This is a genomic window from Blastococcus sp. SYSU DS1024, from assembly GCF_054050795.1.
On sequence record NZ_JBJHAA010000002.1, the window covers coordinates 115,344 to 173,014 of the forward strand.

Genomic DNA, 57,671 nt, shown 5'->3' on the forward strand with positions numbered 1-57,671 from the left:
GGCGTATTGGTCCGGGCCGAGAGTGCCGCCGCACCACGGGCACTTGAGCAGCTGGATCGGGTTGCCTTCTTCGACGTCGTGCCCCTTGCCGAGCTTGTTGAGGGCCTTCCGCGCGTCGTCCAAGGTGTTGGGAGTTGCGGCCCCGCCGACCCACAGGCCGATCGAGAAGCGGTCGGTCCCGAGTTCCGGTCGCTCACGGCGCAGGCACTCGAGTGCGCAGATGAGCGCGGTGGCACGCTCGAACTGCTGGATGGTCAGTAGTCGGAGCGTGTATCGCATGATCACCGCCACGCCGGTGGCCGACGAGTCGCGGAGCCGTCGTCGCGCGATGGTGAAGGCGATCAGGCCGAGGTATGCCTCGGTCTTTCCACCACCTGTGGGGAACCACAGCAGGTCCAGGGTGTCCCGATCCGGGTGCTCAGGATCGTTGAGGCCGGCGAGGTTGAGCAGGATGAACGCGAGCTGGAACGGGTACCACCGCTGCTCGTCACCGTCGTCCACGGTGCCCTCGGCACCGTTGCGGATCCAGTCCTGCCGGGCCCGCTGGAGCTGCATCGCCTCGTTCATGATCCGGAAGGCCCGCATCGCGTCCGGATCCGTCGTCAGGACATCGATCCCTGCCTCGATGCGGGCGGCGGCTTCCTCGGCCTGCTGCATGTGCCGCCGTGCGACCGGTCGAAGTGCGTCCTCGACGCAGTCGTCCCGCTCGGCACGCGACTTCTCCTCACCGATCCAACGCCGGTACGCGTGCACGACCTCAATGAGGTTCGACAGCACCGCCTCGTCCTCGGCCCGGGCCAGGAAGGACATGCGAAGGTCGGCTCCCGGCACAGGACTGGGCTTCGCCCGTTGCAGCGAGTGCTGAGGGATGAACGTCGTGCGGACCGAGGCAACGCGCGAAGCGCCCGTCCGGTCCCATGTGGCGGCGCAACCGTGACCGGACGCGAACGTGTGCGCGTTCCTGTACAGCAGGGCTCCGGTGTCGAGGTCGTCGTCCTTGCCGATGGTCGGCGACGTGGCGCGGTCGACGATCGCGGGCTCGGCCGTGGTCGCTTCGATCTCGACCTGGAACCAGCTCTTCTCGTCCCGGTGACCTGCGGTCGACGGCTGCTTGTTGATCAGGGCGGCAGTCACCGTCACCAGCCCGTCGGAGGGCTTGCGGACGAGGGCGTACAGGTCGAGTCCAGGCACGATCTCCTGGCGACGACTCGTCGAACCGTCGAGCCGGATCGGGACAGGCGCGAGGTGGACAGGCGAACGCTTCCAGGTGACCCGGTGCTGATCACGCGCACGCGACCGCTGGTCCGCTTCGGATTGCACCTCGTCCCCAGGGAGGTACCGGGCTGCCGAGACCCGGATGGAGACCTCATCGACGACGTTCGCGTCGACCGTGAAGGTGATGCCCGCGGACGAGGGGTAGCGCATGCGCGACTGCGAGACGGGGAGGTCGGTCGGGCCCGTCTCTTCACCGGCTCCGTCGACCGGCTCCTCCGCCACCGCGTCCTGGGTGCCGCTGTCGGCCGGCCACAGCACCCCGGCGATGTAGCGGTCGAGAGGGGACTCGTCGATCGTCTCGTGCTCGTCGCCCCCACGCGGGCCGATGAGGTCGTCGTGCAGCCGCCGGACCATCTCGGTGCGGAAGGCGTACTTCTCGGTCAGACCCATGCGTTCAGCTCTCCCACTCGCTCTTCCAGTCGGGCCAGGCCAGTCCCGTCAGACGGGGCACCAGCCAGAGGCCGCTGCCGGCGAGGCCGGCACGTCGTGTGTATTCCGGGTCGCCGGCGACCGTCTCGACGGATGCGACCGCCAGGCCGTTGATCCGCCGAGGCCAAGACTGGCCGGGGCGTCGGCGGCCGAAGGTGGATACGAGGGCCCTGCCGAAGTGCTCGGATGTGCGACCGATAAGTGCGTCGCCGTCGGTGAGCCGCAATGCGTACCGCGGGGCTTCGACCGGCGTGTCGTCCTCGCGGACGGCGGTGACGGCTGCACCCACGAGCTCCGCCCCGAGCAGGCACTTCTGCACCGCCTGACCATTGCCGCCGTCCTCGGTGACCGGCTGCAACACGTCGACGTCGGCCGACGTGGCCTCCATGCCGCACGGATAGCGCTTCTGGCCACGGAAGACATGTACCGCCCACCGGCCCGACCGCAGCTCCGACGTTCGGACCGCCTCCCTGGGTGGCCCGCACACGTAGAGCTCGTCGCGTGCGCGGGAGAGAGCCACGTACGTGACCCTCATCTCGGCCTCGGGATCGTCAGCGGGAAGACGTCTTGTGTCCGCGGGCATGTACAGCACCCGGTCGAACTCCAGGCCCTTGGCGCGATGGATCGTCGACACGACGACGGTCGCGTCATCGGAGGCCGCAAGCCCCAGGGGGACGGAGCGGCTGCGGAGCGCCGTGCGCAGCGTCCCGAGGTCCAGGAGATCCCGCTCGTGGGTACGCCCCTCAGTTTCCTTGAGGGAGACCCACGCCTCCTCCGGATCCACTCCGGGAGCTGCTGCAGCGATCAGATCGATTACCTCGTGGCGGTCGACCGCCGGCGTGTCCATAGATCCGAGCGCGGAGGCCACCCACGGTGCGACGCCCACGTCCCGGAGGGGACGGCGGAGGACGTGGCGGACGCCTGCCTCACGAAGCAGCTTCGAGGCCGTGAGGGCTTGGCCGTTCGTCCGACACAGCACGGCGGTCGTCGCCGGAGAACGGTCCACGAGGTTGGTGGCGTCGGCCAAGGGCCCCAGATCCAGGAGGATGTCGACGAAGTCGGAGACGGCGGCCACGGCCGCCGCGGGTTCGTCCGAGGAGCGGATGGATTCGCCCAGCTCGACGACCCAGCGAGGTTCCTTGCCGCGGGCGCGGTAGTCCACCTCCAAGGCCGTGCGACGCGCGCCGAGGTCGTCGACGAGGCGGCTCATGAACTGCTGCGACGTGGTCCTGCTCTGGGCATCCTCGAGCTGCCAGTCGTAGATCGCCTGGAGGGGGTCGCCGAGGGCGGTGAAGCCGCAGTCCGCGTCGACCTGCTCGAGCAGCGCCAGGGCGAGCTCCGCCCGATCTCCGACGAGGTCTTGGACCTCGTCCAGAAGGACGTGTCGAAGGAGACCTACGCGCGTCAGGTCCTCGCGGCGTAGGACATCGGTCGCGGCCCTGATCCGCCTGTCGAATCCGCCGATCGAGGACGGATCCTCCCCGGCCTCCAGCAGGAGCTGGCTCGCGAACGAGTCGAAGGTACTGATGCCGACCGCGCCGGTACCGCGCTGCTCCAGCCGGCGACGGGCCGCGGCGACGGCGGCGCGCGAGAAAGTCAGGACGAGGAGCTCCTCGGCCGGGTTGAACCCGTGGTACTGGACCAGCTCGTCGACCCGGCCGGCGATGACCTCCGTCTTACCACGGCCCGCTCCGGCGATCACCAACAGGCGCTCGGTGGCGTCGGCCTCGACGACGGCGCGCTGACTGTTGTCGAGCTCGACACTCATGCGCGCTCCCGCCACAGAGCGTCGAAGTGGTGGAAGGCGAGCCGCTCGCCGAAGGCGTCGATGTTGTCCTTGACGTTGACGATGAGGACCTCCTCGGAGCCACCGTTCAGCGGACCCCGGAGACCCCGACCGATCATCTGCTGGTAGCGGTTGAGGCTGAAGGTGGGCCGGACGACGTAGACGGCACCGACCTTCGGCGCGTCGAAGCCTTGGGAGAGAACGTTGTAGTTCGTCAGCACCCTGATGTCACCCGACTGGAACTGGCGAACCCGTTCCCGGCGCTCGGCCGGGGTGGTGTAGCTGGAGATGGACGCTGCAGGCAGACCTTCGGCATCCAGAACAGAGGCCAGGATCTCCGCATGCTGGACCGATGCGGCGAAGACGAGCGCCGTCGAATCCTGCCCGACCTTGAGGAGCGAGTCGATGATGCGGTGGTTCCTGTCCTCGTCCCGGGCCACCTGCGCCAGGTCGATGCGGTTCTCGAGCAGATGGGAGCCGTCGCCGTCGTCCGTACTGCTCGAGAAGCGCAACGGCGTCAGGCGCATGCCCTCGAGCTCCTCGTGCCGGACGCGGGCGAGGATGCCAAGCCCTTGGAGGTACAGGTGCGGGTCTTCCTCATCGAAGAGCCCGTCGGTCAGGAGGTTCCCGTCGTAGCGATTGACGAGCTGCTTCGTCTGGTCCTCGTTCGTGCCTCGGTAAGGGGTGGCCGAAAGACCGAGCAACGGGCGTTCGCGCTGACGAGTGCCGCGCTCAAGCCAGTTGAACAGCGCCGTGTACGTCTTCGACACGGAGGTGTGGGCCTCGTCGACGACGACGATCGACGCCTGCTTCAGCCAGTCGTACCGGTCCTGGATGGAGACGGAGCTCAACTTGTCGTCGGTCGCCACGACGACCTGCGCCCCGCTCTTGACCCGCGCGGCGTCGTTGGAGGCCCAGAGGCGATTGACGGTGAGACTCGTCCGGTGCGCCCCGACGGCTCGCCACACGTACGACCACGTCTCGACGGCCTGCTCGCAGAGCTCGTCGCTCTGGGCGATCCAGACGACGAGGGCCTCGGGGTCCTCCTCGCGGATGTGGTCGATGACCGCCTCGACCGCGACGCGTGTCTTGCCTGATCCGGTCGGCAGCGCGACAAGCCCTCGGCTCAGCCCCTCCGCCCGGAGCACCTTCCGGACTCGCTCGACGGTCTCGGCCTGGTAGTCGTGGAGCCGGGGCAGCCGAACCGGGCCGTCCACGAGTTGTACGGCCGCTCGCTGTGGCGTACGTGAGCCCGCGTACTCGTCGGGCAGCCCGAGCTTCTCGGTGAAGGCAGCAGCTGTGCTGCCCCCGTTGAGCACGGTGGGCACCGTGATGCCCCTAGCTTCGATGGCCGGGGTGAGTTTCCGGATGATCTGGGTCCCGGCTGCGGTTCTGGCCATCCGCGCGATCTCGACCGGTTCGAGCTTGCGCCGCTGGCGTGCTTGCGCGACCTCGATCGCCTCCGCCGGCACGAGCTTGCGAAGCTCTTCCTCGCCGGCCAGTGCAAGGAGCTTGTCGTCGACCGACGAGGCGGCCCGGACCTTCTTGGCGACGTCGCTCTGCTCCCGGCGAAGACCGATCTCGATCGTCTGCTGCAGCTGTCGCTGATCGAGCCCCAGACGAAATCCGCCGTTCACCGCTTCGAGGAGCTCGGTCGGTGACATGTCGTCCCGGAAGTAGAGGACGTCGCCTTCCGTGACGGATCGACGGTCGGCCACCGATTGCGTCGATCCCTCTTCTGCGACGACCTCGATGGCCAGCTCGGTGCACGGCACCAACGTGTAGGACGGTGACACGGTCGGTGCGGTGACCCGGAGACCGGGGAACCGGTCGATGACAGGAATCGGCTCGCCCGACGGCGCGGACAGCACTGTGCGCCGGAGCATCGACCGCGCGTCACCGAGTTTCCACAGGTTTCGGAGAGTTTCGGCGTCGCGGTCGGAGTCGACCAGGACGACGTCGGCCGAGTCCTTGAGGAGCGAGAACGCGACCGGGTCGTCGGTGACGACGACCTCTGCGGACGGTGCGTCGCCGATGCCACCCGCGTGCTCGATGCGCAAAGTCGGTGGCCGAGTTGCGCCGGCCCGTGCGGCGGCCGGGTACAGACGGTGAACCTTCGTGATGTCGAAGGTCTCCTGGGCAAGGACGAGAAAACGCGACCACCAATCGGCGTCCACCGTGGTGCGGATCCCGAGGGCGGTGATTGCCTTGTCGTCCAGGCCGACCGGCACCGGAAGCAGGTCCGCGGCGACGCCCTCCACCGGACCGACGGCGCTCGCTACCGGGCACGGGCCCAGCGGGGTGTCCACCAGGCCGTGCTTGCGGATCCACCAGACACCCGGGTTGGTGAACAGGACCGGCTCGATCGAACCACGGGTCTCCGAGTACACCGCCCAGCTCTGCGTCGCGAGGGCCAGTGCCTCGCGCGTCATGGCTACACGCGCCAGAGTGGACAGCTTCGGCAGCAGCGTCAGATGGGCAGCGGTCGGTCCCGGCCGCACAACGATGGACGTCGGGGACACGCGAGTGCCCCAGGAGCCGGCCGCCTTCACGAATGTCGATCGAGCCTCGTCCAGCCACGTCTCGTACCAGCTCTCGTCAGGCGGCCGAGTCGTCAGGCGGGGGCCCGGAACCGCACCGAGCCGAGCGAGCAACTGGTGATCAGAGGCGTGGAACCGCATGTCCACCGCGAATTCGGCGTCACGCGATCCGTCGGACGGAACGATGGTGCCGGGAAGCAAGCACGCGTCGATCGGTGCAGGTTTCGCTGCGAGGCTGCGAACCGGCGTCCGACCCCGTCCGAAGCCGGATTCCATCGCCTGCGCGGCTTCCTCGGCCCCGACCTGCCGCGCCAGTTCCCACAGGCGAGCCACGTCCGGACCTTTGGTCTCCCCTGTTGCCATCCTGGCGACGTGGGCCGAGAGACGACCCACGGCGTCCAGCGGGCGAATGCCCAGTCGACCGAGCGCAGCAGCGGTCTCCGGATCCCGGGCGAGTTCGGGATGGACGAACCCTTGGCCGGCGGGCTCGGACGGATCAGGAAGGAAAATTCTCCCGGGCAACGGCGGGGACAGGCGTCCGTCCGCGCACATGACGGTGGTTGCGCGGCGAACAGCCTGAAGCTGTGCTGCGTCGCCCATGTTGATCAGATCCGCCAATTGGACGGCCACCATGGAGCCGCGAACACTGCTGGCTGCGAGCGCCTGCAGCCACTCCTCGGTGGTCGACTCGGCGACGCGCGCGATCTCGTAGAGCCGCGTCGCCTTGGCTCGTCGTTCCGTCCGGTCGTCGACCGATGGATGGATCCAGTCCGTGGGACCTTCGGAAACCCCTGCCCACATCGAGGCCCAGCGACTGTGGTCCGTGAGGAAGCGCGGGCTCAGTTTCACTTCCGGGATACGGCGAGGTGTTCCGGTCATGTCCGGAATGCACGGCGCCTTCGCCACCTCGCGCATGACCGGCACGTTCAGTGAGTCGTCCGCCCAGGATCTGATCTCTCGACCGCGGGCGGGAAGGATTTCGATGATGCTCGAGGGATCGTCGGGCTCGACGAGCTCGTGGAGGTGCTCCGCCACCATGCCGGGAAGCACCTGTTCGAGGATCTCCCGGTTGTAGGGGCCGTCAAGGATGTCGTGGCGGTCCTCGGTCGTCTTGAACGGTGCATTGATGATGCCGCTCAGCGTCGTGCGCGAGTTTGTGGGGAAGAAGGCCCAGAACTGACCGGCTGCCGCGCGGCCGCGGTCCGGTACCGCCCACACCACGTCGATGCGGTCACGCCCGGCGATCTCACCCGCGTCGGCCCGAGCGGCGGGGGAGGGGCGGTGATCCGCTCGGAAGACGTGCCACGAGGTGGAACCGCCCGGGCCCACCAGCTCGACGCGAGAGCCCTCGCGCTGCGCCGTCCAACTGCGTCGCCTATTCGTGCTCCGATCGTCGAGGTCGAGCCGGCGCACGTGGGGGCTGAAGAGCATGAACTCCGCAGGGAAGCGCTGGAGCTCGTCCGACAACCAGTCCACATCGGGCCGAAGTGGAAGACGGACGACCGTTGTGGACCACTGCATGAGTTCAGCGAGCACGGGGTCGTCGGCTGCAGCCTGCCCGGCGTCGACCGGCTCGGCCAGCCGAAGGACCGGAGTGCGCTTCGCCGTCGGAACGACCTCGAGGATGCGGCGCCGCGACTGAACCCTGTCCCAGCGGAGTGAGCCCGAGGTGCTGATGATCTCCGGGGTGTCGCTGAGTCCCAGCACCGACTTGAATCCCAGGCCGAAGCGACCGATCTGATCGCTGCGCTTGGTCGACAGGTGAGACGCCATGAGAGCTGCGACGCCCGAAGGTCGGAGCGGTTGCCCTTCGTTCGCGCAGTAGAGCGCGTCTCCGGTCAGCACGATCGCGACCCGGCCCGGGCTCGAGATCATCGCGTCGGCGCTGTTCTGGAGGAGCTCATGGAGCTGCTTGCGGCCGTACCCGCCCTCGACGTTCGAGATCTCGATGCCGGCGTCTTGTTCGACGAGGTTGGGCTTGGCGCGGTAGGCGTCCAGGCACTGGCGCGCTTCCGTGATGACTGCCTGACCGACGTCGCCGTCAGACCCCGCCCATCGCCTGCTGTTCACGCTCGCTTCACCCGTCCCCGTTGATTACGCCGGCGGACGGTAGGGGGAGTCCGACAACTTCCGAAGACTCGGCCACCCACCGTTTGCGGCTCGACCCGGACCGTAAGCCGATGTCCCTCCAGACTCCAGCCTTTCCAGACCTGAGTTCTCCGTTGTGGGGACGGTGCGCCAGGTGGTGCACCTGCGAGTCTCAGGCATCACTGAAGAAGGCCGCCCGCGGCGTGTAAGTGGTCACCCGAAGCAGCTCCACCGCATTCGGAAGGGGGCGCCGAACAAGATCGGTCGCATGAGGTCGTCGCACGCGCTGGACGGACGCTTCTGGCGGACCCAGTAGAGCTCCTCGGCCCGGGGAAGGCGCACGAGGTGGTGTCGTTCAACGTCAGGAGGGACTGCCCCGGGTTCGGTTGACTCCTTGCCTGTGAGGCTTCGGCCTCGCTGGAGGGATCAGCACCGTGCCCAAGCCGTTCCCGCCGGAGTTCCGGCGTGACGTGATCGCCGTGGCCCGCAAGGGCGAGGCGTCGATCTCCCAAGTCGCGCGAGACTTCGGGATTTCAGAGTCCTGTCTGCAGCGCTGGCTGAAAATTGCCGACCGGGAGGACGGCCTCGCGCCACCGGCCAGCGGTGACCGAGGCGGTGGTGGCCAGGACGAGTCTGCCGAGCTGCGGGAGCTGCGCCGGCGGAACAAGCTGCTGGAGCAGGAGAACGAGATTCTGCGCCGAGCGACGGCCTACTTCGCCCGCGACGTCCTCCCAGAATGACCTACCCGCTGGTCCGTGGACTCGCCGCCGAGCACATCCCCTTGGCGGTGACCTGCGGGGTGCTGGGCTTCTCCAAGCAGGCCTACTACGCCTGGCGCAAGAACCCGGTGAGCCAGCGCGACTGGGACGACGCGCAGCTGATCAACGCCGCCTACGACATCCACCGCGACGACCCCGCCGGCGGCTACCGATTCATCGCCGACGATCTCAGCGAGCAAGGCATCGCCGCAGGTGAGAACCGCGTCGCCCGGTTGTGCTCGCAGCAGCGAATCTGGTCGATTTTCGCGAAGAAGCGGGGGTTGAACCGGAAGGCCGGCCCGCCGGTGCACGACGACCTGGTCGACCGCGTCTTCATCGCCACCGCGCCCAACAAGCTGTGGCTGACCGACATCCCGAACACACCGCCGAGGGCAAGCTCTACCTCTGCGCAATCAAGGACGTCTACTCAGGCCTGATCGTCGGCTACTCCATCGACTCGCGGATGAGGGCCTCCCTGGGCGGTGGCGGCGCTGCGCAACACCATCGTCCGCCGCAGCCCGGTAGGCACGACGGTGCACTCCGACCGCGGCAGCCAGTTCCGGTCGAATGCCTTCGTTCGCACGATCAAGAACAACGGCCTGGTCGGCTCGATGGGCCGGGTCGGTGCCTGCGGTGACAACGCGGCGATGGAGTCGTTCTTCGCACTGCTGCAGAAGAACCTGCTCGACCGGCAGCGGTGGGCGACTCGAGAAGAACTACGGCTGGCGATCATCACCTGGATCGAGCGGACCTACCACCGCCGGCGCCGGCAACGCCGTCTCGGACGACTCACCCCAGTCGAGTACGAGACACTCAGCCTCGCCGCTACCGCGGCCTGATCACCACACCCGACGAGTCTGCTGAACTCGAGACAGTCCCGTCGCCGTGGACGTCGAGCTGTGCTGCTACCACGACCACGAGGCCGAACATCTTGTGTGCGTGGTCGCGGCCGTCGGCGCCGAGGCCCTGCTCAACAAGTCGTACCATGCGCTCTTCATGTGCCCCTGGGCGGACGGGAGTGGCCGGTGTTGGCGCTCCAGCGCGCTGGCGAGCCGGCGCTGGCATGCAGATCCGCATGTCGGGGGACAGACACCTGGCGATCGCGGGCTGTCCACAGCGCGGGTCGGTCGGCACGGCTTGCTGCGGTCTCCGCCAGGACGATGCGTAGATCAGCTACCGACTCCGCCGAGCCGAGGCTCGCCAGCAGCCACCGCCCCCGAGCCGACCCACTGCGCAGGCCCTTCCACCAAGATGAGCGTTGACGGGAAACCGCTCGCCCGACGGTCTACCCCAACGTGGGCGATGGCGAGCGCCGGTGGCAGAAGCGCTTCCTCAGCGGTCGGATAAGTTGTTCTGAGGAGGGTGACGTGACGAACCCGGGCACGTGGCACGATTCCGCCCCGACCAGGAAGGTCGACTGGCCGGTCGCAGTGGCCGCCTGGACACAGGCCACCGAGGTCATCCTCGAGCACGTCGCGGCCGAATACGGCGCGACGATCACCTACGAGCAGCTCCGCGAACGGGTCTTCGACGCCACCGGGTACCGCACCAGGATGCTGCCGCACCAGTGGGCGAGGCAGGTGCTGGGACCGCTGCAGGCCGCCACGCTCACCGGCGGCAAGCCCCCTCTGTCCGCCCTGGTGGTACGGGTGGGGGCGAAGGGCGTCGGCGACGGCTACGTCAATCACGAGCACCCTGCGGGTTTCGACTCCTCCGTCGAACGGCAGCGTGCCGCGGCCGCTGACCGCCTGACGTGCTACCGGGCGTACTGCGATGACGTCCCCGACGACGCGGCGACGCAGATGACAGAGCTCTACACGACGAAGGAGGCCGGCCGGCCGCAGCTGGAGCCGCGGGCTCGCCGTCCTGCCGCCCCCACCCCGCCGTCCCCTCCGCGGACCTGCACCACGTGTTGGACGGCGCTCCCGGCTTCGGGACGCTGCGACTTCTGCGACTGACACCTCCGGCCGCCGCGCCTCACGAATCCGCAGCGGCCGACAGCCCCGCCCCCCGGCGATTCGGGTCCTCAGGCCTCGAGCGCGCGAGCCGCCCCGCCCACGAGGGCGGTCAGACTTTCCACGAAATCATCTCCGCGGTGGGTCAGCGACGAGTCGCGCAGCGCGAATGTGCGGACATCCGGCTTCTCGGCTGCCCCGTGCTCGATCCGGAGGTCGAACCCGTCGTCCCGATCGCTGTCGGGAACCTTGGCGATGCTCCGCACCGAGGTCCACGGGACGTCCTGGTCGACGTCCCCGTCACTGAGGAAGTTGCCCTGGCGGACGATGAGGATGCGGCTGCTCGTGAACACGAGGTAGCGCTCCAGCTCCAGCCAACCGCCGGACTTCGTCACCGCGACCAACGCCTCGCTCTCCCGGAGGATCCAGCGGAGCCGCGAGGTGATCGCTTTCAACGGGGTGTGAGGCAGGAGGGCGAAATCGACCGGGGCCGGTGGCGGATCGGCCTCATAGGCGCCGTGATGGCTGGCAAGTGCGCCGAGCTGAGTTGCGACGCGGCCGGCCGCATCGCGTACTGCTTCTCGGTCCCGCGCGCCCGGGAATAGCTTCTTCCAGGCGGACCCCGTGCCTTCGTCCAGCATGCGCAGCAGCCGGTAGACGTCCTCGAGAAGAGGGAAGGCCACCGCGCGCACCTCTGCATCCCTCCGCTGGGCCCCCGCGAGAACCCGTTCGAGGAGAGCGGCATCCTGGGGATCGTCCGCGGCGGTGCGGTAGAGGTACCCCGCGCGCAGCGCTTGGTAGCGGAGCCACGCGCTGTGCGCCATCAGCAGCGTCTGCGCCTCCTGAGTGACGTTCCGGGCGTTCGTGTCCAGCCAGGCACGGCGGGCTGTCGAGTTCTCCAGTGCAGTGAGCTCCTCGTGGTGCCGCCGCGCGGCCCGCAGTGACAGCTCCAGCAGCTCGCGCAGCTTGGTTTCGCTCGCCTGGGCCTGCGTTTGTGCCCAGATGCTGGGTGTCACTTCCCCCAGCGCGTTCGCATGGCCGAACTCCTCGGCGATCGCGTCGAAGTGCGACTTGGCGGTCGCCCACCGCTCGTCCTCGACCGCCTGAAGCAGCGACCGGGTGAGAGCGATGTTCTCCTCCACCAGTTCGGAGATCTCGGCGAGCTGCGCCTGGATGGCCATGATCGCCGCCGCAGGGCCGGCGGATGCGGCGACCGAGGCGGCACCCTGGGCGCCAGCCGGAGCCCAGCGCACCGAGTGCGCGAACTGGTTGCCGTTCTTCAGCGTTCCGAGGTTCCAGCCATCCTTGGTGAGCGGCGTCGCCCCTGCCTTCATGGCAGCGATGGTGTCCGGGGAGAGGCGAACCAGGCCCCGTGCCGAGTTGATGCCGTGGGCCACCTGAGCGGCCAGGTTCGCGCCGCCCACCGTTTTAGCCGCCACGTTGGTCGCCTTCGACCTTGCCGCTCCGGCGTCGAACGTCAGCGGCACGACGTGGGTGCCGAGAACGGACAGGTCCCCACTGGCCAGGTATAGGCCGGGCACCGACGTCTCGACGAGTGCGACGGCGGCTTGGTCCTCGGCCCGGTGGACAGCGTCCGTGCCCGGCTTTTCGTCCCACATGTCGACGTGTGCGTCCATGCTTCCCCCGTTATCGTTCCGGCCTTCAGCAGGACTGTATGCATGGGTCCTCGCCGGAACGTGACGCCCGCGCCCACGGCGACGGTTGAGACTCCTGCGTTCGTTATTTCGGCTTGGTCCCCTGTTCCGTCACGTCTCGAGACGGTGCAGCGCTGCGGCAAAACTGTCGTTCCACAGGCCTAGGTGGGGCCAGCGCTCGGCGACGTGCGCCGTCGCCTCCTCGACCGACATGCCCTGCTCGCGCACCAGCCAGCCGCGCAGCACCAGCCCGGTGCGGGAGGCGCCGCCGTGGCAGTGCACCAGCAGCCGGTGCCCCTCCTCCTGCAGCGCCGCCATGTCGTCCAGGACGTCGGCGAGCATGACGTCGAGGTCGGCGTTGTGGTCGTTGTCGGCGATGTAGGCCATCCGGTGCACCGGGTGCGGGAACGGCTCGCCCAGCCGGCACAGCGAGATGACGGCGAAGTCCTTGTCGCTGAACCGGGCGCCGTCGAGGTTCCCGGCCCAGATGCCGGGCAGGACCTCGGTCGGGCCGATCCGTGGGATCACGCCCGGGTCGTAGTTCTGCTGCACACCGCCGTCCAGCGTGGCGGCGAGCTGCTGCAGGTCGGCCAGCCGCCAGACCTTGTTGCCATGGCCGGGCACCTTGCCGTGCACCGCCGACGCCCATCGGCTCGGGATGCCGCCCATGCCGAACACCGCACCGGCCAGCCCGCCGGCGACGCAGGCCACAGTGTCGGTGTCACCGCCTAGATCGATCACCAGCCGTAGCACCTCGGCGAAGTCCCGGCCGTGCCGCAGCGCCCACACCGCCTGGCCGAGCGTCGGCCACACCGCGCCGTTCGGCTCCGTCGCGTCCGCCGGATTCCACGACGGCGCCAGTACCGCCGCCCACCGCTCACGGTGCTCGGGCAGCATCGCCTCCAGCGCCGTCGTGATCGCCGCCAGCGGGTCGCCCCCGTCCAGGGCCACCCGCATCAGCTCGTGGAAGATCGCGCAGCCCTCGCCCGCCGACGGGTCGCCGTGGGTCAGCGCCGAGATGCGCCGGGCGGCGTCCATCGTCGCCTCGCGGCCCTCACGGGAGAACCGGATGGCGGCCGGCGTCGTCCGCATCAGCGAGCCGTTGCCGGCCGCGTGCCCGGACCGGGTGAAGTGCTCGGCCGCGGCGACGTCCCACGGCCGGCCGGAGCCGAGGACGGTGCGGGTCTGGTTGCCGATGTCCGGCGGCCCGGCCTCCGCCCACGCGCGGAACCGGTGGAAGACATCGGCCTCGTCGAGCCCGCGCCGCTCCACCAGCGACGTCGCCACGAGCAGCGCCATTTGTGTGTCGTCGGTGAACTCACCCGGCTCCCAGCCCAGCGACCCACCGCCGCACATCTCCGTCTTCGAGCCGCGCGCGGGGGAGGGAAAGCGGGTGGAGAACTGCCCCGGCGGGCCGAATTCGAACGGTGCACCGAGCGCGTCACCGACGGCCGAGCCGACGAGGGCGCCCGCCACGCGGTGGGAGCGGTGCATGCGCTGGGTCACTCAAGCCTCCTGGGCGACGGCGGAGAGGTGGACGGGTGCGGTCGTGCCGGCGGACCCGTGCCGCATGGCCAGGTGAAGAGATGGTGCCTTGTCAGCGGGCCTGGACGAGCAGCGGCTGGGCGACCTCGCCGATCGAACCGCGCTCGTCCGACAGCTCGCCGTGGCACAGCCCGATGCCGTCGGCGGCGATCTGCGTGCGGCAGGCGAGGTGCACCCACTCGCCGTCCGGCTCGCGGGTCAGGTGGGTGGTCATGCCCGGCGGGATGGACCACCAGCTGTCGATGGGCAGCTCCACGGAGATGCCGTTGGCGGCGTCGGCGGCGATGAGCGCGCGGTCGAGACCGGTGAGGGGCAGCCCTGCAACCAGGGGGACGCACACCCGGGTCCAGACGTCCGCGGGCCCGGGTTCCTGCGGTGACCCGGCGGTGTAGCGCCACTCCAGGGCCTGTCCGAAGCCCCAGTCGGGCAGGCCGAACAGCACCTCCGGCGAGGTATCGGGGACAGCCGGTGGCGGGTTGAGCTCGGTGACCACCGGCGGTGTGGGTCCGACGGCGAGCGACCACACGCGGGCGACGGCGACGGTGCGGCCGTCCACGGTCATCACCGCCTCGGTCAGGTCGATCCGCCGTCCCGGGCGGACGGGGGACACCTCGACGGCCAGCTCGCGGCGGGGGATGGCGCCGAAGAAGTCGACGCTGATCCGCGCCGGGCGGGAGCCTCCCCCCGTAGCGCGGGCGGCGGCGGCGGCGAGGTGGGCGAGCAGCGCGGACGGCGGTCCGCCGTGCTGGGCGCTGTGGTCCCACGGGCTCTCGGTGGCCCGGGTGGGCGCGAACCGGTTGTCGCCCAGCGGCAGGTAGAAGGCCTCGAACTCCATGCGTTGCAGTCTGGCCGAGGCGGTCACCCGGTAGTCGGGCGGACGTGCCGTCGCCCGATCGGGTGGCGCTGCGGCGGTCGGCTCTGCGGACGGCCGGTTGCTGTCGGTGGTGCCTGTCATGGTCCGCCCTGCCGCCACGGGGACGGCGCGGACCAGGGGGTGGCATGGGCGGATCGGTCGGTGTGCAGGCGGGGCGGGTGTGCCCCGGATGCGGGCGGGAGGACTCCATCCCGGTCGTCTACGGATTGCCGGGCGGCGACCTCTTCGAGCAGGCGGAACACGGGCGGGTCGCACTCGGCGGCTGCCTGGTGATGGACGAGCAGCCGGCCTTCGTCTGCCGGAGCTGCGACCTGGAGTGGGGGAGCGAGTCCGACCCCACCGCCGACGAGGCCGAGCTGGCCGGGCTGCTCGACGTCGGGCACGCCGACCTCGTCCGGGCACTGGGTACCGGGTGGCGGCGCGAGAGCGCGGCCGACGGCCAGGACGGCGTGCGGTGGTTCGTCGGCGGGGAGCCGGCGCAGCTCGCGCTGGGCGTGCAGGGCCCGTGGTTCGTCCTGGCCCGGCCACTGACATCCTGGGGACAGCGCCGTCCCGGCCCGCTGATGGGTGACGAGCCGCGGCTGACCCGGGACGACGTCCTGCACCAGCCGGACCTCGTGGCCGAGATGGCGGAGGCCATCGCGTCGCACCGGCGCCGGTCCTTCCGCTGGTGCCGCACCTGCCGCCGGTCCACCGCGCCCGAAGCGTTCGTCGCCGCAGAGGGGGCCTGCGCGACCTGCGTCGAGCACTTCATCGATCCCTGATCCCCGCCCGTCGCCAAGGCCTCGCCCGTCGGGAGTAGGCAGCCCGCCGTCGGCCTCCTCCGGGCCGGCGGAGGTTCCGATGGGAGGACGTCAGGCCAGCGGCGAGTGCGGGGGATCGACAGTGCGGAATGGTGCAGGACCGGGCCGGGTGCCTTCCGGCCTCCGGACGTCGCGCACCGGCCGGGTGCCGCAGTGGGTGCTCGACGAGGCGAGCGGTCGGGCGCCCACCCCGGAGCCCTGGCGCACCTGGTCACCCCGTCCGTCGTTCATGCGCCCGGCCCGGCCCGGCGCCGCGGCCGTCGTCTGGCATACCTGGTCGCCGTCCTGGCGGGCGTGGGTCTCCTCTGCGCCGTGGTGCTCGACCCCCGAGGTGTCGGAGGGGTGATCGGCGACGCCAGACCGGCGAACTGGCCGACGCCCGGCTTCGACGCCGCTGATGCCCCGCTCGGCACCCCCCGTGCCGGCACCGAGTCCCGGTGGCACCCACCTCTTCATCGAAGTGCAGGACGACGGCGAGCGACCCGTGGCCTACGACCCCTGCCGACCGATCCACTACGTCATCCGTCCCGACCATGCGCCGCCCGGGGGAGACGCGCTGGTCCACGAAGCCTTCGCCAGGGTTACCGACGTCACCGGCCTGCGATTCGTCTTCGACGGCGCCACCGACGAGTCAGCGTGGGAGGAGCGCTCGAGCTTCCAGCCGGACCGCTACGGGGACCGTTGGGCGCCCGTGCTCGTGTCATGGCAGACGGAGGCCGAGAATCCGGAGCTGGCCGGCTATGTCGCCGGGCTCGCCGGCAGCGCCATCGTGGAACCGCCCGGCGGCCCGCGGGTATTCGTCACCGGCGTCGTAGGACTGGACGCGGACGCTTTCCAGGACATGCTCGCCCATCCGGCTGGGGTCGCGGGTGCGCGCGCCGTCGTCCTCCACGAGCTCGCCCACTTGGTCGGACTCGCACACGTCGCGGACCCCGGTCAGCTGATGCACCCGATGACGGACACCGTGCTGGACTTCGCCACTGGTGACCTGACCGGTCTGTCCCAGCTCGGGGGAGGGGAGTGCGTCCCGACCGTGTGAGCGGACTGCCGGGGAACGTCGGGCGGAGGCAGATGTGCCCTGCGTGGAGAACTCGGCTCCCGGTTCGGCGGAGATGTCGGTGTGGCATGTCACGCTGCCGGGACGATCCATCCGAGCCGGCCACGGGGGCAGAGGCATGACCACGTCCGCGGTGCGCGCATGACGGCGCGCGTCTTCCCGAGCAGTCCCGTCTTCGAGTCGCACGCCGAGCGGCTCTTCGCCGAGGCGCTGCGCGACCAGCTTCCCGACGACGCGGTCATGGTCTGCGGCCAGCGGTTCAGCGACCGCCGGGAGGACCGCGAGGCCGACGTCATCGTCGCCTGGCCGGGTTTCGGGATCGCCGTCATCGAGGTCAAGGGCGGCAGCGTCCACCTCCGCGGCGGGGAGTGGCGGCAGGTCGGCGGCGGGATCGACAAGCAGATCCGGCCGGTCGAGCAGGCGCTGCGCTGCAAGTACCTGCTGCGCGACTACCTGCGCCGGGACCGTCGCTGGACGGCCGGCGACCCGCGCATGGTCCACCTGGTCGCCCTGCCGGCGACGACGCTGCCGGACGACTTCGCCGCCCCCGACGCGCCCCGCTGGATGGTCCTGGACAAGGCGGACCTGTCGCAGGCAGCGGCCCGGGTGGCGAGCGCGCTGCGGCAGTGGGAGAGCGACGTCGAGCCGCCGACGGCCGAGGACGTCGAGGCGTTCGTCGACTGCCTCGCCGGGGTCGGCATCCCGCAGCAGGACCTGCTCGCGACGCTGCACGAGCGCGAGGCCGAGTGCGACCTGCTCACCCGCGACCAGGCGCGCGTCCTCGACTGGCTGCGCTCCAACCGGCGGGTCGAGGTGCGCGGCGGGGCCGGCTCGGGGAAGACCTGGCTCGCGCTGGAGAAGGCCCGCCGGCTGACGCTCGAGGGGGAGCGGGTCGCGGTGATGTGCTACTCCCGCGGCCTGGCCGAGTACCTCCGCCGCCGGGTCGAGACGTGGAAGCCGAAGGAGCGCCCGGCCTACGTCGGAACGTTCCACGGGCTGGGCATCGACTGGGGCGTCACCCCGGGATCGGACGACGACAGCGGCTACTGGGAGGAGTACCTTCCCGAGCGCATGGTGGAGCTCGCCGGCGCGCTGCCCGTGGCCGACCGCTTCGACGCGATCGTCATCGACGAGGCGCAGGACTTCGCCGAGAGCTGGTGGCCGGCCGTCCTGGCCGCGCTGCGCTCACCGGACGAAGGCTGCCTCTACGTGTTCGCCGACGAGGGGCAGCGGGTCTTCGCGCGCCAGGGCCGCCCACCGGTCGCGCTGACGCCCTTCGACCTCGACGAGAACCTGCGCAACACCAAGCAGATCGCGGGCACGTTCGGCAGCCTGACCACCAGCCAGATGCGCTACCGCGGTGGCGACGGCGTCCCGGTGCGCTTCGTCCAGTGCGACACCGACGACGCCATCGGCGCGGCGGACGACGAGGCGGCCGCGCTCCTGGACGCCGGATGGCCGGCCGAGTCGGTGGCGCTGCTGACCACCTATCGGCGGCACCCCGTCCAGGCGGAGCGCCAGACCGCCGGCCAGGACGCCTACTGGGACTCCTTCTGGGGCGACGACGACCTGTTCTACGGGCACGTGCTCGGCTTCAAGGGCCTGGAGCGGCCGGCGGTCGTCCTCGCGGTCAACGGCTTCCGGGACGAGGAGCGCGCCCGCGAGATGCTGTACGTCGGGCTGTCCCGCGCCCGCGACCTGCTCGTGGTCTGCGGCGACCTGGAGCTGATCCGGCGGGTGGGCGGCCCGGCCGTGGCTCAACGGCTCGCGCAGTCCGCCGACTCGACGCCCACCGGCTGAGGGAGAGCCGTGGGGTTCGTGCTCGAGGGTGTCCCGTACTCACTGGACGCAGAGGCCGTCCGAGCGGCGCTGCGCGACGCCGCTCCCGACGAACTCCGCACGCACTGGGTCGACGTCGACGGAACGCGCTGGCCGCCGAAGCAGGTCCTCGCTCTGGCAACCGGGTCGGAACGGTCGGCGTTCACGTCCCACCGGGCGCTGGACGTCCTCGGCCGGCTCGGCTTCCCGACCAGTTCGTGGAAGGGCGGCTCGTCGCCTTCCGAGGCGGATCCGACGACGCCGACACCGGCCCCGCCGCTCGCGCAGCCGGGACAGCGCACCGGGGGCTCCGCGACCGCCGATCCTGTTGCCGAGGTCGTCCTCGTCGGCTGCTCCGGCTCCAAGGCGACCGGCTCGGCGCCCGCGGCAGAGCTCTTCACAGGGGCCGCCTTCCGGAAAGCACGGGATCTCGCCGTCCGGTGCGGCCGACCCTGGTACGTCCTCAGCGCCAAGTTCGGCCTCCTCCACCCCGAGGAGGTCGTCGCGCCCTACGACGTCTACCTGCCGAAGCAGTCCGCCCGGTACCGCAGCGCCTGGGCGGAGTGGGTGGTGGCACAGCTCGGTGAACGGCACGACCTCCGCGGCCTGACCGTGGAGGCGCACGCGGGCAGCGCCTACTGCGAGCCGCTCGTCGGTCCGCTCGCCCGGGCGGGTGCAACGCTGGTCCAGCCGCTCGCCGGGCTGCGGCAGGGCGAGCGACTGGCCTGGTACGGCGGCCCGGCACAGCACCTCGACGAACCCTTGCCTGCGGCTCCCGGCATCCCGGACGTGGCCTGGCTGTTGGACGAGGGCAACGCCGTGCCCCCGGGCGAGTTCCTCGCCGCCGGCCGGGCGGCGTCCGACCAGCCGGGGCTCTACAGCTGGTGGGCCGACGCGCAGGGCGCCGAGGAGATCTCCGCCGGACTCGGGCACCACGTCTCACCCGGGCTGATCTACGCCGGCCGGGCGGGCGGCATCCGCCCGAACGGCGTCAGCTCGACCAACACGCTCTGGGGCCGGGTGGCCACCATGCATCTGGGCGGCAACCGCAACTTCTCGACGTTCCGCCTGACGTTGGCCGCCTGCCTGTCCCGGCCCGGTGATCAGCCGTTCCCCGAGGACGACCTCACGGCCTGGATGCACGCACATCTTCGGGTGGCGACGCTGCCGCTGCCCGCGGACCAGGTGACGGCGGGCGAGGCGCGCCTCCTGGAGCTCACCGACGCCCCGCTCAACCTGCGTGACGTCCCACGGACGCCGTTGCGGAAGGCGTTGAGCGCCCTTCGCTCGGCGATCAGGGAGCGTTAGGCACGAGCCCCGGGCAACGCGCGGTCACGGCTGTGCGCACTGCGCCGCCCCGCTCCGGATGTACGCCGGGCACGGCCAGTGCAACACTCAGGCCGCGCTGCCGTCCTGCCACCGGGCCCACTCGGCAGTGTCCTTGCCGGCGGTGACGGCGTGCCCCCACTTCCTGCTCGCCTGGAGCCACAGCAGGATGTCGTGCAGTCGCAGCCGGGTCAGGGCGACGTCCTCCGCGCCGTCCACCAGCCGGGCGAAAGCTCTCTCGAGGGCGTCGAACTGCTCCCTGTTCGCAGTGAGCTCCCGGTGTACGACGCCCCACAGGCTGACGTCGTCGTCGGTGTGCTTCCGCAGGCGCGGGGCGGTCACGTTGTCGATGAGCGGGAACAGCTCCGGCCGCTTGTGGTGCAGCAACTTGTGCGTGAGAGCGGTCTTGATCCCCGTGGTCGCCGCGCACTCGCGCCAGGCGTCGGCCAGCGCCGCTCCCGTGGTCCCCGGCGGGGGAGTGCGCCCGGCCTCGACCTCGTCGAGGTCACAGAGCGACCGGCCTTCCGCACGTTTGATCGCCGTCCGGACGTGCGGCCATGCCCGGTCGGCCGCGTGCTTCAACGCCGTGATCGCGTTCTGGTCCATCTTCCCGTTGATGCCGTCCACCACGAGGACGTCCAGCCACGCGAGCTCGTCGTCGTCCGTCGGCGGCACGCAGTCGTAGACCCGGTAGGCGTAGGCCCGCACGCTGACGGTGATCCCCTCCGGTGGCTGGGCGTCCAGGCGATCTGCAGGTTGCGCTGCGCTCGCGCGTACCCCAGGACGGCGGCGGCCAGCGCCTCGGGCCACTCGATCGGCTCGGCGGCCACGCTCGGCAGCCGGAACGACGTCTCCATGTGCCTTCCCCCCGTTCGCGGGTCGTCTGCGACGCCCCACGGGGCACGGTAGCGGCGAGCAGCGACATCACCGCGAGCCGCGCGCTGGCCAGTTCACCAGCGAACGCCATGCGGACGATCACCGTCCAGCCAGCCGGAGGTCGCTGTCGTGACCACCGAGCCGACCACCCGAACTGTGCGATGACGCGGGGAGCGGAGGCGACCGTGACCGGACGCCGGGCGACTCGCTCTTGTGTGCACGTGGTTGTCGCGGTTGATCGATGGGTCCGTGCGTTGATCGAGGAACGGCCGTGCGTCAGGCCCAGGGTTCGGTGCCTGCGGCCAGCCTCTCGGCGATCGGCTGCGTCTCGTCGAGCTCCCCGCAGACACCGCGATCACCGGGTCGTAGGCATCGTCGTTCGACGAGATCCCGCATCGCGGACCTGGACCTCGCCGAGCGTCCGCGCAACCACGTGCGGCAGGTCGTCGAGATCGAGATGGATCACTGGCCGAGGCGGTCGAGGGCTTCGGCGTAGCGGGGCAGCTCGTCATCGAGCACCCGGTCCAGCGAGTCTCGCTTGCTGGTGCGCTCGATGTAGTCACGCACCGCCTGGCGCGCGACCTCCTGCACCGAACGCCCCTCCAACTCTGCCCGCCGGCGAAGGGCGTCGGCCTCCTGGTCGTCGAGGCGGAGAGTCATGGCCACGCGGCGGAAGATACCGCCGGGCGATACCAGCGTGTCGATCTGAGCGGCGTCGGGCTGACGAGCGCTGGCGAGCGGCTACGCCCCTGGCGGCTGCGCGGTCGAGCCGGCCATCCCCGACCAGCCGGTTCGGTTCGGGCCGGGGAGCGGCTCGGTCGTGGGTCCGGCCGACCGTGCCGATAGACATGAGGCAGGACGTCCCCGAGTCAGGAAGCCCCCGTGCCAAGGACCACCGCGCCACGGCCCCGCACCCGGTCGACGACCGGCCGCGGGTCGGCGACCCGCTCCCGGCCCACGAAGGGCACCGGTAAGCGACCGGGGCCGGCCAAGCGGAAGGCGGTGAAGAAGCGTCCGCGCGCCGGCCGGCTGGTCCTGCTCGCGGTGCTGGTGGTCGCCGGCGTCGTCGTGTGGCCGGCCCTCAGGCCGCACGTGGCGGCCCTGCCGTTCCTCGACTCGGTGCTCGCCGGCACGTCGCCGTCCGGGCCCACCTGGCCCCTGACCGGGGTGCCGGCCGACGCGGTCCCCGACCGCCCGGCGCTCGCCGTGAAGATGGAGAACTCCGCCGCCGCCCGCCCGCAGACCGGGCTGAACGCCGCCGACATGGTGTGGGAGCAGGTCGTCGAGGGCGGCATCACCCGGTTCGTCGCCGTCTACCACTCCACCCTTCCGCCCGAGATCGGCCCCGTTCGGTCGATCCGGCCGATGGACGCCGCGATCGCCGCCCCGCTCGGCGGCCTGCTCGCGTTCTCCGGCGGCGTGCCGCCCTACATCACCGCCGCCGAGGACGCCGGGCTGCAGGTGCTCCGGCAGGACTCCGGCGCCGACGGCTTCTTCCGGACGACGGCCCGCTCGGCCCCGCACAACGTCGACGCGGTGCCGCAGACCCTCCTCGACCAGGCCGACGCCGACCACCGCACCTCGCCCGGAGCACAGTTCGAGCACGCGGAAACGGGGGAGCAGTCCACCGCCGTCGCCGCGGGGCAGTCGACGACCACGGTGGACCTCACGCTGTCGGGGGTCAGCAACCCACGCTGGACCTGGAGCGCCGCGGACGGCCGCTGGCTCCGGGCTGAGGGGAGCACCCCGGCGGTCGAGGCGGGCGGCGCGCGGATCGGTGCCGTCAACGTCGTCGTCCTGCGCGTCGACGTCGTCCAAACCGAAGCCCGCGATCCCGCCGGCAACCCCGTGCCGGAGACGATCCTGACCGGCAGCGGGCAGGCCCTCGTTGCCTCGGGCGGGCACACGGTCGTAGCGACCTGGTCCAAGCCGGCAGTCGGTGACCGGATGGAGCTGGCCGACGCGGACGGCGACCCCGTGACCCTGGCGCCCGGGACCACCTGGGTCGAGCTGGTACCCAACTCCGGAGCGGTTGCCACGGGCTGAGCGGGCAGCCGGCGATCCGGGGGAGGAGAGCGGTTACTTCCCGGGGAGGACGACGGCGCGGTCGCGGTGTGACTTCTCGTGCAGCCTCCGGTAGGCCTCCGGCGCCACGGAGACCCTCCAGGTCCCCGCGCGGACGACTCCGTAGGCGCCCGTCGGCCGCCGCGATGTAGTAGACCGACCCCGTGCCTCCCACAGCTGCCGACGACGTGACCGACGCACTCGACGCGGAGGTCCCCACGGGCACCCGCCGGGTCCAGCCCTTCCGCGGCGGCCGGTGATGGGGCACGTCTATCTCAGCCGCCGCTTGACGCCTGCCGCCATGGTCGCGGCCGGCGATCTCGGTGTGCCGCTGGTGGTGCACGACGATCCCGACCGGCCTCCCTCGCGCGAGCAGTTGCTGTCCGCGGTGCGGGGCGCCTCCGCGCTCATCACCCTGCTCACCGACCGGGTGGACGGCGAGGTCCTCGACGCCGCGGGACCCGGCCTGCGGATCGTCGCGAACGTCGCGGTCGGCTATGACAACGTCGAGGTCGCCGCGGCCCACGCCCGCGGCGTGGTGGTCACCAACACCCCGGGGGTCCTCGACGAGGCGAGCGCGGACTGCGCGTTCGCGCTCCTCCTCGCCACGTCGCGGCGGATCGTCGAGGCCGACCGGTTCATGCGCACGGGCGCCGACTGGATCTGGGGTCCGCAGTCCTTCGTCGGGCTCGATGTCAGTGGTGGAGCCACCCTGGGCATCGTCGGCCTCGGCCGGATCGGCATGGCCGTGGCCCGACGCGCCGCGGCCTTCGGCATGCGGATCCTGGCAACGGGCAGCCGCGCGTCGAGCGATGAGGCGGCGGCGTACGGCGTCGAGCCCGCCGACCTGCGGCGCGTGCTCTCCGAGAGCGACGTCGTGTCGCTGCACTGCCCGCTCACGTCGGCCACCCGCCGCCTCATCGATGCGGAGAAGCTGGCGATCATGAAGCCGACCGCCATCCTCGTCAACACCGCCCGCGGGCCCGTCGTGGACGAGACTGCACTCGTCCACGCACTGAAGAACGGCGTCATCGCCGCGGCCGGTCTCGACGTCTACGAGAACGAGCCGCAGGTGCACCCGGAGCTGCGCTCGCTGGACAACGTGGTGCTCCTGCCGCACATCGCCAGCGCCGGGCTGGCGACCCGCGACGCCATGGGCAGGCTCGCCGTCGACAACGTCCGCGCTGTGCTGGCCGGGGAGGAGCCGCGCACGCCCGTCGCCGGGGCGGTAGGTGAAGTGCGGCCCGGGACGACGTCGCCGTAGGGGCCGGCCGGCGGCGGGCATGGACGTTCCTGTGCTCGTGCGAGAGCGCCCCCGGGGCGCAGGCGGCCGCAGTGGGCGTCGTCGCCCTCGGCCGGCGGTCAGTCCCCGGGGACGACGACGGCGCGGCCGCGGATCGTGCCCTCGTGCAGCCTCCGGTAGGCCTCCGGCGCCTGGTCGAGCGTGAACCGCTCCACCTCGACGTGGACCGCACCCGCCCGCGCCAGGTCGAGCACCTCCATCAGCTCCGACCGCCGGCCCCAGTACGGCGCCCGCACCGACGCACCCATCGGCGTCGAGAAGAAGCCGGTCGGCAGCAGCCCGCCCCCGATCCCGACGATCTGGATGACGCCGTCCAGCGCCACCGACTGCCGGGCGATCTCCAGCGTCGACGGGGCCCCGACCATGTCGAACACCACCTGCGCACCCACCCCGCGGGTCAGCGCCCGGATCTCCGCGACCGCCGACTCGTCGGACCGCAGCACGTGGTGCGCGCCCACCTCGCGGGCCAACTCCAGCTTCTGCTCGCTGATGTCCAGCGCGATCACGGTGGCGCCGGTGACCGCCCGCAGGATCTGGATGCCCACGTGGCCGAGCCCGCCGGCGCCGATCACCACGGCGGTGCTCCCGGCGGGCAGCGCGCCCAGCGACGAGACGATCGCGTGGTACGGCGTCAAGCCGGCGTCGGTCAGCGACACCGTGGCCACCGGGTCGAGATCGCCGAGCGGCACCAGGTGCCGGACGTCGTCGACGATCATGTACTCGGCCAGCGCGCCGGGGGAGCCCAGCCCCGGCGGTGCGATGCTCAGCTCGGCCGCCCGCGGGCAGTAGTTCTCCGCGCCGAGCGCGCAGGCGTGGCACAGCCCGCAGCCCCACGGCCCGTACACCGCCACCGGCTCGCCCACCTCGACGCCGGTGGCGCCCTCGCCCAGCGCGTCGACGACGCCTGCGCCCTCGTGTCCCAGTGTGAGCGGCAGCCCGTAGATGTACTGCTCGGCCGGCAAGCTCATGACGAAGGCGTCGGAGTGGCACAGCCCCGCGGCGGTGACCCGCAGCCGTACCTGGCCCGGGCCGGGCTCCGGAGTGGGGACGTCGACCACCTCGGGCTCGCCGCCGATGGTCCGGTACTGCACCGCGCGCATGCTGCTCCTCCGTTGCCGGGACGACGTCCACCCGGACGCTAGGACCTCCACAGGGCATGCGGCAGGCCGTGAGGGCCCGTCCGGTCAGGGGCGGAGGTCCCTGCCGGGCACCGGCGGCGCCACGATGTCGTCGGGCTCAGGAGCACAGGAGATCGAGCGCCACCTGCGCGTTGCGGCGAGCCTCCTCGGGGAGGAGCAGCCATGGTGCCGCCGTCGGATCCGCCAGGTGCCGCTGCAGGTGGAGCAACCGCTTCCGGTCACTACCCGAGGAGGCGCGCTCCTGGAAGGGGTCGACGCACGCGAGCAGGACGGCCGCGTCGGCAAGGTGCCGTTCGCGGTCGCGTGTGTCCGTGAGATGCGCCGCGGCCTTGAGGATCAGTGCGCCGAAGGCGTCGGGCACGCTGATCGTCGTGTCCGCCATGCCGGCGATCTGCAGCTCGGCGAGCACGGTGCGCCGTAGTGCCTGCGTGCCTCCCGCCACCCGCACCAGGTCGTAACCGCGGAACCGTTCCAGTGACCGGGGCGGGACGTGGTCGGCGGCGACCATGTCGACGACGGAGCGCCGGTTCCCCGACGTGACCAGATCGACGACGGCGCCGTCCCGGACGAAGCGGTGTGCGGTGCCCACGCGGGGATCGATGCTCGGGGCCAACCGGTATCCGAGCTCCTCGAGGGAGCGGGCAACCTGTGCGGGGCGGCCGTGTCCGGTCTCCACGTGCAGCAGGACATCGACGTCGTTGGTCGGCCGGACGACCGGCAGGCCTGCGACGGCGCCGTGCAGCTGCACCATCAGCCCGCCGATGAGCGTCCACGCGTCGGCCGGCACCACTGCCGCCAGTTCCGCCACATCGGGCCACGGCGGGGCCCACCCACCGGCCGGCGCCGGTGGCCGCAGCACTTCAGTCACGCAACACCTCAGCCACGCAGCTGCCCGAGCGCACGGTCGAGGATGCGGTGGCCGGTCGAGCGCTCCCGCGGGTCGGTCGAACCGGCCAGGTCCAGCGCGGCCAGCACCTGTCGCCGCCCGTTCGCCAACGCCTGGACGACGTCGATCGGCATGCGGGTCGCGCGCAGCGTGACGCTGCCCGACGGGTCGGCGACCAGTCGGAAGCGCTGGATGAGGCGCTCTCCGGCGGACTCCTCGACGTACCCGTCGCAGCGGTCCGGGGCCGCACTCAACCCGCCGATGCCCCCTGCGGCGCCGGAGGGAACGACCTCACGGGCCAGGCGGTCCAGTGCCCGGGGGTGCGCCCGGTAGCGGTGCACCCTCGCCCGGTTGCGGGTCCGCGCGGCGAGCTCGTCGACGGCCGCGCCCCCGAGAGCCGACTTGAGCCGCGACCGCTGCGCCTGCCCGATCCACGCCGCCGGACTCCCCTCCAGGAGTGCCACGGCGGCCCACGCCGTCGGCTCCTCCCAGGCACGCAGCCGGCTGCCCTGGCGCTGCGCCATCCACTGGGCCACGGAGTCGGCGTCGACGCGGTCGGTGCCGATCGCGAGCAGCTCACCACCGGAGACCAGGCGCTGCACGTGCCGGACGGAGACGCCCAGCCGGTCGGCGGCCTGCTCGGTGGTCATCAGTGGCATACGGACAATGTCGTCGGAACGACGTTATCGGTCAAGTCTGGGTCGATCCGCGCGCCATCTGAGCCCTTCGCGCGGGAGGCCGGAATGGCGGCGTGGCAGAGGGCGGATCCGCGTGTCCCTCGCCGCAGGGTCAGGACTGGGGCGTCATCGCCACGGATTCGGCTGAACGCATGGGATCCAACTCGCGCTGCGCCGCACGGATGAACTGTCGCCGCGCCTCCAGCAGGTCGTCCTGAGCACGGTCGGCCTTCGTGTTGGAGCGTCGCCCTCGGGCAACTTCGTCGATGGCCACGCTGTAGTCCCGTGCGGCGCGGTACAGGGCGACGCCCTCCTTGTTGAGCTCTTCCGTGACGGCTAGCTGGAAAGAGGCGAAGTCGGAAGCGAGCGTCTGCCAGCTCGTCAGATAGGCGCTTCTCGCCCGCTCGAACTCAGAGCCAGAGGTCTTGTCCTGGAGGCTCTCCCAGTACGCGCGACCGGATTCGGCGAGATCGTCGATCTGCTTGACGAACGCCACGGCTGCCTCCCTGCGCATCTCGCGCCACTTCTCCTGCTGCTCGGTAGCTCGCCGGTCCCGCTCCGTGGTGAGCTCCTGACGCCATTGGCGTTCCTGTTCGGCTATGCGGATCTCCTGCTCAGCGGCGCGATTCTCACGCTCCTGCCGTGCCGCTGTCTTCTGCAACAGGTAGGAGATGAACCCGCCGACGGCTGTGCCGAGGAGCCCGAACAGCCCGGCAGCGATGATGGAGAACACGTAGTCACGTATCGGCAGGCACGACGGTGGACGGAATGCGCTCGTCGACTCGTGGAGCGCCTCAGGCGTCGACGTCCTCATGGGTGTTCACCCCGGGAATCCGGCGCACCGACCCCCAGCCGAACCGTGCCCACACCACCAGCAGCGCGGCCCCGGCGAGCGACCCCAGGGTGTCGCGCACCAGGTCGCCGTTGGTGTCGTCGTTGCCCTCGGACAGGTCCGTGCCCAGCCACGCGTCGGAGCGCCACTCGTACACCTCCCACAGCGCGCCGAGCGAGATGCCCAGCGCGGCGGTGACGACGGCGATGCCCACGTAGTGCGGCAGGTGCGTCTCGTCGCGCGGGTCCGGCACCACCTCGACCCGCGCCAGCGCGATGTAGACGACCGGCGCGGTCAGCATCGGCAGCGTGAAGTGCACCAGGTCGTCGAAGCGCACCCACTCGTCGTACAGGCCGAGCACCTCACCGAACCCCTGCAGCGCCATCGCCACGGTCAGCGAGAGGTCGTAGAGCCGGGGCAGGTAGAGCAGCCGCGCGACGACGGTGATGCCGCCGAACAGGGCGAGCAGCGCAGCCGCACCCCAGTCCCCGGCCACCGCGTACGCCACGGCGCCGCCCAGGATCACCAGCCGCAGGACGTCGATGCCGTCCCGGATCACCGGCGTCCAGTCGCCCAGCAGCAGGGTGCGCGTGTCCACCTGCATGGGCTACCACGGGCGGACCCGCACCGCGTCACTTCCGCCAGAAGAGGTGGTGGGTCACGCCGCTCGGGCTCGGGACGACGTCGAGGTGGAAGCGGTCGAGCAGTTCGTCGGGCGACTCCCACAGCCGCGACCCGGCGCCGAGTTCCACCGGCGCCACGGCCACGTGCAGCGTGTCGACCAGGTCGGCGTCCAGGAACTGCCGGACGACGCCGGCCCCGCCGCCGAGCCGGACGTCCTCGCCGCCGGCCGCTGCGCGCGCCTGCTCCAGCACCTCGGCCGGCTCGCCGCCGACGAAGGAGAACGTGGTGTCCGACAGCGTGAAGGACGGCCGCGGGTGGTGGGTCATCACGAACACGGGCGTGTGGAACGGCGGCTCGGGCCCCCACCACCCCTGCCACTCGTGGTCCTGCCACGGCCCGCGCTGCGGGCCGAACTTGTTGCGGCCCATGATCTCGGCGCCGATGCCGTGCGCGAAGTCGCGGGTGAAGTAGTCGTCGAGGCCGCGGCTGCCGCCGGGCCCGGCGCGGTTCGGGAAGCTCGCCGTTGCGACGGCCCAGGCCATGAGCTCCATGGGATCGGCGTGGCCGAACGGCCGCTCCAGGCTCTGGCCCTCACCCGCCCCGAACCCGTCGCTGGAGACCGTGAAGTTCTGCACTCTCAACAGCTGCGCCACGTCGCTCCTCCTGGGTCGTCGTTGCGATGTAGACCGGAGCGCGCGGTCGAACTCATCTCCGCGCGCCGGCGGGTGCCCTCCGCGGCGACCAGTCCGGTGACCTCCTCGGGTGGGCTCACCGTGTGCGCACGGGTCGGGAGCCGCGGCTAGGGTCGGCGTCCGTGCCCTGGACCGACCGCACGCTCCCGAAGCCGCTCCCGCGCCCGGCCCGAGTCGCCGCCACGGCACTCAGCCGCCGGTGGCAGCTGCCCGCGGCCAGCCACGAGGTCCGGGTGCTGCGCGGCGTCGACGTCCCGATGCGCGACGGCACCACGCTGCGGGCCGACGTCTACCTGCCGGCGTCGGCCGGCCCGCACCCGACCGTGCTGCTGCGCTCGCCCTACGGCCGGGGCCTCGGGTTCGCCTTCGCGATGACGGTGCCGTACGCCGAGCGCGGCTACGCGGTGGTGGTGCAGAGCGTGCGCGGCACCTTCGGCTCCGGCGGCGAGTTCAGCCCGGTCGTGAACGAGGAGCACGACGGGCAGGACACCGTCGCCTGGCTGCGCGAGCAGCCCTGGTTCGACGGCCGGCTCGCCACCCTCGGCCCCAGCTACCTCGGCTACACGCAGTGGGCGCTCGCCCTCGACCCGCCGCCCGAGCTGAAGGCGATGGTGCTGCACATCGGCCCGCACGACCTCGCCCAGGCCGGGATGGTCGACGGCGCCTTCCAGCTCACCAACCTCGCCATCTGGACCGAGCTGGTCGCCCACCAGGAACGGGTCAGCTTCCTGCGCGGGCTCTACCGCCTGATGACGGCGGAGCGGCGGCTGGCCCCGCACCTGGGCGAGCTCCCGCTGCAGGGGCTGGCCGAGCGGTTCGGCGGCGCCCCCGCCCCGTGGTTCGACGAGTGGCTGGCCCACCCCGACCTCGCCGACGCCTACTGGGACCGCTACCGCGCCACCCCGGCCGTGCACTCGAGCACCGTCCCGACCCTGCTCATCGGCGGCTGGCAGGACTGGTTCGTCGAGCAGACGCTGTACCAGTACGCCGTCCTGCGCGACCGCGGCGTCGACGTCGGGCTCACCCTCGGCCCGTGGGCGCACCTCACCATCGACGCCGCCGTCACGACGCCGGAGAGCCTGGCCTGGCTGGACGCCCACCTGCCCGTGGCCGGCGCAGAGCCCGCCCCGCAGCGGCCGGGCCGCGTCCGGGTGCACGTCACCGGCGCCGGCACCTGGCGGACGATGCCCGACTGGCCACCGGCCACCACCGACCGCGCCTGGTACCTGGCCGCGGACGGGCGGCTGGCCGACGACGTCCCGACCGGGCCGGACGAGCCCACCACCTTCACCTACGACCCGATGGACCCGACCCCGTCGGTCGGCGGGCGGGTGCTCGCCGCCAGCGCCGGCCAGCGGGACAACCGCGAGCTGGAGGCGCGCGACGACGTCCGCACCTTCACCACCGGGCCGCTGCGGCAGCCGGTGGAGCTGCTCGGCGGCGCCCGGGTGCGGCTGTTCCACGAGTCCGACAACCCGTACGCCGACGTCTTCGTGCGGCTGTGCGACGTCGGGCCGGACGGCGCGTCGGTCAACGTCACCGACCGGCTCGTCCGGCTCGACCCGGTGCCCGGCGAGGATCCGGTGGCGGGGGAGCGGGTCGTGGAGACGACGCTGCCCGACACCGCGCACCGCTTCCGCGCCGGGCACCGCATCCGGCTGCAGGTCTCCGGCGGCGCCCACCCGCGCTACGCCCGCAACCTCGGCACCGGCGAGCCGCCGGGCGAGGGCACCCGCGGCGTGCCGGTGACCCACCGGATCTGCTCCGGCAGCGCGTCGCCGTCGTCGATCACCCTGCCGGTCGGCTGACTGCCGGGCCGCTCACGGGGGCGATCGCGCGGTCCTGCGACACGCGGCCGTCACAGCCGTCCCGCTGACAACAGCCGACCTGCGATTTCGCCGAAGGTCCCTGCACGGGCCTGCCGGCGTCCTTACGCTGACGGCAATCCACGGAAGGACGGCCTGTGAGTAAGCACCTGCTCGACGAGACAGCTGAGTTCAAGATGCCCCGGGTCGGCCGGCACGCCGCTCCCGACACCGGCGAACTCGAGGTGACGCAGCGGTTTGACGCGGGCTTCCAGCAGCCGCGTCCGATGCCCACCCCCCAGCAGGGCCGGGACGCCGGCGGACGCTGAGCCCCGCGGCACGGGGACCGCTCCGGTAGACGGAGCGGTCCCCGTGCCGTAGCTCCAACGTCCGCCGGTCGGTCGCTCGCACTGCCCGGCCGCACGGTTTCTGTCGGTGCGGTCCGACAACCTGCCCGCCTGGCTGTCAGCCCGACGGCCGCGAGAACGGGGAGCTTCCTGGCGGAAGCGACCGGAGTGCAGGTGGGACGCGTCTGGCCCGGATGCGGGCAGGAGGACTCGGTCCCGCTGGTCTACGCGCGCTCCGCGCACGTCCGGACTGCTGGGATTCCACCTCGTCCAGCAGGCCGAGCGGGGCCGGATCGTGCTCGGTGGCCGCCGGATGCCGGGGAGACGGCGGCGTTGGTCTGCCGCGGCTGCGACCTGGAGCGGAGCGATGAGTCGAACCCGATCGCCGACGAGGCCGAGCTGCTCGACGTCGCATACCTCGACGTGGTCCGCGCCCTCGGCACCGACTGGCGGCGCGAGACGGCCGTCGGGGAGGACGACGTCCACTGGTTCGTCAGCGGCGAGCCGGTGCAGGTCGCGATCGACATGCAGGGCTCGGGGTTCGTCATGGCGCGCCCGTCGACCTCCTGGGGCGAGCGCCGCCCCGGACCGCTGTCCAGCGACGGTCCGCGATTCACCCGCGACGACGCCCTGCGCCACTTCCACGTGGTGACCGGAGCCGCCCGAGGCCATCGCCTCCGGCCGGCGTCGCTCGTTTCGCTGGTGCCGCACCTGCTGCCGGGCCCGCGCGCCCGAATCGTTCGTCGGGTCAGACGGCGCAGACCAGCAGTGCGTGTCGGTTTTCGCCGATCCGGACGAGTGACAGCTGCTCCGGCCGGAGCAGGCGCTCCCGGATGCCGCTGCTGGGCAGGAGCGGCTGGGGGATGTCCTGTCGCTGGGCTCAAGTCGGACCGCACCGTGTCGATACGGGTACAAGGCGTAACTCGTCGTCGCCGACGTCGGGCTCCGCAGATCTGGTGGGAAATCGAGCGTTCGGAGGAGCCGGTCGTGCCTTCAGTGGTCGACGAACTCTGGCGGTCCGCTCAGAAGCTGTCTTGGTCGGAGCGACCCCAGAGGCAGGACGTCGAGGCGGTAGCCGCTGCGGTCCACCGTTCCGACGCCATCGTGGCGGTCCACCGACTGGTCCCGGGCCTGGTCAGCTCGAGCGCGCTGGTCATCACATCCCGAGCCCTGCTGGTGGGGGGTGCCCGGCCGGGGCGCCACCTGCAGTTGGTCCTCTCGTCGGCGCCCTCGACGTACCGCTACAACTCGAAGGTGCTGGTCATCCCGCGCGACGACATATCCCGGGTGCGTCTGACCGCCGAGGCCATCGTCATCCACACCGTCACAGGACCCGTCGAGCTGCTCGCACCCGAGGGCGCCAATCGCCACACGGCAATGGAGCGGGCGCTCCTCGGACTCGACGGGCGAAGCGGGGGGCGGGCGTGGCTAGGACCGCGCGCCCATGACGATGAGGCGGCGATTGTGCACGACGCGCAGTACCCAGGCCTCTGGAGCGGCCGGTACCTCGTCGACGGTGACATCTTGATCGCCCGGGCACCGGCTCGTGACCATTCCTCGGCGGCGTCGGAGTGGCTGATGTCGGCCGGCCGGGCGTGGCGGCGTGTGCCCCGGTGGGCGCAGTGGATCCTGGCCATCGCCCTGTTCTTCGGACTGCAGACGGTCGCGGTGCCCGCCGGGGTGGTCTTCGCGGTGCTGATGGTCGCCTTCATCGCCGGCACGGACCCGGCTGCCAGCGCCGACCGGCGCGCGAAGGCGGCCGCCACGCGGCGGCGCCCACGAGCAGGCTCGCCGGAGGCGGTGCTCGCCGCTTCCCGTTCGATCGAAGCTCGGGTGGCGGCAGCGGCGTGCCGGGCCTGGGACGAGACGGTCCTGGAACCGTCCTGGTCCTCGCCGGCGCTGGCGGGGACCCGAGAGGCGTTCGACGGGCAGGGTGAGGTGGACACCGTCGTGGATCTCGCCATCCGCATCCACAACGCCCGAGAAGCGCTCGGCGCCAAGCCGGAGGGGCCGGCTGCCGACTACTGGCAGCAGCAGCTGGACGCCCTCGATCGGGCCGCTCTCAGACTCGGCGAACGGGCCGACGCCCTCATCCGTCACCGCGACCAGGCGGCCGCGCTCTCCGCTGAGCTGGCGCAGCTGGCCGAGCTCGAACGGCTGGAACGCTCGGCTCTCGTGATCGACGATCTGACCATCGCGACCGCGGCGATGCCCGGAAGTCACGGTCAGCTGCCGGTGTCGGAGCAGATCTCAGCAGCCCGCCAGACCGTCGGCGAACTCGTCGAGCTGATGACGCGAACGCGGGCACCGCTGGCCCAGCCGGCTCAGCCTCCGACGTTCTAGCGGCCATCCGCGCGCCGCTACGTCGCGATGCGCCTTGCCATGGAGACCGACACATGACCCCCGATCCATCGGACCGATCGAGTCCGCGAACCGACGCCCTGCGTGGCATCGCGTTGCTGCTCGTGGTCGTCCTCGGCCTCGCTGCTCTCTTCTGGGACGGCGGTGAGAGTGACGCGGCCGTCGAGGCGGACCCGACGGTCGCCCCGCCGTCGGCGTCCGCGTCGAAGTCGTCGGCCGCCGCGAGGACGACGGCGACGCGCACCCGCAGCCAGGTGCGGGTTCCAGATCTGGCCGGGGTCAGGCTCGACGTCGCTGAGGATCAGCTCTGGGGCCTGGAGAGAGCCACGGGCGTCGACATCGACGTCCCCGCCTCGCATGATCTGTCCCCGCGCGGCCGGTCGCAGTGGCAGGACGAGAACTGGACGGTGGTCACCACGCGCCCGGCCGCCGGGCAGCCGTTGACGGACGGCGCAGACCTGCACTTGTTCGTGCTGCGCAACGCCGAATGGGCGTGGTTCCAGGCGCACCCCGCGATGCCCCCGGTTCCCGTGGACGTGGCACCGGCGGACCTGGCGGCAGCAGGGCAGCTCTTCGACGGGATGCGGGAGCTGCTGGAGTACCGCTACGCGCCGGGTCACGAGCCCGAGTACGCCTCCGCTCCTCCGAGCGGCATCGCGCGGCCGGTCGACGGGCTGGCCGACGATCCGTCGGTGGAGCCGGCGGCGGAACGGGAGGAGCGCGATGCCCTCGCGACCGCCTCGTCCTACAGCACGCTGACCGTCGGGTCGCTGCCCGCGACAGGGACGGCACTGCGGGTCGGACGGCTGCTCACGGTGACCGTCCGCGAGAAGCCCTCCGAGCCGGCGTCCGGCGGGAACGACGTGTCCGTGAACCCCGGATACTCCGGCGGCGACGACGACGTCAACGTGCCCGGCTGGCTCTGCCCGACCAGGTTCTGCTGATCCGCGAGGCCCTCTTTCATGGCGCTGGCCCTGACGCAGCGTCACTCCTGCGGGTGGAGAGGCTCGGTCGTGACCGGGCGAGACCTGATCAGCTCATAGCCTCTCCCGGCCGCACGTCCGCTGCCAGCAAGGAATCCACGTTGAGAGAACTGCTCGCTCTCGCGAGTGCGCACAAGGTCGCCACCTCCGTCGTCGTGGTGGCCGTGGTCGCTGGCGGCGGGGTTGTTCGCGCGGCTACGGACGACACGACGTGGGCGACGGTCGCCGAAGTGGTGGACGGCGACACGGTCGACGTCCGCTACGACGGGGACATCCACCGCGTGCGGCTGCTCAACGTGAACACCCCGGAGTCTGTCGACCCCGACCAGCCGGTGGAGTGCCTCGGACCCGAGGCGACGGCATGGCTCGAAGAGCGGTTGCCCGCGGGTACCGAGGTGCGGCTCGAGCGGGACGCGGAACTCCAGGACGGCTACGGCCGCGAGCTGGCCGCCGTCTTCGTGGGTGACGAGCTGGTCAATGCGGAGATCGCTCGCGCCGGCCTGGGCGTTGCCATGTCCGTCGGGGGGAACACGAAGTACCTGCCTCCTGTGCAGGCAGCGCAGGCCGAGGCACGGGCCGCCGGGCGGGGCCTGTACGCACCCGAGGTCGAGTGCACCATCCCGGCCCAGGTCGAGCAGTTGCAGGCGTCGGCGACCGAGGTGCTCGACCAGGCGCCGTCTGCGAGCGCCGAGCTGAGCGACTTCGATGCGTACGCGGCCGAGCTCGCCGCGGTGGCCTCGTCCGCCAAGGCCCTCATCCGCCTCCTCGACGGGTACGTCGACGTCTTCCCGCTCGTCGCCCACGGCGGTGATCACCTGGCGGGCTACCAGGCGCGCGTCGATGCGGTCGACAGCCGGGTGGAGGGCGCGACGACCGTGAACAGCCTGAAGCGTGACGCCCGCGAACGGCAGCTCGAGGCCGAAGCCGAGGCTCGTCGTGCGGCTGAGGAGGCGGCGCGCAAGGCGGCCGAGGAGGCCGCCCGCCAGGCCGCTGAAGAAGCAGAGCGGGCCGCCGCCGCGGCAGAGGCCGCCCAGCGATCGAGGTCGAGCGGTGGCAGCAAGTCGTCGGGCTTCTCGGGCACGTCCAGCACCCCGCGGACAGCCGCGCCCCCGCCCTCGTCCAGCAGCTCGGGCTCCGGTTCGAGCACGTACACCGGCTGCCGCAGCTATGCGCCCGGCGGCAAGACCTGGACGCCGATCCCCTGCTGACCGGACCGAGGTCCGATCAGGCAGCGTTCGTCGCGTCCGCTCGCAGCCTCACAGCGCGTCCTGCGGGTCAACGGGCGGGACGGAGGCCGGCCCGTCCGTGACCCCGGCGGCGCGCGGTGCGGCGAGCTCCTCCGGCCCGAGCCTGAGATCCGCAGCCGGCACCGCGTCGGTGTCCGCGCCCACCTCCGCCGCGCCCGGGTGGCCGATCCGGGTGCCGCCGTCCTGCAACGACGGGTAGGCACCGGTCAACGGCAAGGGCCCCAGGTCGGGGTCCTCGACGGTCACGATCGACCTCCGGTGCCGCACCTGCGGGTTGTCCGGCATCGTCGCCACGCTCCCCAGCGGCCCGACCGCGCAGCCCCCGGCGGTGAGCTCGGCCAGCGCGTAGTCCCGGTCGCGGGTCAGGCACCACGCGGCGATCAGGTCGTCCAGCTCCTACTCGTGCCGCACCCGGTCGGCGTTCGTCGCGGACCGCGGGTCCGTGACCAGCGAATCCCCACCGATCGTCCGCAGCACGTGCTGGGCCATCGGCTGGGTGCTGCCCGACAGCGCGATCCACAGCCCGTCACGGCGCTGGTAGCTGCCCTGCGGCACGGCCCGTGCGTGCCCGGTCTGCCGGTACTCCAGCACGTCCATCTCGACCAGCTTCAGCGCCGCCTCATAGAACGCCAGGTGATGGCGTCGCCGGTCGCGTGGCGTGCCGGAGCGTCAGCGCAGTCAGCACGGCGGTCGCCGCAGGTTCCCGGCCAATCGGTCGGGGAGGTCACGCGCATCTCGCCGGACGGGCGAGCGCGCCACCGCCCAGGTCGCGATACCGACCGGGCTGGAGTTCACCCTCGGGCAAGTTGTACGCCTCGGCGTGGAGCATCGCCGGCTTCCTGCTCCCCCCGGCTCGCCGCCGGCGGGTGAGGTGCAGCGGATCAACCACAAAGCGTTCACGCCCTCCGACCCGTACCGACCCACGACGGTGCTCGCGGCCGACCAATTCGGTCGCGGCACCGTCATGTCGGCGTCCCCGTCCGGGGGAACGCCGGCTCCACCGTCCGGGTGGTTGGCCGCGCGCATCTCATCCGTCCGGGGTGGATGCACGCTGAATCCGGTCGCTCTCCGTGATCAGCGACAGGAATCGCCCCTAGCCTCTGGTTGCTCACCGTCACCGGTCCTCGCAGTGCGAGGCGCCGATCAGTCGCACGGCGGTGGGGTTGCACGGGGGGATCCGCGCATGGCAGCCAGGCTCGCCGTCCGCACCCCCACGATCAGCGGCGGGGGTGCGACCCCGCCACGGGGAGCTGTGGCTGTGAAGCGATCGAAGACGGAGCGGAGGGACACCTCCTACCGCTCGTTGCCCGTGTACTGGCCGGTCCGCTGGCGGCTGCTCTGGACGGCTCGCAGCGACCGCCGCGCCGGCCTGCCCATCGGTCTCGGCACGGAGACCACGCCGATCCTGCGCGATCTCGTGGCGCACCGCGATGACGCCTGCGAGCTCGAGCGCACGCGCTACTACGCCGACGTCCGAGGCATCGACGTTCGCCTGGCCGAGATCGACGCCGAACTCGTCGCGCTCGAGCGAGCGCTCGCCGAGACGACCGACGAGGCAGTCCTCGCTGCGGCACCGCGCACGGACCGGGAGCTGTCCGTCCGGAAGGCGGGGGAGCAGGACGTCCCAGTCGAGCTGGTCCGCCAGCGACGCACGAGCGAGCACCGGCGCCGCGCCGACGCGGCCCGGGCGGCCCAGCGCGACGTCCGGGAGCGGCTGGACGCCGTCCGCGCCGAGGAGGCGCAGCTGGAGGCGCGCCGCCAGAACCGGGCCGACGTCGCCCGCTCCCGGGCCCTCCGTCTCGTCGAACGTGCCGAGCGGCTGGCCGCCGTGTACCGGCGCGCGCTGATTCGCCGCCACCCCCAGCGAGAGGCGCTGGTCAGCCGCTGGGACAGCGCCCCCGTGCCGCCGCCGGCCTGGGTGCTGACCGATGACCTCCTCCCCGCCCACCGTGAGAAGGGAGCCGCCGCGTGAGCCGGAAGCGCAAGGATGATGATCTGACCCGGCGAGCGGTCGACGGCGGAACCGGGTGGTCGTTCCGCCACCCGGTCGACCCGCCGCTCTCGCCGCGCATGCCCGCCCAGGAGGCGCGCGACGCCGTCCGCAAGGCCGTCATCGACATGCACCGCAGCGGCTCGCTCGACGCCGGGAACGGCGACGCCCTCGACGGCTGGATCGACTCGCTGCGGCCGCAGTGGATCGCCCACCACGAGATGGTCGGCGCCGAGGCCGAGGCCGTCGCCCAGCTGAGCGCCGGCCGGTACGAGGCCGCCGCCGTCGCCGCCCGTGCCACCGCCGGCGTGACGGCGGCCGAGCGCGACCACACCGAGCGGCTGGTCACGATCTTCGAGCAGCGGCTCCTCGCGCCCGAGGAGGCGCCGGCCGCCGGAGGCCCCGACCGCCGACGCCGGCCGCGGCCGGCCGTCGACGCGCTCGAGGGCCTTACTCCCCAGCGCGGGTGGCAGTTCGTCAGCGTCCTGCTGCTCCTGCTGGCCACCGCCGGTGACCTGGCCGCCTTCTACGTCACCCTCGCCGGGATGACCGGTCAGCAGGCCTACATGGTCTGGACGCTCACCATCGCGCTGGCCGCCGCGGCGGTCGGGGTGATGCACATCGTCGGCCGGACCGCACGCAACCTCCGCGAAGGCCAGGGCGGGCTGGGCCGGACGGCGCTCGCCGTCATGACTTTCGGCTGGCTCGCCCTCGGCGCGGCGACCTTCTACGTCCGGACGCAGGTCGAGGCGCCGACCGTCGGTACCGGGCAGGTGGCCTTCGGTGGTACCGCCGCCGAGGTGCCCGGGGACGACCCGCTGCTGTCGGCGATCCTGTTGGCCGCCCTCTACGTCGGCTCGGGCATCCTCGCCTTCTGGATCGGCTTCTCCGACCACCACCCTCGGATGAAGACCTACCTGCGGCTGCGCCGCGACCTGGCGTCGCGGCGGCGGGCAGCGGCCGACGCCGAGCGGGCGGCGATCGAGGCCGAGCGGCTCGCCGCGAATGCCCGGGCGGAGGTCGCGCGAACGGCGGCCCGCACCGCCGCCGCCGAGGCTAGCGTCGACGCGGAGCTCGCCGAGCTCAAGGAGCTGGCGCGGATCCACGTCGCCGGGCTGCTCGGCGACCCGGCGGCGACCAACAACCTCGTCTCCGGGCGGGCGGAGGCCACCGACCGGCCGGCCGAACCGCGTCCCGTCGGCCCGCTCGCCCTCTGGCCGACCGCGCCGGTCGCCCCCGCGACGTCGCTCAACGGCAACGGCCACCACGCAGACCACTGACGGAAGGAACCTCGTGCTCGGGACAACGGTGCTCCGCTGCACCGCCGCGGTCGTCGCGACGGTCGCTCTCCTCGCCGGGACGGCGGCCTGCACGAGCGGCGACCCGGAGCCCAGCGGGGGGCTGGCCATCGTCGTCGGCGCGCGCAGCAACTCCGCCGGCCCGGTGCTCGGCGGTGCCGCCGCCGACGCCCGCGAGGCGGCGCTGGCCTCGCAGGCCCACCTGTCGATCGTGGTCGCCGACGGGGCCCCGTTCCATCTCGACGGCTCCGGCGCGCTGCTGGCCCGCGACGACAACGCAGTCGTGCAAGGGCAGGACCGCGACCGCAACCGCGCCCTGATCGACCAGATGCTCGCCGAGGCGCAGGCGCAGACGCCGGAGACCGATCTGCTGGCAGCCCTGGACCTCGCCGCCCGCGCGCTCGGGACCGGGGCGGGTCGGCGCACCCTCGTCGTCGTGGACTCCGGTCTCTCCACCACGGGTGCGCTCGACTTCGCCGCCCAGCCGGACCTGCTCGACGCCGACGCCGGGACGCTCGCCGCCCAGCTCGGCGACGCCGGTGCGCTGCCCGACCTCGGCGGCATCGACGTCGTGTTCTCCGGGCTCGGCGACGTTGCGGCGCCGCAGCAGGCACTGCCCCGTTCGCAGCGCGAGAACCTGGTCGCCCTCTGGACGGCGATCGCCGAGGCGGCCGGCTCGGCTGATGTGGGCATCGACGAGACCCCGTTGAGCGGGCAGCCGGCGGGGAACCTGCCGGCCGTGACCCCCGTCGTCCCGGGGAGCGGGCCGGTCTGCGCGGTGGAGACCGTCGTCCTCGACGAGGGTGACGTCGCCTTCGTCGCGGACACGGCCGCGTTCCGAGACGAGGCCGCCGCCGTCGCCACGCTGCGGCCGATCGCCGAGCGGACCCTGGCCGCCGGTCTCTCGGCGGCGCTGGCCGGGACCACGGCGGACGTCGGCGACGCAGCCGGGCAGGTCGACCTCAGCCGCCGAAGGGCCCAGGCCGTGGCCGACGCCCTGGCCGCCCTCGGCGTCCCGGCCGACCGGCTGACAGTGATCGGGCTCGGCAGCGACTTCGCCGGCTACGACCCCGACGACCTGGCAGCCAACCGGGCCGTACGGATCGAGCTCACCGGCGCCGCCGAGGTCGCTTGCGGCTGAGCAGGCGGAGAGCGGTCAGTGACCGTTCTTCTTGGCGGCCCGTCGGCCTGCGCCTCCCCGGTGATCGCCATGTCGGTCGGGGGCACCTCGACGATCCAGGCCCGGACGGCCGGCAGCGCTGCCCCGGTGGCGTCGGCCGTGGACTGGCTGACCGCGGCGAGCAGGTCGCGCTTCTGCTCGACGGTGCGTCCTGGACCGGTGGTGATCTGGATGAAGGGCATACCGCACGCCTATCAGCGGAAGGCGGCCCGGTCAGCAGGCGAGGGGGACACTGCCCGCAGGCACAGGGTGCAGAAGAAGCGGACGCTGCCGGGTCAGCCGGTGCCCTCGGCGGCGATCAGGTCGGTGACCTCCTGCGGAGGTGTCGAGCAGTCGTCGGACGAGGGCTCCTGGTCCGAGGCCAGCCCCTCGACGCCGGCGTCCTCGACGGGCTGGAAGCCGAGCCGCTCGAGGTGGGCGGGCACCCGGTTCTGGGCGTTCACCACGTGCGAGCGGGACAGCCAGCCCAAGCCGTCGTCCACCTGGAAGTCCATGCCGCCGCCGGCCGCCCGCTGCACGTGCCCGGGGGAGGGGAGCAGGCCGACCAGCTGCACGGCCTCCGCGGCCGACAGCTCCGCCGGCGGGGAGTCGAAGTAGTACCAGCCGGCCGCGCAGACGCCGTAGACCGTCGGCCCGAACTGGGCGTAGTTGACGTACAGCTCGAGCATCCGGCGGTCGTCGACGAACGCGGCCAGCTCGACGGCCAGGCCGGCCTCGACCGCCTTGCGCCAGGCGCTGAGCTCCTGGTTGAGGAACAGGTTCTTGGCCATCTGCTGCGGGATCGTGGAGCCCGAGGGGTCCTCGTCGCCGGCGAGGTGGGCCGTCGCCCGGCTCCACAGCGCCTCCCACTCGAAGGCCCCCGAGCGGTAGGGGAGCTGCGCGTCCTCGTGCGCGATGACCGCCGCGAGGAAGTTCCGGGAGACGTGCTCGACCGGCACCGACTGCTGGATCGCGCCGTCGGGGTTGGCCAGCATGAAGGCCGTCGTCGGCGGGTCCACCCAGCGCAGCGAGAGCACGACCAGCGCCTGGACGACGCCGACCACGGCCAGTACCCGGACGACGCGGCGGAACGTCCCCCGGCGACGCCGCGGGGCGCGGTCCCGGAGCCCCCGGCGACCGCGGGGCGGGGGGAGCGGGCGCTCGGGTGCGGCGGGCGGGAACGGGCCCTGGGGTCGGGCCGTCGGGTAGGCCCGCCGCGGCTCGTCCCCGGGCCACGGGCGCGCCGGCTGCCCGTACGGCGGCTGCCCGTACGGAGGCTGCCCGTACTGAGGTTCCCCGTACGGCGGCTGCTCGTACGGTGACGGGCCACCGGTCGGCGGCGGGGCGCCGTACCAGTCGTTGCCCGCCGGCGGCGGGCGGTCGAAGCGGGGACGCCGGGCGGGCTCCTGCTGCGGCAGCGGCTCGGTGGGCCGGCGGCGGAGCCAGCGGGTGGTGCGGGAGTGCGGCGGGACGGGGGCCATGAGGCGGTGCTCCTCAGGTCGGCGTCGAACCGTCATCGTAGGGCGGTTCCCTGTGAACGCCGCCGACGTCCGGACGGGTGAGCCGGCACCCGGTCGGTGCGAGGGGCGTCACCTCGCGGGGGTCTCAAGGTCGGGGGCGGACCGGTCGACGTTCTCCAGGTGAGCCGGTCACGAGCGCCCGAGGTGGCGACGCTGCGCGTCATGGCGCAGACGCTGGCCATCTTCTACGGCTTCGGCGGCGCCGCCGGGTTGCTCATCGCCGCCGGGGCGCAGCCGGGTGCCCGCCGCTCGGTCCTGCTCGCGCTCTCGCTCACCGGGCTGGCCGCGGCCGGCGTCGTCGCCCGGTGGGGCGCCCGGTGGCCGCGCAGGGTCTTCGACGTGGCGGTGGGTGCCGCGAACGTCCTGATCGCCACGGCCGTGGTGGCCAGTCCCGACCCGGTCACCGCGCTGGCCGCCGCCACGCTCATCAGCTTCGTCGTCGTCGATGCGCACCTGTTCTTCACCGGGCGCCAGGCGTGGGCGCACCAGGCTCTCGCGGTAGCCGCCGTCACCGCGTCCCTGCAGGTCTCCTGGGGTGTGCCGCTGGCCACCGCGTTGGGCCTGGACGTCGTGCTCGTCGGCCTCGGCGTGGTCATCCGCCGGCTGGTCATCCGCGCCTCGGGCGCCAGCCGCGACCCGCTGACCGGGCTGCGCAACCGGCGCGGCTTCGACGAGGCGCTCGACGAGCTGCTGTCGGAGGCCGGTCGCACGCGTGAGCCGCTGTCGGCGGCGCTGCTCGACGTCGACCACTTCAAGTCGGTCAACGACACCTTCGGCCACGAGGCCGGGGACCGCGTGCTGTGCCGGGTCGCCGACGTCTGGCGGGCGCAGCTCCCGCCCGGGGCGGTGCTCGCCCGGCACGGGGGCGACGAGTTCTCGCTGCTGCTGCCCGGCGTCCGCGCCACGGCGGCGCTCGCCCTCGTGCGGCGGGTCTGCGCGCTGCACCCCGACATCTCGCTCTCCTGCGGGGTGGCCGGCTACTCGTTCGGCGAGAGCGCGTCCCAGCTCATGCGCAGCGCCGACCGCGCCCTCTACGACGCGAAGGTCCTCGGCCGCGGCCGGGTCGAGCTCTTCGAGGGCACGGGGCCGGCGGTCGACGGCGCGACCAGACGCGGGACACCGTCGGGCTGGTGAGCCGCGGCGCTGGGTCGTCCTGGCTCACCAGCGCCGTCCTCCCTCACCGCAGCGCGTCCTTCCTCACCGTCTGCCGTGAGGGAGGACGCTCGATGATCAGCTCACCTGATCGTGGCGAGGTCACGGCAGGCCGGCGTGCGGGACGGCGACCTGCGTCGACACCAGCACCGCCTCGCGCACCGGTGCCCGCGTGTGCTCGTAGAAGTCCGGCGCGCAGCACAGCAGCAGCGTGCGGCCGTCGTCCCCGCCCAGGGCGCAGGCGTAGACGCCCATGCCGTCCGGCGCGGCGATCTCCTCGACGATCGCGCCACCGGCCGCCACCCGGACGACCCGGCCGTTCAGCCCGTCGGCGACCCAGACGTGGCCCTCGGCGTCGAGCGTGCAGCCGTCGGGGGCGACCACGACCTGCCCGATCAGCTCCTCCACCGAGCCGCCCACCGGCAGCGGACCCAGCTCCGCCCACACCCGCCGGCCGCCCAGCGAGCCGTCGGCGGCGATGTCGAAGGCGGTGAAGCGGTTGCCCCACGTCTCGCCCACGACGAGCGTCCCGTCCGGGGTGATGACCGAGCCGTTCGGGAAGCGCAGGTCCTCGGCGACGACGGTCACCGTGCCGTCCGGGTCGACCCGCTTGAGCGACGCCGGGGCGGGCGCGCCACCACCCATGAGGTCGAAGCCGAAGTCGCCGACGAACGCCCGGCCGGCGGTGTCGACCACCATGTCGTTGAGGTGCCCGCCGCAGACCGCGGAGAGGTCGGCGTGCGTGGACACCTCGCCGTCGGCGACCCGGAGCAGCCGGTGGTCCTTCATGGACACGACGAGCAGCGAGCCGTCGGGCAGCCAGCCCAGCCCCGAGGGCTGGTTCTTCACCTCGAGGACGACGGTCTCCGCGCCACCGGGCGCGACCCGGCTGACGGTGCGCCGGTAGAAGTCCGAGACCCACCACTGCCCGTCGCGCCACCGCGGCCCCTCGAAGTAGGAGCCGCCCTCCAGCACCGTCCGGAACGCTCGCGTCGCCATGGGACCGGACGCTACGACGCCGCGGCCTGGCGCACGAGCCGGTCGGTACCCGGTTTCACCGACCCCCACCTGGGCAGACGCCAGGAATGCGTCGACGGATCGTGCGGGGGATGTTCGAGCGGACCCTGAGGGCGGTCGAGCGCTGGGAGGTCCTCGACGCGCCGAGCTACCCGGTGGAGCACGGCATCTCGCTGACCTTCCTGCTCGCCGGGCGCTACGCCCGACCCCTGCAGGACCTGCTGCACGGTGTCTGGCTCGGCCACCCCCTGCACCCCGCCCTGGTCACCGTGCCGATCGGGTCGTGGACGGCGGCCCTCGTGCTCGACGCCCTCGACGCCACGGGCCGCGGTGGGCCGGGCTCGGGGCCGGCGGCCCGCACCGCGGTGCGGGTCGGCGTCGCCGGCGCGGTCGCCTCGGCGGCCACCGGGTTCACCGACTGGCAGCACGCCCACGACCAGGCCCGCCGCGTCGGGCTGGTGCACGCCGGGCTGAACAGCACGGCCCTCGCGCTCTACACCTGGTCGCTGGCCGACCGGGCCCGCGGCCGGGCCGCCCGCGCCCGCGTCACCGCCGCCGCGGGCTACGCGGTCACCGTCGCCAGCGGCTGGCTCGGCGGCGCGCTCGCCTACCGGCACGGGATGGGCACCGACCACGCCGTCCGCAGCTACGAACCGCGGCGCTTCGTCGACGCCGCGGCCCTGGCCGAACTGCCCGAGGGCGAGCCGGTGCCGGTGGACGTCGACGGCATGCCCGTCGTGCTCGTCGCCACCGACGGTGCCGTGCACGCCGTCGGTGGCCGCTGCCCCCACCAGGCCGGGCCGCTCGGCGAGGGCTGGTTGCACCGCGGCGAGCTGGTCTGCCCATGGCACGGGTCGCGGTTCGACCTGGCCACCGGTGAGCCCGCACAAGGCCCCTCGACCGCACCGCTGCCCTGCTTCGACACGCGCGTCCGCGACGGCCGGGTCGAGGTGCGCCGCCGCGCCGACTGGCGCACGCCCACCGCCGTCACCGCGATCCAGGAGGCATCCCGATGAAGGCCGACGAGGTCCTGACCGCCCACCACGACGTGCTGCGCGGGCTGCTGCGCGACCTGGCGGAGACGACCGACGAGCAGACCGGGCGGCGGGAGGAGCTGCGCGACCGCCTGCTGCGCGAGCTGGAGATCCACACCCAGATCGAGGACGAGCTGTTCTACCCCGCGGTCCGCGACGTCTCGCCGCTGCTCTCCCTCGCCCACGCCGAGCACCGGCAGATCGACGACCAGCTGGCCACCGTCATGCGCACGGCACCCGACGACCCCGAGTTCGTCCCCGAGGTGCGCATGCTGGAGAAGACGCTGCGCCACCACACGATGGAGGAGGAGCAGCGGATGTTCCCCCAGGCGCACGCCCTGGGGGAGGCGCGGCTCGAGCAGCTCGGTGAGCAGCTGCGCGCACGGCAGCAGGAGCTGGCGGAGTCCGGCGGGATGCGGCTGATCGTGCGGCTCAAGCGGGCGACGCTGCGCCTGGTGTGAGCGCCCCGATGCCCCGGCCGACGCGGCCGGGGCACCGGGGAGAGCGCCGGATCAGACGACGCGGCGCGCGGTGTTGTAGCCCCACATCGAGTCCACCGGCACGACCGACACCGGGTTGCCGAAGGTGGAGGAGTGCACCATCAGCCCGTCGCCGATGTACATGCCGACGTGGCCGACCGGGTCGTAGAAGAAGATCAGGTCGCCGGGCTGCAGGTGGGCCCGGTCCACGTAGACCCCCGCGGTCGACTGCGCCCGCGACGTGCGCGGCAGCTCCACGCCGGCCGCCTGGTAGGCCGACCAGGTCAGGCCGGAGCAGTCGTAGCCGCCGGGGCCGGTGCCGCCCCAGACGTAGGGCTTGCCCTGCTGGGCCAGGGCCGTGTCGACGGCGAGCTGTGCGGCGTGCGTGGGCGCGACGACGGAGGTGGTGACGACGGTGCCCGTCCCCGTCGTGCCACCGTCACCGGTGGAGGCGGCGGCGGTGAACGGGGTGAGGGCGATGCCCGCTCCGGTGAAGAGGGCGAGCGCCGCACCGCGGACGGAGCGGCGGGTGGTGGACGTGCGAGTGGTCGTCATGGACGACGGTTCTCCTGTTCTCCATCGACCGCCTACCGGGTTAGCTGACGGGTTCGGGCGGGGAACTCGCCCGGCACGACCGGCTCGCGGCCGCGCTTCACCCCAGTGCTGCGGTGGGTCCCCGGTCCGGGCAGCGGTCGGATCCGATGCCCGGTTCGGCGGTGCCGGGCGGGTGTCACCGGGAGCGGCGACGACGGGGAGCCCGTCCGGACCGCGACGACGCTAGGTCGGTCACGGAGAGGTCACAAAGCGGCCGACACGCGTGGATCCGGCCGCGGAACGGCGTCCGGGCGGACGGCTGCGGTCCGCGACTCGCGAGCCGACCACGGGCTATCCGCCGGCCGCGGGCGGGCCGCCTCGGCACCTCGTGACCCACTGTCATCAACCTCTTACTTCTCCGGCCGACGGCGTTGCTGGACCCTCCGTGCTCGTCCACGCAGCGTTCCGTAGCCGCGGTCAGCTGATGTCGCAGCCGCACGGGCAGTTTGCGGCGTGGACGGGCTGGCCCTCCCCGCCGTCCATCTCGTCGCACTCCGGTGGGCAGGTGCACGCCCAGCCGTCGTCGCACGCCTCGACCTCGCCGGCCGCGACGCGTCGCCGCAGCTCCTCCCGCCGGCGTTGCACTTCCTCCCACCGACGTCGCGCGGCGGCCGCTCGTCGCGCTGCCGCGCGCTCCTCCGGCGCATCGCCGGGCTGAGGGACGAGGTGGTCGTCAGGGCGATCGCGGGTGCGGTCGGCGGCGTCCTCCTCGGGCCGGCGGCGGTCGAAGGTGTACGTCGGCTGCCGGAGCCGAGGCTGGTGCTCCCACCGCCACGCACGCTCCTCGCTCAGCATCGTGTCGAGGTGGGCGGGAAATCGCCGACCGGCCCCGTCGCGGACGGTGCCGGCGGCCATGCCTGCGACCGGTCGGCCTTCGTCGTCGAGCAGACCGAGCCGGAGTCCGCCCAGGCGCGCGGCGGCGGCGACCAGCCGGGCGTCCATGCCGGTGGTTCCCGACTCCACGGCGGCGACGGTGGACTTGGAGACGCCGAGCCGGGCCGCCAGCTCCCGTTGCGACAGCTCGGCGCGGCGGCGGATCCGCCGGAGCAGGCCGCACAGGTCGAACTCCCCTGGAACATGGTCGTCGGGCACCCGCCGAGCGTGTGCGCTGCAGCCGGCCGGGAGCGAGCCCTGGTGCCCATCTGTGGACAGTCACTCTCTGCCCACACCCGCTGGGCAGAGAGGGAGCGTGCGCAGGACATGTCCCGATCCGCCTAGCGCTCTGCCCAGCCCGGCTGGGCAGAGAGTGACTGTCCCCGGGGTACCTGTGGCGGGTTGGCCGCCGAGCCGCGCACGGGGCGGTGTGCCCGACCGTGGTGACCGGGGCCACAGCGCCGTCCGGGACGCGTGCGAGCATCGCCGGGTGGCCCGCCTGCTGATCGCCAACCGTGGCGAGATCGCCGTCCGCATCGCCCGCGCCGCCGCCGCCGAGGGGATGACCTCGGTCGCCGTCGCCGCCGCCGACGAGCCGCACGCCCCGCACCTCGCCGCCGCCGACGAGGTCCACCTCCTCCCCGGCAGCGGCCCGGCCGCCTACCTCGACGCCGCCGCGGTCGTGCGGGCGGCCGTGGACACCGGCTGCACGCTGATCCACCCCGGCTACGGCTTCCTCTCCGAGAGCCCGGCGCTGCCCCGGGCGTGCGCCGGCAGCGAGGCGCCGGCCGTGGTGGGCCCCGGCGCCGGCGTCCTGGAGACGCTCGGCGACAAGGTGCTCGCCCGCGCGGCCGCCGAGTCCGCCGGCGTGCCGGTCCCGCGCGGCACCGGCGACGCCGCCACCCCGCAGGAGGTCGCCGACCTGCTCGGCGCGGCCGGCGCGGTGATGCTCAAGGCGCGGTTCGGCGGGGGCGGGCGGGCCACCCGCGTCCTGCGCCGGGGTGACGACGTCGCGGCCGCCGTCGCCGCGGTGTCCGGCGAGGCCCGCGTCGCGTTCGGCGCCGAGGCGCTGCTGGCCGAGGAGCTGGTCGAGGACGCCCGGCACGTCGAGGTGCAGGTGCTCGGCGACGCCGGCGCGGACGTCGTCGTCCTCGGTGACCGCGACTGCTCCCTGCAGCGCAACCGGCAGAAGGTCGTCGAGATCGCCCCGGCGCCGGACCTGCCGGATGCCGTCCGCGCCCGGCTGCACGACGCCGCGGCGGCGCTCGCCCGGCACGTCGGCCTGCGCGGGCTGGCCACCGTCGAGTTCCTCGTGCCCGCCGGGGCGCCCGAGCGGTTCGTCTTCCTGGAGTGCAACCCGCGGCTGCAGGTGGAGCACACCGTCACCGAGGAGACGCTCGGCCTGGACCTGGTGCGGATGCAGCTGCGGGTCGCCGCCGGCGCCACCCTCGCCGACCTGGGGCTGGCCGACGGCGCGCCGCGTCCGGTGGGCACCGCCGTCCAGGCGCGCGTCGTCGCCGAGACGCTCACCGCCGACGGCGCCGTCGTCCCCTCCGCCGGCACGATCACCGCCCTGGCGCTCCCCGGTGGCCCGGGCGTGCGGGTCGACACCGCCGCCCGCCCCGGCGCCGAGCAGAGCCCGCGCTACGACCCGCTGCTGGCCAAGGTGGTGGTGCACGAGCGGCAGGGCGCGCTCGCCGACGCGCTGCGCCACCTGCACCGGGCGCTCGGCGAGGTGCAGGTCGCCGGCGTCCCGACCAACACCGACTTCCTCCGCGCCCTGCTCGCGCACCCGGGCGTCGCGCGCGCCACCACCACCTTCGTCGACGACCACCTCGCCGAGCTGGCCGGCACCGCCGCGCCCGCGCCCGAGGAGGGGGAGGGGCTGCGCGCTCCGGTACCCGGCACGGTCGTCGCCGTCGCGGCGGCCGAGGGCAGCACGGTGGAGCCCGGGGGAGCGGTGGTCGTGCTCGAGGCGATGAAGATGGAGCACGTCGTCGCGCTGCCGGCCGGCGGCACCGTGCGCCGGGTCGCGGTGCGGGTCGGCGACACCGTGCGGCAGGGGCAGCTGCTCGCCGACGTCGCGCACGCCGACGGCGAGGCCGCGGCCGACGCGGCGGCGGTCGACCTGGACGCCGACCGCCCCGACCTCGCCGAGGTCCGCCGCCGGCACGAGCAGGGGCTGGACGAGCACCGCGCCGAGGCCGTGGCACGCAGGCACGCGCAGGGCCGGCGCACGGCGCGGGAGAACCTCGCCGACCTCGTCGACGAGGGCAGCTTCCTGGAGTACGGGCCGCTGGTCTTCGCCGCGCAGGAGCGCCGCCGCAGCCGCGAGGAGCTGCAGGAGAAGACCCCGGCCGACGGCGTCGTCGGTGGCCTCGCCGACATCGGCGGGCACCCGGCCGTCGTCGTCTCCTACGACTACACCGTGCTCGCCGGCACCCAGGGCATGCGCGGCCACCTCAAGAAGGACCGGCTGTTCGAGCTCGCGGAGAAGCGGCGGCTGCCCGTCGTCCTCTTCGCCGAGGGCGGCGGCGGGCGGCCCGGCGACGTCGACCACCCGGTCGTCTCCGCGCTCGACACGGCGGCCTTCACCCTGTTCGGCCGGCTCTCCGGTCTGGTGCCGACGGTCGGCATCGCCAGCGGCCGCTGCTTCGCCGGCAACGCCGCGCTGCTGGGCACCTGCGACGTCGTCATCGCCACCGAGGACGCGAACATCGGCATGGGCGGCCCGGCGATGATCGAGGGCGGCGGGCTCGGCGTCGTCGCCCCCGAGGAGATCGGGCCGATCGACGTCCAGCACGCCAACGGCGTCGTCGACATCCGGGTGGCCGACGACGCGGCCGCCGTCGCGGCGGCCCGGCAGTACCTCTCCTACTTCCAGGGGCCGGTCGCCGGCTGGACCGCGCCGGACCAGCGGCTGCTGCGCCACCTCGTGCCGGAGAACCGCAAGCGGGTCTACGACGTGCGGGCGGTGCTGGCGGCGCTGGCCGACGAGGACAGCGTGCTCGAGCTCCGCGACGGCTGGGGCGCCGGCATGGTCACCGCCCTGGCGCGGGTCGAGGGCGCGCCGCTCGGCGTGATCGCCAACGTGCCCACCCACCTCGGCGGGGCCATCGACGCCGACGCCGCCGACAAGGCAGCCCGCTTCCTCCAGCTTTGCGACGCCCACGGCTTGCCGGTGCTCTCGCTCTGCGACACCCCGGGCTTCATGGTCGGGCCCGAGTCGGAGAGGACGGCGACGGTGCGCCACTTCTCCCGGCTGTTCGTCACCGGCGCCAACCTCTCGGTGCCGATCGGCACCGTCGTCGTCCGCAAGGCCTACGGCCTGGGCGCGCAGGCCATGGCCGGCGGCAGCACCAAGGTGCCGCGGTTCACCGTCGGCTGGCCGACCAGCGAGTTCGGCCCGATGGGCCTGGAGGGCGCGGTGCGCCTCGGCATGCGCCGTGAGCTCGCCGCGATCGAGGACGACGCCGAGCGGGCGGCGGCGTTCGACGCCGCGGTCGCGTTCGCCTACGAGAACGGCCGCGGCCTCAACGTCGCCGCGCACTGGGAGATCGACGACGTGATCGACCCCGTGGACACCCGCCGCTGGATCGCCACGCTGACCCGGGAGGCGGCGGACACCCCCCGGCCGCCGGGCAAGGTGCGCCCGCACGTCGACACGTGGTGACCGAGCGGGTGAGACCTGCCGCCCGGTGGTTGGCGGGCGCCGCCGCGGGGCAGGGAGAATCCCGATCAGCCAACCGGCCTCGAGCCGGTGCGACGACGAGGAGACAGACATGGGAATGATGCGGAAGCTCATCGCGTCCGGGGTGGCGGCGAAGGTGTTCCAGGAGGCCAAGAAGCCCGAGAACCAGGCGAAGATCAAGAAGTTCATCGCGGACTTCCAGAACAAGAGCGGTGGTGGCGGCGCCGGCAAGGGTCGCGGCGCCAGCCGCTGACCCACCCCGCACCGTGCGGAACCACGGAGCGACCCCCGGCCCCGAGGCAGCCGCCTCGCGGCCGGGGGTCGCTCCCGTTCCCGGGCCCGCCTCCCGGGCACCGGTGAAGACCCGCGAGGAGCGCTGGCAGGAGCGGCTCGCCGTGCCGGTCCTGGTCGCCGCGCTGGCCTCGATCCCGGCCATGTTCCTCACCGTCGCCGAGGGCACGCTGGGCACCGCCGGGCACGTCGTCGACGCCGTCAGCGGGCTGGTGCTCGTCGCCGAGACGGTGATCCTGCTCGTCGTCGCCGAGAACAAGCGCGCCTGGCTGCGCGGGCACCTGGGGCTGGTCGCCCTCACCGTCGCGGTGGTGGTCGCCGTCGTCTTCGCGCTCGGCCCGGTCCAGATCCTGCGGCTGGTGCGCACCGTCGGCGCCCTGCGCATCCTGCGCGCCGGGCGCATCGTCAAGGCCGCCCGCGGCGTGAGCGACCGCCTGGGCTTCACCGGCCGGCTCGCCCACGTCGCCGCCGCCGGGGCCGGGGTGCTGGTCGCCGTCTTCGTCGGGGTGGTGCTCGCCGACCCCACGTCCCGCTCGCGCGACCTGCTGACCGCCGTGCTGGGCGAGATCAGCACCCCGGTGATCGTGGCGCTGTCGGCGGCCGCCGGCGTCGTCCTCGGCGTGGCCACCTACCTGCTCGCCCGCGACCGGGGTGCCGGGCCCGACGCAGAGGACGACCCGCCCCGGGACGCGTGATCCGATCGGTTTCCGGGGGTTCCCGGGCCGGAACCGTGGGCACCCACCGGGGCATGGGAATCATGAGCAAGATCGCCAAGGGCGGCATGGCCAAGAAGGTCATGGACGAGGCCCGCAAGCCGCAGAACCAGCAGAAGATCAAGGACGCCGTCTCGAACTTCACCGGCAAGGGCAAGAACAAGGGCACCGGCTCCGGCGGCACGAGCCCGCGATGACCGAGGGATCGATGACCGGCCGCCCCTACGGTGGCGCGAACGACCCGTCGACGGAGGCCGGGCTGCCCGGCGAGACCCCGGAGGAGGGCCAGGTCGGCGCCGCACCGGAGCAGTCGCCGCGGGCGGCCCAGGGAGGCATGTCCGAGGACGTGACCCGGGCCCCGAGCGGCCAGGACGGCGACAAGCCGGGCGGCATCGCCGACGCGACCGGCCCGCAGGGCTGAGCGTCCGGTAGACCTTGCGGACGTGCACCGCATCGCCGTCCTGGACGACTACCAGTCCGTCGCCGCCGAGTTCTGCGACTGGTCCCGGCTGCCCGAACCGGCCGAGGTGGTGACGTTCACCGACGCCGTCGCCGATCCGGATGCGCTCGTCGCCCGGCTGCGCGGCGTCGACGTCGTCGTCGCCATGCGGGAGCGCACCCGGTTCGGCCGCGACGTGCTCGAACGGCTGCCCGACCTGCGGTTGCTGGTGACCACCGGCATGCGGAACAAGTCGATCGACGTCGCGGCCGCCGCCGAGCTGGGCGTCACCGTCTGCGGTACGGCGGCATCGGGCACCGCCACCGTGGACCTCACCTGGGCGCTGATCCTCGCCGCGGTGCGGCACGTGCCGCAGGAGGACGCCGCCATGCGCGCCGGTGGCTGGCAGACCACGATCGGCGGCGACCTGCACGGCGCCCGGCTCGGTGTCGTCGGCCTGGGCCGGATCGGCGCGCAGGTGGCCCGCGTCGGCGCGGCCTTCGGCATGGACGTCGTCGCGTGGAGCCAGCACCTCACCGAGGAGCGGGCCGCCGAGGTCGGCGCCCGGCTGGTGGGGAAGGATGAGCTGTTCGCGACCTCCGACGTCGTCACGGTGCACCTGCTGCTCTCCAAGCGGACCCGCGGCCTCATCGGCGCGGACGACCTGGCGCTGATGAAGCACACCGCCGTCCTCGTCAACACCAGCCGCGGGCCGATCGTGGACGAGAGCGCGCTCGTCGACGTGCTGCGCCGCGGCGCCATCGCCGGCGCCGGCCTCGACGTCTACGACGCCGAGCCGCTGCCGCGCGACCACCCGCTGCGCGAGCTGCGCCGCGCGGTGCTCACCCCGCACCTGGGCTACGTCACCCGGGGCACCTACGAGGTCTTCTACCGGGAGGCCGTCGAGGACGTCGCGGCCTGGATGGCCGGTCAGCCGATCCGGGTGATCGAGCTCGCGTAGCGCGACGAAGCCAGCCGACGCCGCCACGCCGGCCGGGAGACCCCGTGACGCGGACCAGGCCGGCCGGGGCCGGTGCGCCCCAGGCCGACCCCGACGCCCGCGCCCGTCACCCGGCGTCCCGGCGCAGCAGCGACCAGCCACCCGCCGCCAGGGCCGCCACCGCCCACCCGCCCAGCAGCGCCGCCGCGTGGGTGGCCGTCAGGTCCGGCTCCCCGAGCAGGGTCCAGACGGCGCCCGACCCCGGGAGCCACTCGCCGACCTCGGCCGCCCACGCCCCGAAGGCCGGGAGCAGCAGCGGCAGCACCAGCTGCAGCAGGAACACGGTCGCCAGCGCACCCGCCGTCGACCGCAGCAGGAAGCCGACGCCGGCGGTGAGCACGCCACCGGCCACGAGCACCGCCGCGACCCGCCCCAGGCTGTCGGTCAGGCCACCGGAGGACAGCACGAGGTCCGGCGCGACCAGCTTCGCGAGGAGGTCGGCGACGAGGGCGAGCAGCACCCCCGCCACGGTCACCACGGCCACCGGCACGGCGACCCGAGCGGCGAGCAGCACACCCCGGCGCGGCGTCCACTGCAGCGTCGGCGCGATCGCCCCGCTGCCGTACTCGGAGGTGACCGCGAGCAGCACCAGCACCAGCAGCGCGAACTGCCCGACCAGCGTGCCGAACTCGCCGGCGACCGTCGCCGCCACCGTCGTCCCCGAGGCGTTCGACATCTCCGCCTCGTCCACGGCGGCCACGGTCCCGATGCCGACGGTCGCCACCGCGGCCGCGAGCAGGCACCACCACGTCGCCCGCACGGTGCGCAGCCGCAGCCACTCGGCGGCGGCGGCCCGGGCCAGGACGCTCGGGGTGCCCGGCTCCGTCACCCGGACGGTCGCGGCGCTCATGCCCGCACCTGCCCGGCCGGCTCGGGGGCGCCCGCCACCCGGTACTGGACGCTGTCCCCGGTGAGGTCGAGGTAGATCTCCTCGAGGGAGTGCTGCTGCTCGGCCAGCCGGTGCACGGCCACGCCGGTCTCCAGCGCCACGTCGCCCACGGTCTCGGCGGAGGCGCCCTCGACCAGCAGGTCGCCGTCGCCGGTGGGGTGCACCCGCAGCCCCCGGCGCTGGAGGGCGCCGGCCAGGTCGTCCGCGGACGGCGTCCGCACCACCACCTTCCGGCCGGCGTGCTGGCCGCGCATCACCTCGGTGATCGGGGCATCGGCGATCAGCCGTCCGCGGCCGATGATGACCAGGTGGTCGGCGGTCTGCTCCATCTCGCTCATCAGGTGGCTGGACAGCAGCACCGTGCGGCCCTCGTCGGCCAGGTCGCGCACCAGCCGGCGGATCCACCGGACGCCGTCGAGGTCCAGGCCGTTCATCGGCTCGTCGAACAGCAGGACGGCGGGGTCGCCGAGCAGCGCGCTGGCGATGCCCAGCCGCTGCCGCATGCCCAGCGAGTAGCCCTTCACCCGCCGCCTGGCCGCAGACCCCAGACCGACCTGGTCGATCACCTCGTCGACCCGCCGCACCGGGATGCCGTGGGTGCGGGCGGCGACCCGCAGGTGGTCCCGGCCGCTGCGCCCGGGGTGCATGGCCTGCGCGTCGAGCAGCGCACCGGCCGCCCGCAGCGGCTCGCCGAGGCGGGGGAACGGCCGGCCGGCCACCAGCGCCTGGCCGGAGGTGGGCCGGTCCAGCCCGAGCACCATGCGCATCGTGGTGGACTTGCCCGCGCCGTTCGGACCGAGGAAGCCGGTCACCTTGCCGGGCCGGACGTCGAAGGTCAGGTCGTCGACGGCGCGGACGGCGCCGTACTGCTTGGTCAGCTCGCGGACCTGGATCATGCGGAGCTCGCAGGGAGGAGGGGACCGGTCATGGCTGGAAGCGTTCCGGCAGCGGGCGGTCGCGCGGATCACCCCGCAGCGCCGACCTGCGTCCCCCGCGTGGGGGAGGACCGGAGCACGCCGGCGGGGGAATCGCCCGGCGGCGCGGTCGGCCAGGATCGAACCGTGCCCCCGTCCACGTTCCCGCGGTCCGCGGCCGAGATCGCCACCGGGCTGCGTTCGGTGGTCGCCACCGCGGCGAGCCCCGGCTGGCCCGGCCGCGCCCTGTACGCGCTCGCGACCCTGCCGATCGGCCTCCTGGGCGCGGCCTTCTACTTCGCGCTGGTCGGCTCGGTCGTCGCGGTGATCTACGGCGTCGGCGTCCTGCTGATCCTCGCCGTGCTGGCGGCCGTCCGCGGGTTCGCCGGGCTCGAGCGCCGGCTGACCCGCACCCTCCTGGCCGTCGACATCCCCGAGGGCGAGCGCGTGCGGCACCTGCCCGGTGTCGTGCCCAAGGTGCGGCGGCTGGTGCTGTCGGCCGGCACCTGGCGGGCGGTCGGCTGGCTGGGGGTGCGGGTGCTGCTGGGCGTGGCCACGCTCGCCACCCTCTTCTTCGGCATCGTGGCCCTCACCGGGCTCCGGTTCGAGACCCGCTGGAACGTGGTGACCGCGCTGCCGCTGCTCGCGCTGATGGCCGTCGTCGTGGTGGTCACCCTGGTGCTGCTCGACCTGGTCGTCCGGCTGGCCGCGTCCGTCGCCCCCCGGCTGCTCGGCACCGGGGCCGAGCAGCAGATCGCGGCGCTGCAGCAGAGCAGTCGCCGGCTCGCCGACCGCAACAAGCTCGCCCGCGACCTGCACGACACGATCGGCCACGCGCTGACCGCCAGCCTGCTGCAGGCCACCGCCGCACGGCGCACGCTCACCCCCGCCGACGGCCGCTCGCCGCAGCCGGAGTTCGCCCGCCAGGCGCTCGAGCACATCGAGGCCAACACCCGCACCGCACTGGCCGAGCTCGACCGGGTGCTCACCGTCCTGCGGGCCGAGGACGGCGGCCGCGACCCCGCGCCCTTCGCCGCACCCACCCTCGCCGACCTCGACGACCTGCTCGCCGGCCTGCGCGACGGCGGCCTGCCGGTCGCGCTCGTGGTCGACGGCCAGGTCGACGACGTGCCGCCCGGCGTGCAGGAGCTCGCCTACCGGGTCGTGCAGGAGGGGACGACGAACGTGCTCCGGCACGCGGGCACCCCGTTGACCGTCGCCCAGGTCGTCCGCGACGGCGACGCGCTCGTCGTCCGCGTGTGCAACGAGCGGGCCTCGCAGCTGGACAGCCGGCCCGGTCCCGGTGGCGGGCGGGGGCTGGCCGGGCTGCGGGAGCGCGCGGCCGCCGTCGGCGGCACGCTCATCGCCGAGCCCACGCCGTCCGGCGGCTTCGAGCTCTGCGTCACGCTCCCGCTGGCGGGGGCGGCGTGACGCTGCGGCTGGTCCTCGTCGACGACGACGTGCTCGTCCGGTCGGGGCTGCGGGTGATCCTGGAGAGCGAGCCCGACCTGACGGTGGTCGGCGACGCCGGCACCGGCCGGGAGGCCCTCGACGTGGCCGCGCGCACCGACCCCGATGTCGTGCTCATGGACGTGCGCATGCCCGACATGGACGGCATCGCGGCCACCGCCGAGCTGGTCGCCCGCGATGCGCAGCGACCGCGCGTGCTGGTGCTGACCACCTTCGAGGACGACGACTACCTGTTCCGCTCGCTGCAGGTCGGCGCCAGCGGCTTCGCGCTCAAGCGCGCCGACCCCGACGAGCTGGTCGACGCGATCCGGGTGGTCGCCCGGGGCACCTCCCTGGTGCTGCCCGACCTGACCCGGCGGCTGATCGCCTCGCACGCGCCGTCCCGCGCCCGGGGCGCCGCCGCGCTGCCGGAGCTCACCGGCCGGGAGGCCGACGTGCTGCGGCTGGTGGCCGGTGGGCTGTCCAACGCCGAGATCGCCACCGCGCTGTTCCTCAGCCGCGAGACGGTGAAGACCCACGTCAGCAGCGTGCTGCTCAAGCTGGGCGCCCGGGACCGCACCCAGGCCGTCATCGTCGCCTACGAGAGCGGCTTCATGACCGCCTGAGCGCGGCAGCGAGCGCCGCACAGAGGTCCAGCCGGGTCCCCGGACGTCCAGCCGTGCCCTGACGCGGCTGGACGTCCGGCGGGCCGGCCAGACGTGTCCGTTGCCGAACCTCTGACCGCCCGAGCGCGCCCGGGTCGTGGGGGTCAGGCCGAACGCCAGCGGGCTTTGTCGTCGGTGGGCGTCGTCGTGCACACCATCGGCGTGCCCGACTTCGTGACCCCGGTCGCGCCCTGCGACGAGCAGAACGCGCCCGGGTGAACGGTGGTGACGGGTGCCGGGGCCGGAGGCGGCGGCGGAGGAGCCGGGGCGGGAGCAGGTGCCGGGGCGGGAGCGGGGGCAGGGGCAGGGGCCGGCCGGGGCGCGGGTGCGGGCGCCGGGGCGGACGTCGACCGCGGCGCCGGGGCCGGTGCGGTGGTCGCCGGCGCGGGCTCCGGCAGGACGGCCACCACGCCACCCGGCAGGGGCTCGCCCGGGCAGGAGGCGAGCACCGTGGCGATGGCGTTCTTCTCCGCCTGGGTCATCCACAGCTCGTAGCTGACCTTCACGGCGACCTGGCGGGCCACGTAGGCGCACCGGTACCCACGGTTCGGGGGCAGCCAGGTGGCGGCGTCCGCGTCGCCCTTCTGCATGTTCAGCGGCCCGTCGACCGCGAGCAGGTTGAGCGGGTCGTTGGCGAACGCGGTCCGGCGGGCAGCGGTCAAGGACTGAGCGCCCTTCTGCCACGCGTCGGAGAGGGCCACGACGTGGTCGATCTGGACGTCGTCGCTCGTGCCCTGGCCGCGCTGGAAGCCGATCGTC

49 protein-coding genes, 2 pseudogenes and 1 riboswitch (2 of these 52 cut by a window edge) are annotated in these 57,671 nt (G+C 73.0%); of the genes and pseudogenes, 28 read left to right on the forward strand and 23 right to left on the reverse strand.

Features of this window, described 5'->3' with window-relative positions; all coding sequences use genetic code 11:
- The 3 genes in view from ACI79S_RS02200 to ACI79S_RS02210 are tightly spaced (at most 4 nt apart) and all read right to left on the reverse strand, a layout consistent with a single transcriptional unit that may run on beyond the window.
- Positions 1-1,665, reverse strand: partial view of a helicase-related protein gene (locus ACI79S_RS02200; protein ID WP_456591806.1) — the 5' portion only. The gene continues 1,521 nt to the left of window position 1, outside the view; the window shows 1,665 of its 3,186 coding nt (coding positions 1-1,665); its start codon is at positions 1,663-1,665; its stop codon lies beyond the left edge, outside the window.
- Between the two features lie 4 nt (positions 1,666-1,669).
- A complete protein-coding gene (locus tag ACI79S_RS02205; RefSeq protein WP_456591807.1) occupies positions 1,670-3,472 on the reverse strand; it encodes a UvrD-helicase domain-containing protein in 1,803 nt (600 codons plus the stop codon).
- Positions 3,469-8,100, reverse strand: coding sequence for a DEAD/DEAH box helicase (locus ACI79S_RS02210; RefSeq protein WP_456591808.1), 4,632 nt, complete (start codon positions 8,098-8,100; stop codon positions 3,469-3,471). Before ACI79S_RS02210 ends, ACI79S_RS02205 begins: the two co-directional genes overlap by 4 nt.
- Positions 8,101-8,552: 452 nt before the next feature.
- Here ACI79S_RS02210 and ACI79S_RS02215 point away from each other — a divergent pair.
- Positions 8,553-9,715 (forward strand): annotated as a pseudogene (locus ACI79S_RS02215) (IS3 family transposase).
- A gap of 528 nt (positions 9,716-10,243) precedes the next feature.
- Positions 10,244-10,834, forward strand: a complete 591-nt coding sequence (locus ACI79S_RS02220; protein WP_456591809.1) for a hypothetical protein — start codon at positions 10,244-10,246, stop codon at positions 10,832-10,834.
- A 68-nt stretch (positions 10,835-10,902) separates the two neighbouring features.
- Here the strand turns inward: ACI79S_RS02220 and ACI79S_RS02225 are convergent, their stop codons facing one another.
- The 3 genes from ACI79S_RS02225 to ACI79S_RS02235 all read right to left on the reverse strand — a co-directional run bounded on the left by ACI79S_RS02225 (position 10,903) and on the right by ACI79S_RS02235 (position 14,866).
- A complete protein-coding gene (locus ACI79S_RS02225; protein WP_456591810.1) occupies positions 10,903-12,468 on the reverse strand; it encodes a hypothetical protein in 1,566 nt (521 codons plus the stop codon).
- Between the two features lie 129 nt (positions 12,469-12,597).
- Positions 12,598-13,992 (reverse strand): ADP-ribosylglycohydrolase family protein, encoded by a 1,395-nt coding sequence (locus ACI79S_RS02230; RefSeq protein WP_456591811.1) that lies wholly within the window; start codon positions 13,990-13,992, stop codon positions 12,598-12,600.
- Positions 13,993-14,083: 91 nt separating this feature from the next.
- Entirely contained in the window at positions 14,084-14,866 is a 783-nt protein-coding gene (locus ACI79S_RS02235) for a thioesterase family protein (protein WP_456591812.1), read from the reverse strand.
- Positions 14,867-15,030: 164 nt separating this feature from the next.
- On the opposite strand from ACI79S_RS02235, the gene ACI79S_RS02240 reads away from it, so the two are divergent.
- The 5 genes from ACI79S_RS02240 to ACI79S_RS02260 all read left to right on the forward strand — a co-directional run bounded on the left by ACI79S_RS02240 (position 15,031) and on the right by ACI79S_RS02260 (position 19,891).
- On the forward strand, positions 15,031-15,669 hold the full coding sequence (locus tag ACI79S_RS02240; RefSeq protein ID WP_456591813.1) for a hypothetical protein: 639 nt from the start codon (positions 15,031-15,033) through the stop codon (positions 15,667-15,669).
- 148 nt (positions 15,670-15,817) lie between these two features.
- A complete protein-coding gene (locus ACI79S_RS02245; RefSeq protein WP_456591814.1) occupies positions 15,818-16,054 on the forward strand; it encodes a hypothetical protein in 237 nt (78 codons plus the stop codon).
- Between the two features lie 138 nt (positions 16,055-16,192).
- Positions 16,193-16,747 (forward strand): matrixin family metalloprotease, encoded by a 555-nt coding sequence (locus ACI79S_RS02250; protein ID WP_456591815.1) that lies wholly within the window; start codon positions 16,193-16,195, stop codon positions 16,745-16,747.
- A 159-nt stretch (positions 16,748-16,906) separates the two neighbouring features.
- Positions 16,907-18,565, forward strand: coding sequence for an NERD domain-containing protein (locus ACI79S_RS02255; protein ID WP_456591816.1), 1,659 nt, complete (start codon positions 16,907-16,909; stop codon positions 18,563-18,565).
- A 9-nt stretch (positions 18,566-18,574) separates the two neighbouring features.
- Positions 18,575-19,891 carry a DUF6884 domain-containing protein gene (locus tag ACI79S_RS02260; RefSeq protein ID WP_456591817.1) on the forward strand — a complete coding sequence of 439 codons (1,317 nt, stop codon included), beginning with the start codon at positions 18,575-18,577 and terminating at the stop codon, positions 19,889-19,891.
- 87 nt (positions 19,892-19,978) lie between these two features.
- Here ACI79S_RS02260 and ACI79S_RS02265 read toward each other — a convergent pair whose 3' ends face one another.
- Both ACI79S_RS02265 and ACI79S_RS02270 read right to left on the reverse strand, forming a co-directional pair.
- Positions 19,979-20,617: a DUF6308 family protein gene (locus ACI79S_RS02265; protein WP_456591818.1), complete on the reverse strand. Its 639-nt coding sequence runs from the start codon at positions 20,615-20,617 to the stop codon at positions 19,979-19,981.
- A gap of 630 nt (positions 20,618-21,247) precedes the next feature.
- Positions 21,248-21,445, reverse strand: a complete 198-nt coding sequence (locus tag ACI79S_RS02270) for a ribbon-helix-helix protein, CopG family (protein ID WP_456592018.1) — start codon at positions 21,443-21,445, stop codon at positions 21,248-21,250.
- A gap of 342 nt (positions 21,446-21,787) precedes the next feature.
- Here ACI79S_RS02270 and ACI79S_RS02275 point away from each other — a divergent pair, with 342 nt between their 5' ends.
- Together ACI79S_RS02275 and ACI79S_RS02280 are read left to right on the forward strand one after the other, a co-directional pair.
- Positions 21,788-22,831, forward strand: a complete 1,044-nt coding sequence (locus tag ACI79S_RS02275; RefSeq protein WP_456591819.1) for a DUF3048 domain-containing protein — start codon at positions 21,788-21,790, stop codon at positions 22,829-22,831.
- A 304-nt stretch (positions 22,832-23,135) separates the two neighbouring features.
- Positions 23,136-24,113: a 2-hydroxyacid dehydrogenase gene (locus ACI79S_RS02280; RefSeq protein WP_456591820.1), complete on the forward strand. Its 978-nt coding sequence runs from the start codon at positions 23,136-23,138 to the stop codon at positions 24,111-24,113.
- A gap of 98 nt (positions 24,114-24,211) precedes the next feature.
- On the opposite strand, the gene ACI79S_RS02285 is transcribed toward ACI79S_RS02280, so the two are convergent.
- From ACI79S_RS02285 to ACI79S_RS02310, 6 genes are all read right to left on the reverse strand, one after another.
- Positions 24,212-25,252 (reverse strand): NAD(P)-dependent alcohol dehydrogenase, encoded by a 1,041-nt coding sequence (locus ACI79S_RS02285; protein WP_456591821.1) that lies wholly within the window; start codon positions 25,250-25,252, stop codon positions 24,212-24,214.
- A gap of 136 nt (positions 25,253-25,388) precedes the next feature.
- The gene (locus ACI79S_RS02290; RefSeq protein ID WP_456591822.1) at positions 25,389-26,159 is read right to left on the reverse strand and encodes a hypothetical protein; all 771 of its coding nucleotides are present in this window, start codon (positions 26,157-26,159) and stop codon (positions 25,389-25,391) included.
- An 8-nt stretch (positions 26,160-26,167) separates the two neighbouring features.
- A complete protein-coding gene (locus ACI79S_RS02295; protein ID WP_456591823.1) occupies positions 26,168-26,827 on the reverse strand; it encodes a helix-turn-helix domain-containing protein in 660 nt (219 codons plus the stop codon).
- Positions 26,828-26,966: 139 nt separating this feature from the next.
- Positions 26,967-27,587 carry a hypothetical protein gene (locus tag ACI79S_RS02300; RefSeq protein WP_456591824.1) on the reverse strand — a complete coding sequence of 207 codons (621 nt, stop codon included), beginning with the start codon at positions 27,585-27,587 and terminating at the stop codon, positions 26,967-26,969.
- 61 nt (positions 27,588-27,648) lie between these two features.
- Complete coding sequence (locus ACI79S_RS02305) at positions 27,649-28,284, reverse strand: hypothetical protein (RefSeq protein WP_456591825.1); 636 nt, start codon at positions 28,282-28,284, stop codon at positions 27,649-27,651.
- Between the two features lie 34 nt (positions 28,285-28,318).
- The gene (locus ACI79S_RS02310) at positions 28,319-28,963 is read right to left on the reverse strand and encodes a dihydrofolate reductase family protein (protein WP_456591826.1); all 645 of its coding nucleotides are present in this window, start codon (positions 28,961-28,963) and stop codon (positions 28,319-28,321) included.
- Positions 28,964-29,124: 161 nt separating this feature from the next.
- On the opposite strand from ACI79S_RS02310, the gene ACI79S_RS02315 reads away from it, so the two are divergent.
- The 5 genes from ACI79S_RS02315 to ACI79S_RS02335 all read left to right on the forward strand — a co-directional run bounded on the left by ACI79S_RS02315 (position 29,125) and on the right by ACI79S_RS02335 (position 35,706).
- Positions 29,125-30,810 (forward strand): CocE/NonD family hydrolase, encoded by a 1,686-nt coding sequence (locus ACI79S_RS02315; protein ID WP_456591827.1) that lies wholly within the window; start codon positions 29,125-29,127, stop codon positions 30,808-30,810.
- 155 nt (positions 30,811-30,965) lie between these two features.
- On the forward strand, positions 30,966-31,136 hold the full coding sequence (locus ACI79S_RS02320; RefSeq protein WP_456591828.1) for a hypothetical protein: 171 nt from the start codon (positions 30,966-30,968) through the stop codon (positions 31,134-31,136).
- Between the two features lie 351 nt (positions 31,137-31,487).
- Positions 31,488-33,497, forward strand: a complete 2,010-nt coding sequence (locus ACI79S_RS02325) for a hypothetical protein (protein WP_456591829.1) — start codon at positions 31,488-31,490, stop codon at positions 33,495-33,497.
- A gap of 53 nt (positions 33,498-33,550) precedes the next feature.
- Positions 33,551-34,459 (forward strand): hypothetical protein, encoded by a 909-nt coding sequence (locus ACI79S_RS02330; RefSeq protein WP_456591830.1) that lies wholly within the window; start codon positions 33,551-33,553, stop codon positions 34,457-34,459.
- 140 nt (positions 34,460-34,599) lie between these two features.
- The gene (locus tag ACI79S_RS02335; RefSeq protein ID WP_456591831.1) at positions 34,600-35,706 is read left to right on the forward strand and encodes a thermonuclease family protein; all 1,107 of its coding nucleotides are present in this window, start codon (positions 34,600-34,602) and stop codon (positions 35,704-35,706) included.
- A gap of 48 nt (positions 35,707-35,754) precedes the next feature.
- On the opposite strand, the pseudogene ACI79S_RS02340 reads toward ACI79S_RS02335, so the two are convergent.
- Positions 35,755-36,378 (reverse strand): annotated as a pseudogene (locus ACI79S_RS02340) (CoA transferase).
- A gap of 625 nt (positions 36,379-37,003) precedes the next feature.
- On the opposite strand from ACI79S_RS02340, the gene ACI79S_RS02345 reads away from it, so the two are divergent.
- The 3 genes from ACI79S_RS02345 to ACI79S_RS02355 are packed head-to-tail and all read left to right on the forward strand — an operon-like array spanning position 37,004 to position 40,174.
- Positions 37,004-37,717, forward strand: coding sequence for a hypothetical protein (locus tag ACI79S_RS02345; RefSeq protein ID WP_456591832.1), 714 nt, complete (start codon positions 37,004-37,006; stop codon positions 37,715-37,717).
- On the forward strand, positions 37,714-39,015 hold the full coding sequence (locus ACI79S_RS02350; RefSeq protein ID WP_456591833.1) for a hypothetical protein: 1,302 nt from the start codon (positions 37,714-37,716) through the stop codon (positions 39,013-39,015). Before ACI79S_RS02345 ends, ACI79S_RS02350 begins: the two co-directional genes overlap by 4 nt.
- 13 nt (positions 39,016-39,028) lie before the next feature.
- Entirely contained in the window at positions 39,029-40,174 is a 1,146-nt protein-coding gene (locus tag ACI79S_RS02355; protein ID WP_456591834.1) for an OmpA family protein, read from the forward strand.
- Here ACI79S_RS02355 and ACI79S_RS02360 read toward each other — a convergent pair.
- Positions 40,096-40,395 (reverse strand): tautomerase family protein, encoded by a 300-nt coding sequence (locus tag ACI79S_RS02360; protein WP_456591835.1) that lies wholly within the window; start codon positions 40,393-40,395, stop codon positions 40,096-40,098. The two genes, ACI79S_RS02355 and ACI79S_RS02360, sit on opposite strands and share 79 nt — an antisense overlap.
- A 93-nt stretch (positions 40,396-40,488) precedes the next feature.
- Complete coding sequence (locus tag ACI79S_RS02365; protein WP_456591836.1) at positions 40,489-41,673, reverse strand: transglycosylase domain-containing protein; 1,185 nt, start codon at positions 41,671-41,673, stop codon at positions 40,489-40,491.
- 159 nt (positions 41,674-41,832) lie between these two features.
- On the opposite strand from ACI79S_RS02365, the gene ACI79S_RS02370 reads away from it, so the two are divergent.
- A complete protein-coding gene (locus tag ACI79S_RS02370; protein WP_456591837.1) occupies positions 41,833-42,846 on the forward strand; it encodes a diguanylate cyclase domain-containing protein in 1,014 nt (337 codons plus the stop codon).
- Positions 42,847-42,966: 120 nt separating this feature from the next.
- Here the strand turns inward: ACI79S_RS02370 and ACI79S_RS02375 are convergent, their stop codons facing one another.
- Positions 42,967-43,863 carry an SMP-30/gluconolactonase/LRE family protein gene (locus tag ACI79S_RS02375; protein ID WP_456591838.1) on the reverse strand — a complete coding sequence of 299 codons (897 nt, stop codon included), beginning with the start codon at positions 43,861-43,863 and terminating at the stop codon, positions 42,967-42,969.
- 110 nt (positions 43,864-43,973) lie between these two features.
- Here ACI79S_RS02375 and ACI79S_RS02380 point away from each other — a divergent pair, with 110 nt between their 5' ends.
- Positions 43,974-44,897, forward strand: coding sequence for a Rieske 2Fe-2S domain-containing protein (locus ACI79S_RS02380; protein ID WP_456591839.1), 924 nt, complete (start codon positions 43,974-43,976; stop codon positions 44,895-44,897).
- Positions 44,894-45,376, forward strand: a complete 483-nt coding sequence (locus tag ACI79S_RS02385; RefSeq protein ID WP_456591840.1) for a hemerythrin domain-containing protein — start codon at positions 44,894-44,896, stop codon at positions 45,374-45,376. Before ACI79S_RS02380 ends, ACI79S_RS02385 begins: the two co-directional genes overlap by 4 nt.
- Before the next feature lie 51 nt (positions 45,377-45,427).
- Here ACI79S_RS02385 and ACI79S_RS02390 read toward each other — a convergent pair whose 3' ends face one another.
- On the reverse strand, positions 45,428-45,949 hold the full coding sequence (locus tag ACI79S_RS02390) for a C40 family peptidase (RefSeq protein ID WP_456591841.1): 522 nt from the start codon (positions 45,947-45,949) through the stop codon (positions 45,428-45,430).
- Positions 45,950-45,963: 14 nt separating this feature from the next.
- Positions 45,964-46,120: riboswitch (cyclic di-AMP (ydaO/yuaA leader) on the reverse strand.
- A 285-nt stretch (positions 46,121-46,405) separates the two neighbouring features.
- Positions 46,406-47,080, reverse strand: coding sequence for a helix-turn-helix domain-containing protein (locus ACI79S_RS02395; RefSeq protein WP_456591842.1), 675 nt, complete (start codon positions 47,078-47,080; stop codon positions 46,406-46,408).
- A gap of 271 nt (positions 47,081-47,351) precedes the next feature.
- On the opposite strand from ACI79S_RS02395, the gene ACI79S_RS02400 reads away from it, so the two are divergent.
- The 6 genes from ACI79S_RS02400 to ACI79S_RS02425 all read left to right on the forward strand — a co-directional run bounded on the left by ACI79S_RS02400 (position 47,352) and on the right by ACI79S_RS02425 (position 52,956).
- A complete protein-coding gene (locus tag ACI79S_RS02400; protein WP_456591843.1) occupies positions 47,352-50,534 on the forward strand; it encodes a carboxyl transferase domain-containing protein in 3,183 nt (1,060 codons plus the stop codon).
- Positions 50,535-50,643: 109 nt separating this feature from the next.
- Entirely contained in the window at positions 50,644-50,805 is a 162-nt protein-coding gene (locus ACI79S_RS02405) for a hypothetical protein (protein ID WP_456591844.1), read from the forward strand.
- Between the two features lie 103 nt (positions 50,806-50,908).
- Positions 50,909-51,538 (forward strand): hypothetical protein, encoded by a 630-nt coding sequence (locus tag ACI79S_RS02410; RefSeq protein ID WP_456591845.1) that lies wholly within the window; start codon positions 50,909-50,911, stop codon positions 51,536-51,538.
- Between the two features lie 53 nt (positions 51,539-51,591).
- Positions 51,592-51,753, forward strand: coding sequence for a hypothetical protein (locus tag ACI79S_RS02415; RefSeq protein ID WP_456591846.1), 162 nt, complete (start codon positions 51,592-51,594; stop codon positions 51,751-51,753).
- Positions 51,750-51,977, forward strand: a complete 228-nt coding sequence (locus ACI79S_RS02420) for a hypothetical protein (protein WP_456591847.1) — start codon at positions 51,750-51,752, stop codon at positions 51,975-51,977. The genes ACI79S_RS02415 and ACI79S_RS02420 overlap by 4 nt, the downstream gene beginning before the upstream one ends.
- Before the next feature lie 22 nt (positions 51,978-51,999).
- A complete protein-coding gene (locus ACI79S_RS02425; protein ID WP_456591848.1) occupies positions 52,000-52,956 on the forward strand; it encodes a D-2-hydroxyacid dehydrogenase family protein in 957 nt (318 codons plus the stop codon).
- 106 nt (positions 52,957-53,062) lie between these two features.
- Here the strand turns inward: ACI79S_RS02425 and ACI79S_RS02430 are convergent, their stop codons facing one another.
- Together ACI79S_RS02430 and ACI79S_RS02435 are read right to left on the reverse strand one after the other, a co-directional pair.
- On the reverse strand, positions 53,063-53,845 hold the full coding sequence (locus ACI79S_RS02430; RefSeq protein ID WP_456591849.1) for a hypothetical protein: 783 nt from the start codon (positions 53,843-53,845) through the stop codon (positions 53,063-53,065).
- Positions 53,842-54,780, reverse strand: coding sequence for an ABC transporter ATP-binding protein (locus tag ACI79S_RS02435; protein ID WP_456591850.1), 939 nt, complete (start codon positions 54,778-54,780; stop codon positions 53,842-53,844). The genes ACI79S_RS02430 and ACI79S_RS02435 overlap by 4 nt, the downstream gene beginning before the upstream one ends.
- Positions 54,781-54,945: 165 nt before the next feature.
- On the opposite strand from ACI79S_RS02435, the gene ACI79S_RS02440 reads away from it, so the two are divergent.
- Together ACI79S_RS02440 and ACI79S_RS02445 are read left to right on the forward strand one after the other, a co-directional pair.
- Complete coding sequence (locus ACI79S_RS02440; protein WP_456591851.1) at positions 54,946-56,229, forward strand: sensor domain-containing protein; 1,284 nt, start codon at positions 54,946-54,948, stop codon at positions 56,227-56,229.
- On the forward strand, positions 56,226-56,873 hold the full coding sequence (locus tag ACI79S_RS02445; protein WP_456591852.1) for a response regulator: 648 nt from the start codon (positions 56,226-56,228) through the stop codon (positions 56,871-56,873). Before ACI79S_RS02440 ends, ACI79S_RS02445 begins: the two co-directional genes overlap by 4 nt.
- Before the next feature lie 143 nt (positions 56,874-57,016).
- Here ACI79S_RS02445 and ACI79S_RS02450 read toward each other — a convergent pair whose 3' ends face one another.
- Positions 57,017-57,671, reverse strand: the 3' end of a protein-coding gene (locus ACI79S_RS02450) for an HNH endonuclease family protein (protein WP_456591853.1). The gene runs 704 nt beyond the window's last position; the window shows 655 of its 1,359 coding nt (coding positions 705-1,359); the start codon falls outside the window, past its right edge; its stop codon occupies positions 57,017-57,019.

What these genes read in the sequence shown, in the direction of transcription:
- ACI79S_RS02415 (WP_456591846.1), top strand. Translation starts at nt 51,592, where the DNA reads ATGGGAATCATGAGCAAGATCGCCAAGGGCGGCATGGCCAAGAAGGTC.
- ACI79S_RS02235 (WP_456591812.1), bottom strand. Translation starts at nt 14,866, where the DNA reads ATGGAGTTCGAGGCCTTCTACCTGCCGCTGGGCGACAACCGGTTCGCG.
- ACI79S_RS02240 (WP_456591813.1), top strand. Translation starts at nt 15,031, where the DNA reads ATGGGCGGATCGGTCGGTGTGCAGGCGGGGCGGGTGTGCCCCGGATGC.
- ACI79S_RS02430 (WP_456591849.1), bottom strand. Translation starts at nt 53,845, where the DNA reads ATGAGCGCCGCGACCGTCCGGGTGACGGAGCCGGGCACCCCGAGCGTC.
- ACI79S_RS02360 (WP_456591835.1), bottom strand. Translation starts at nt 40,395, where the DNA reads ATGCCCTTCATCCAGATCACCACCGGTCCAGGACGCACCGTCGAGCAG.
- ACI79S_RS02365 (WP_456591836.1), bottom strand. Translation starts at nt 41,673, where the DNA reads ATGGCCCCCGTCCCGCCGCACTCCCGCACCACCCGCTGGCTCCGCCGC.
- ACI79S_RS02255 (WP_456591816.1), top strand. Translation starts at nt 16,907, where the DNA reads ATGACGGCGCGCGTCTTCCCGAGCAGTCCCGTCTTCGAGTCGCACGCC.
- ACI79S_RS02420 (WP_456591847.1), top strand. Translation starts at nt 51,750, where the DNA reads ATGACCGAGGGATCGATGACCGGCCGCCCCTACGGTGGCGCGAACGAC.
- ACI79S_RS02405 (WP_456591844.1), top strand. Translation starts at nt 50,644, where the DNA reads ATGGGAATGATGCGGAAGCTCATCGCGTCCGGGGTGGCGGCGAAGGTG.
- ACI79S_RS02390 (WP_456591841.1), bottom strand. Translation starts at nt 45,949, where the DNA reads ATGACGACCACTCGCACGTCCACCACCCGCCGCTCCGTCCGCGGTGCG.
- ACI79S_RS02435 (WP_456591850.1), bottom strand. Translation starts at nt 54,780, where the DNA reads ATGATCCAGGTCCGCGAGCTGACCAAGCAGTACGGCGCCGTCCGCGCC.
- ACI79S_RS02385 (WP_456591840.1), top strand. Translation starts at nt 44,894, where the DNA reads ATGAAGGCCGACGAGGTCCTGACCGCCCACCACGACGTGCTGCGCGGG.
- ACI79S_RS02330 (WP_456591830.1), top strand. Translation starts at nt 33,551, where the DNA reads ATGACCCCCGATCCATCGGACCGATCGAGTCCGCGAACCGACGCCCTG.
- ACI79S_RS02285 (WP_456591821.1), bottom strand. Translation starts at nt 25,252, where the DNA reads ATGCGCGCGGTGCAGTACCGGACCATCGGCGGCGAGCCCGAGGTGGTC.
- ACI79S_RS02380 (WP_456591839.1), top strand. Translation starts at nt 43,974, where the DNA reads ATGTTCGAGCGGACCCTGAGGGCGGTCGAGCGCTGGGAGGTCCTCGAC.
- ACI79S_RS02375 (WP_456591838.1), bottom strand. Translation starts at nt 43,863, where the DNA reads ATGGCGACGCGAGCGTTCCGGACGGTGCTGGAGGGCGGCTCCTACTTC.
- ACI79S_RS02270 (WP_456592018.1), bottom strand. Translation starts at nt 21,445, where the DNA reads ATGACTCTCCGCCTCGACGACCAGGAGGCCGACGCCCTTCGCCGGCGG.
- ACI79S_RS02225 (WP_456591810.1), bottom strand. Translation starts at nt 12,468, where the DNA reads ATGGACGCACACGTCGACATGTGGGACGAAAAGCCGGGCACGGACGCT.
- ACI79S_RS02205 (WP_456591807.1), bottom strand. Translation starts at nt 3,472, where the DNA reads ATGAGTGTCGAGCTCGACAACAGTCAGCGCGCCGTCGTCGAGGCCGAC.
- ACI79S_RS02295 (WP_456591823.1), bottom strand. Translation starts at nt 26,827, where the DNA reads ATGACCACCGAGCAGGCCGCCGACCGGCTGGGCGTCTCCGTCCGGCAC.